The sequence below is a fragment of the Burkholderia sp. Ac-20349 genome (assembly GCF_017104865.1).
Classification (GTDB): domain Bacteria; phylum Pseudomonadota; class Gammaproteobacteria; order Burkholderiales; family Burkholderiaceae; genus Burkholderia; species Burkholderia aenigmatica.
Window position 1 is genome coordinate 1 of the sequence record NZ_JAAGPM010000008.1, and the last position, 56343, is coordinate 56343.

Consider the following 56343-nt stretch of genomic DNA (forward strand, 5'->3'; position numbering starts at 1 on the left):
ACTCGTTCAACGAGTCGAAGCTGGTGACGGTGTGGTCGGGCTTCTCGCTGAAGTGGTACTCGGCGCTGCTGGACGACGACGAGCTGCTGACCGCCGCATGGCTGTCGCTGAAGATCGGCCTGCTGACGGCCACCGCGTCGGTCGTGATCGGCACGTGGGCGGGCTTCGTGCTCGCGCGCTTCGGCCGCTTCAAGGGCTTCACGCTGTACACGGGGATGATCAACGCGCCGCTGGTGATTCCGGAAGTGATCCAGGGCATCTCGCTGCTGCTGCTGTTCGTGGCGCTGGAGCAGATGTTCGGCTGGCCGAAGGGCCGCGGGATGGTGACGATCTGGATCGGTCACGTGATGCTGTGCGTGTCGTACGTGGCGATCATCGTGCAGTCGCGCGTGAAGGAGATGAACAAGTCGCTCGAAGAGGCGGCGCTCGACCTGGGCGCGACGCCGCTGAAGGTGTTCTTCGTGGTGACGCTGCCGCTGATCTCGCAGGCGCTGCTGTCCGGGTGGCTGCTGTCGTTCACGCTGTCGATCGACGATCTGGTGCTGTCGGCGTTCCTGTCCGGGCCGGGCTCGACGACGCTGCCGCTGGTGGTGTTCTCGCGCGTGCGGCTGGGGCTGAACCCGGAGATGAACGCACTGGCGACGCTGTTCATCACGGCCGTGACGATCGGCGTGATCGTCGTGAACCGGATGATGATCGCGCGTGAACGGCGCCGCATGGCCGACATGAAGGCGGCGTTTGCGGTGGCGTGACGCCGGGTGTCATGGCGTGACGAAAGCGACGGCGGGCGCGTGACGGGCCCGCCGTTTGCGTGGGGCGCTCGCTTGCAGGGCGGGGTAACCGGTCGGTCTTGCGCCGCGCGCTTTGCTGGCATCATGTCGGACAATTCACCGACGTGCGTTCTCCCGATGACAACCGTTCCCGACGTTACGCTTCAACTGACCGACACCGAGCAGCCGGGCGCACACGATCTCATCAGCCGCAAGCTCGGCGAATTCAATCACGCGATGACGGGGCGCGCCGACGCGGCCGCGCTCGACGTGTACGTCACCGATTCCGCGACCGGCGAGATCGTGGGTGGCCTCACGGGGCGCACGTCGCTCGGCCTCTTCTTCATCGATCTCTTTTACCTGCCCGAATCGCTGCGTGGCGGCGGCTTCGGCAGCCGGTTGCTGCGCGAGGCCGAAGCGGAAGCGAAACGACGCGGATGCGCGCGTGCGGTGCTTTACACGATCTCGTTCCAGGCGCCGGATTTCTACCGGAAGCAGGGTTACGAAGCGTTCGGCGAAGTGCCGTGCGAGCCGGAAGGCACGTCGCGCGTGTTCATGGTGAAGGTGCTCTGAATCGTTTCAGCCGGTTCGCGCCGCGCGGCATGCACGGCGACGCAGCGCGAACGACGGCGTTCGGGCGTCGGCGTCCGGGCGCCGGCCCCACGCGAGGGCGGCGTCACTGAATGCTCGCCGCGCGCCGGCGGGAACCGCCCCGTGCGAACCGCCACGGGGCGCATGCCACGCGTGTCAGCAATGCTCGAGCGCGTACGACAGGTCGGCGATCAGGTCGTCCGGATGTTCGAGCCCGACCGATACGCGAATCAACCCTTCCGACACGCCCGCCGCCGCACGCGCCTGGGCCGGCACGCCCGAATGCGTCGTCGACGCCGGATGGCAGATCAGCGACTCCGTGCCGCCGAGGCTGACGGCCGACTTGAAGAGCGTCAGGTGGTTGATGAACCGGAACGCCTGCTCGCGGCCGCCGTCGAGGATGAACGCGAAGGTCGAGCCGGGCCCGCTGCATTGGCGCTGGTAGACGGCCTGGTAGGCCGGATCGTCGATGAGCTCGGGGTGCAGCACGCGCACGGGCCGATGCGGATTGCCGGCGAGCCAGCGGGCGACGGCGCTGCCGCTGCGTGCGGCCTGCTGCATGCGCAGCACGAGCGTTTCCATCGAGCGGGTGATCATCCACGACGAATGCGGGTCGAGCTGCGAGCCGAGCGTGCTGCGGATCGAGCGGATCTTCGTGATCAGCTCACGCGTGCCCGTGACGCCGCCGGCGACGAGGTCGCTATGCCCGCCGATGTATTTCGTCAGCGAGTACACGCTCAGGTCGATGCCTTGCCGCGACGGCTTCTGGTACAGCGGCCCGAGCAGCGTGTTGTCGCAGACCGACAGCGGGCGATAGCCGTGGCGTGCCTCGAATGCATCGATCTCGCTGCGCAGCCCGTCGAGGTCGAACAGCGCGTTGGTCGGGTTGGCGGGCGTCTCGATGTAGCACATCCGCACGTTGCCCTTTTGCGCGGCCGCTTCGAGCGCGGCGCGGATCGCGTGGGTGGACAGCCCGTCGGCGATCACTTCGGAGCGGATGCCCCACTCGGGCAGGAACTTCGAGATCAGCGTTTCGGTGCCGCCATACAGCGGCACGGACTGGACGACGCAGTCGCCCGGCCGCAGGAACGTCAGCAGGATCGCGGCGATGGCCGACATGCCGCTCGACGTCGCGACGGCCGCTTCGGAATCGTCGAGCAGGGCGAGGCGATCCTCGACGATCTCCAGGTTCGGGTGATTGAAACGGCTGTAGACGAGGCCCGCGCCTTCGCCTTCGGGCGAAGGCTTGCGCCCGGCCACGACGTCGAAGAATTCGGCGCCGTCCTCGGCCGTGCGGAACGCGAAGGTCGACGTGAGGAACACGGGCGGCTTCACCGATCCTTCCGACAGGAACGGATCGTAGCCGTACGACATCATCTGGGTTTCGGGATGGAGTTCCCGGCCTGCAATCTTGCGCTTGTGATAGTTGCGATAGGCCATGCAGTGCTCCGTGCAGGGTGGTGAGGAACGGCCGTTGCAGCGGTGGCATGATGCGTGCGGTGCCGGGTAGGCACCGGTCGTCGCGACCGCGTGTGGCGATACTACTCCGAAGGCGCTGCTTCGTGACGCACCCCTGACACGATCGTCAGGGTGTCGCCTGTTCGACGATCATGTCGTACAGGGCACGGGCGGCCGGCGACAGTTGCGCACTCTTGCGCGTGACGAGCACGAGCGTGCGCGATACCGCCGGCTCGACGAGCGCGATCGTGCGGATCATCGGATACGCGTTCTTCTGGATCGCGAGCTTCGGCACCACGGCCGCACCGAGCCCCTCCGCGACGAGCCCGAGCGCCGTCGAGCTGCGCTGCACCTCGTAGAACGAATGCAGCGACACGCCGCTCGTCTTCAGTGCGCCGTCGAGCAGCCCGCGATTGCCGCTCACTTCGCCGGCGAAGATCAGCGGATGCGGTTGTAACGCCGCCCAGCGAATGCGCCGCCGCTTCGCGAGCGGATGATCGTCGCGGCACACCAGCACATAGGGATCGCTCGTCAGCGGCACGTTGACCAGTTCGGGATGCTGGTCGCCGGCAATGCCGATACCGAACTCGGCCTCGCGATGCAGCACGGCCTGCAGCACCGACGCCGACGCGTGATCGAGGATCTTCACGCGATCGTGCGGCCGGTGCGCGGAGAACGCGCGCAGGATGCGCGGCAGGTATTGCACGCCGACCGTCGGCACGCACGCGATCGTGACGTCGCCGCGCTGGCTCAGGCCGGTTTCGCGAATTTCGGTGAGCGCGTCGGACAGCTCGTTCAGCAGCCGGCGTGCTTGCGGCAGGAAGCGGCGGCCGATTTCGGTGAGTGTGGTGCGGCGCGTGGTGCGCTCGACGAGCGCGACGCCGAGAAAAGTTTCGAGCTTGCGCAGCCGCTGCGTGATGGCCGTCTGCGTGACGTGCAGCGTGTCGGCTGCCTGCCGGAAGCTGCCGCCGTCGGCGATCGCGACGAAGGCCTGGACACCGAGCGTATCGATTTTCATCGGAAAGTTGAATCAATCACGATATTAAATTCATTTTACTGAACGCCGTGGCGATCGCAGAATGCGATGGTTCGACGGCTAGCGGCATCCCATCCGCGTAGAAGGCAAGGCCGTCCACGCCGACCAGGAGAAACGACATGACGACCCCACTCGATCGATACGCCGCCCAGTATGTGCAATTCGAGGACGAACGCACGCGGCCGATCCGCGATCTGCTGGCCGCCGTGCCGGACACGCCGATCCATACCGCGATCGACATCGGCTGCGGGCCCGGCAATTCGACGGAGGCGCTGATCGCGCGTGCGCCGGACGCCACGGTTCATGGGATCGATGCCTCGGCGGACATGATCGACGCCGCGCGCAAGCGCCTGCCGGACTTGCGTTTCGATGTCGTGGATATCTCCACTTGGGACGATCCGGGCGGCTACGACCTGATTCTCGCGAATGCGGTGCTGCAATGGGTGCCTGCGCACGATACGCTGTTTCCGTCGCTCGTCGGCCGGCTCGCGCCGGGCGGCCATCTTGCGGTGCAGATGCCCGACAACCTCGACGAACCCGCGCACCGGCTGATGCGCGAGGTTGCCGCGGCCGGGCCGTGGGCGGACAAGCTGAAAGGCGCGGCACGCACCGAGCGGTTCGACGCGCGTTATTACCACGCACTGCTGTCGCCGCTGTGCTCGCGGGTGGACGTGTGGCGCACGACCTATTACCACCCGTTGCGCGGCGGAGCCGACGCGGTCGTCGAATGGTTCAAGGGCAGCGCGCTGCGGCCGTTCCTCGCGGCGCTCGACGACGGCGAGCGCGCGGCGTTTCTCGCGCGGTATCGCGAGGCGATCGCAGGGCCGGGCGGCTATCCGGCGCTCGCCGACGGCACCGTGCTGTTGCCGTTCCCGCGTCTGTTCATCGTCGCGACGCGGACGTGATGCGGCCGTGACTCAGCCATGACCCGGCCATGACCCGGCCATGACCCGGCCATGAAGCGCGGGCGGCGGTGCGTCAGCGCGCCGGCCGCATCGATTCCGGGTCGATCGTGCGGATCCGCGCGGTCTGCCCGTCGCGCAGGTCCTTGTACCAGAACAGCGCCACCTCACCGTCGTTCTCGTCGTCCGCGTACAGCAGGCGATCGTGTCCGCCCAGCACGAAGCCCGAGCGCGCATACGTGCTGCACGCGGCGACATTGTTCGACTGCGTCTCCAGCCGCATGAAGCCGAACCCGTGGCTGCGCGCCCAGGCTTCGGCGGCCGCCAGCAGCAACTGCCCGATGCCTTGCCGCCGGCAGTGGCGGTCGACGGCCAGCTCCGCGATCTCGGCCATCCCGTTCCAGCTCTGGCCGATCGCCACGAACCCGGCGAGCCGGTTGCCGGCCGTCGCACGAAAGAGCGCCGTCTTGCCGGACGCCTCGTCCGCCCAGCCGGCCGGATCGAAGCCGTAATTCTTGCGCCGCGCCGGCAGCGCGCGGAGGTCGAGCAAGTCCTGATACGGCGCGTTCAATTCCCAGGCGATGTCGAACGAGAAGTCGCATCGGTCCAGTTCATCGGCGGGCAGCCCGCTCGTCTGTTCGATGCTGATGTGTTCGGCTCGGTCCATGTGTCGGTGTCCTGTCTTCTTCGGGATGGCGTGGTGTCGTCCGTCACGCGATCGCGGGCGTCGTGATGGGCGCCGCATCGCGTTTGTTCTTGTGTCGATTGTTTGCGCCCGCACAATTCGCCGTGCGCGAGACCGGTACAGACTGGCTGCGTCCGTGACCGCGGAACGCGGGCCAGCCATGAACCGGGCGGCGACGCAAACGTGTGCGGGGTTCGCGCGCCGGCTGCGGCGCTCGTTCAACCGACTGATTATGCGGGATTTCGGCGGTGGTACGGCGGCCGGCATCGGGGCGGTGCCGGCTGCCGCGCGTCTTGCTTCCGATCCGCATGGCCGTCGATCGCATGTGGATGAAAGACGACAGGAACCCGAATAAATGTTTACCGTTGCGTGACAACTCGATATATTCCGAAAAACATATCGAAGGTCGTGGCGTCGTCTGGCGCCACGTCGTCCACCCGCTCCACGAAAGCCGGAAGAGATTCTGACCGGCATCGCCGGAGCAACGCGTCGTCGCGGCATGCGCAACCGGTGCGCACGCTTCCCGACGCTGCAATACGAGCGGCCGCCCTGCGGCATGCCGCTTCCGCAAGCCCACACTGGCATCGAAACGACGCATCGTGCACGCGCATGAGGGGTAGGTGCGTGCGGCGATCCCGTGGCTTGCGCTTGTTCGTCAGTCGGTTCTTCGTCAACACGCCGCGCGTCGCGCTGCGACGCAGGCGCGCGCGTCAACGACGTGCGTCAACAACAAAAGGAAGTGAACGTGAAAAAGACCATCGTGGCCGCGGCCGCACTCGGGATGTTCGGCACCGCCGCCCACGCGCAAAGCAGCGTCACGCTCTATGGGCTGATCGATGCGGGTATCACGTATTCGAACAAGGTCGCGACGTCGGGCGGGCACGGCAAGCTCGTCAAGTACGGCGACGGCGTCGCGTCGGGCAGCCGCTGGGGCATCCGCGGCACCGAGGATCTCGGCGGCGGGCTGAAGGCGTTGTTCGTGCTGGAAAACGGCTTCAGCAGCGGCGATGGCTCGATCGGCCAGGGTGGCGCGCTGTTCGGCCGGCAGGCGTTCGTCGGCCTGTCGAAGAACGGAATCGGTTCGCTGACGTTCGGCCGCCAGTACTCGTTCTCGACCGACTACATCGGCGCGAACTATTCGATGGGCAGCCAGACGCCGGCCGGCAACTACGCGTATCACATCAACGACCTCGACCAGCTGACGTCGAGCCGCATCAACAACGCAGTGAAGTTCCAGAGTGCGAACTTTGCGGGTCTCACGTTCGGCGCGATGTACGGCTTCTCGAACTCGACGCAGTTCGCGGGCACGCCGACCACGACCGGTGCGAACGGCGCGCAGGGTTCGTCGAGCGCGTACAGCTTCGGTGCGAACTATGCGCAAGGGCCGTTCGGCATCGGCGCCGCGTACACGAACATCCGCTTCCCGAACGGTGCGACGCCCGCGTTCGGCGTGAGCATCGCGAACATCAACACGCAAGGGCTGCGCGACCTCGAGACGGTCGGCGTCGGCGCGCGCTATGCGATCGCGGCGGCGCTCGTGTGGGCGAACTGGACGCATACGAAGTTCGTGCCGCTGTCGGGCGAATCGTCGAAGCTGAACAACTACGAAATCGGTGGCCGCTATGCGTTCACGCCGGCCCTGAGCGGCGGGCTCGGCTACACGTTCTCGAAGCTCGACGGCCGCTTTGACGGCAAGTGGCACCAGGTCAACGCCGCGGTCGACTATGCGCTGTCGAAGCGTACGGACGTCTACGTGAGCGCGGCCTATCAGAAGGCGTCGGGCAGCAACACGATCAACGGCCGCGCGGTGCCGGTCCAGGCCGAGATCGGCTCGTCGGGGTCGTTCATCGGCAACGCAGGCGCGAACACGCAGTTCGTCACGCGGATCGGTCTGCGTCACAAGTTCTGATCGACCGCGCACGCGAGCGGGCGCTCCATCGGGGCGCCCGTTTCGCTGTGGCGTGCGGAGAAGTGCGACTGGGCACCGGTTCGCGAATCGATATATTCTCCTGTGCATATCGAAACGACGAACGACGGAACCCACCCCCTTTCACCCGTACGGGAGCACCATCTTGAATTCGATGCACCGCGAAGCCGTCGGCGAAGCCTTTTCGCTCGACGCGATGCAGCATGCAAGAACCATGACCTGGCAGGCTGTCGACGCGATCGCCGCGGGCATCCGGCCCGGCATGCGGGAATCGGAGGCGAACGCGCTGGGGCTGAGCGTGCTGAAGGATCTCGGGATGGACCGGATCTGGCATCCGGTGCTCGTCCGCTTCGGAGAAAACACGCTGCGCACGTTCAAGGAGCGCTCGGTGGCGGACCCCGTCCTCGCCGCCGACGACATCTTCTTCATCGACCTGGGCGCGGTGTGGGCGAAGCATGAAGGCGACGCGGGCGCGACGTTCGTGTGCGGCGACGATCCCGACATGCATGCGTGTGCGCGAGCGGCGCGCGCGATCTACGACGAAGTCGAACATCACTGGCGCACGACCGGCTGCGCGGGTATCGCGCTGTACGAATTCGCCGTGCAACGCGCCGACGCGCACGGCTTCCGGCTGAACGTCGACATCAAGGGGCATCGCGTCAGCGACTTTCCGCACGCGATCTACAAGGCCGGCAATCTCGGTGACTTCGATGCCGCGCCGGCGGCCGGGCTGTGGATCCTCGAAATCCAGATCGCGCACTCGACGCGGCCATTCGGCGCGTTCTACGAGGATCTGCTCGTATAACGCATCCCCATCGGCTGGAAAAGCATTCGGGCGCAACGTCGCACGTTGCGCCCGAATGCGTGCCGGCCCAATGCGGGCGGCCGGCACGGTCTGGCCAGGCCGTCAGATGTTGATCGTGACGGGGCCCGCGAGCGGCGTGTAGCCGTCGTCGAACAGGTACCACGCATCGTACTGCCCCGACGCCAGCGTGCTGTTGGCCGTGGACGAGAACAGCAGCGAGCCGGTGCTCTTCGGCAGGTATGCCCACGATTTGTAGCTGCCCTTGGTCGGCTGCGCGCCATGCGCAAAGATACCGACCCAGTTCTTCGGGCTGTGACTCCACGGCGGTGCGACGTAGTCAAAGCGCAGCGTGCCGAACGTCGAGCCCTGCGACGCGAGCGACGCGACGAATTGCTTGCCGGTATTGCCGATCGCCGAATCCGTGAGCAGCGCGCCGGATTGCGTCTGCACGCAGCCGGCCACGCGGCGCAGGAAGTTCGGATCGTTCGCGTCGCGGATGCTGGCGTCGTACCAGCCGCCGTCGCCATACCATGTGACCGCTTGCGTCGCGCCGGCCGCGACGGTGAACGACTGCCGCGTGTTCATCCCGTATGCGTTGTCGGTGAGCTGGAACGTCGTCGCGCTGGACCCTGCGGAATTGTCGAGCGTGATCTGCACGTTGCCGTTCGCGACGTCGTAGCACAGGCTGATTTCGGCGCTCGATCCCGTGTTGGCGGACGAACCGATGCTGCCGCGGAACGTCTGCAGGAAGCCGTTCGGCCCGTAGACCGAATAGTCGTAGCTGCCGCCGCTGTTCAGCGCGAGCGAGTCCGACAGGTTCGCGCACTGGGTCGCGCTGGCCGCGATCGTGTAATGCCGCGGGATCGTGCTCGTGCCGTCGACCCACGCCTGCAAGTGGACGCCCGCGGTGCCGGTGTTGGTCATCGTCAGCGCCAGCGCGTTGCCGGCGCGGTTGACCTTGCCTTGCACGAAGAACTCGTAGGGCAGGCGGCACGCGGTGCTGCGGCCGGCGGTCTGTGCCGGCACCGCGGTGGTGGTCGGGTAGGGGATCAGGACGGCCGGACCGTTCGGGTTCATGTTGCTCGCCGGCGGCTGGATCGCGGGCACCGTCTGGTCGGCGTTCGAAAAATCGAAGGCCGACGTCAGGTCGCCGCACACCGCGCGTCGCCACGGCGAGATATTGGTTTCCTGAAACCCGAAGCGCGCTTCCAGGAACCGGACCACCGACGTGTGATCGAAGACCTGCGAATTCACCTTGCCGCCCTTCGACCACGGCGAGATCACGAACATCGGCACGCGCGGCCCGAGCCCGATCGGCACGTCGCCGCTGGCCGAGCCGTCCGATGCGCTGCCGCTGCTGGCGACGAATTCCGCGGCCGTCGAGACGGTCGACTGCCCGGTGCCGGCCGCGGAGCTGGCCGGGACGGCGGGCGGCACGTGATCGAACAGGCCGTCGTTCTCGTCGTACATCACGAGCAGGACCGTGCTGGCCCAGACCTTCGGATTCGAGGTCAACGCATTCAGCACGTTGCTCACGTACCATTCGCCGCCGCTCGCGGCCCACGACGGATGCTCGCAGTACGCGTAAGGTGCGGCGATCCACGACACTTGCGGCAACGTGTCGTTCGCGACGTCGGCCTGCAGCTGGCTGAACAGGTTCGTGTCGTATTCCTTGCCGCCGCCGCTCGGGTCGATCTGCGTGCCGTTGAGCGCGGGCGCGAGCGGATCGTTGGCGCCGAGGTTCTGGTACTGCTTGAAGTTGAGAACGATGTTGTCGCCGTAGTTCCCGTTCCACCACAGCGTGCTGCCGGCGCTGTTGGAATTGCCGTACGCATGGCCGGAATCCAGGCCGTTGCCCTTGTCCTGATAGAACTTCCACGTGACGCCGGCCGCGTTCAGCCGTTCCGGCAGGGTCGTCCAGCCGGTGCCGGTCATCGTGTTGTCCGTGTACGGCGAATAGCCCGGCACGTTGCCGCAGCAGCCGGTCCACAGATACAGCCGGTTCGGGTCGGTTGGGCCGAGCATCGAGCAGTGGTAGTCGTCGCACACCGTGAACGCGCTCGCCAGCGCGTAGTAGAACGGGACGTCGTTCTGCGTGAAGTAGTACATCGTGCCGCTGGTCTTCGCGGCGGTCCAGTTGTCGTAGCGGCCGTTGTTCCAGGCGCTGTGCGTGGTGCCCCAGTCGTGAGGGAGGTCGCCGTAGTAGGTGTCGCCATTCGCCGTGCCGAAGGGCGGGGACGGGTTGAACGGGAACACGTAGGACAGCATCCAGGGCTGGCGCCACACCGGATACCCGCTCGAAATCACGACCGGCCGCGGATCGCCGAAGCCGCGCGCGCCGCCCAGCGTGCCGAGGTAGTGGTCGAACGAGCGGTTTTCCTGCATCAGGATCACGACGTGCTTCACGTCCTGGATCGTGCCGGTGACGGTGGCTGCCGGAATGGCCTGCGCGCGCGCGATGCTTTCGGGCAGCATGCCCGTGATCGCGGTGGCACCGGCGAGCTTCAATGCATCGGCGAGGAACTGACGTCGGGTTGTGGGTTTGTTTTGCATGATCGCTCTCTGTCTTGGATGACGGGCCTTGCGGCCGGCGTCGGTCAGTGGCACGCGCTCGCGCAGTGCAGGACGGGCGTGGACGCCGAGCCCGGTGCGGCCGCACGCGCGGCCGCCACGTTGGCCGCGGTGCCCGAGTCGCCATCGCCGCAAGCGGCCAGCGTGCACAGGAGCGCGATCATGAAAACGCCGCGCCAGTGCGGAAAGCGGCTTTCCGACTGGTGCGAGTTGACGATTGGCTTTCTGTTTGATTCGAATCGGATTCCTGAATGATCGGGACGGTTGCTGCGTGCTCCGTATTTCATTACCCCTCCAGAGATGAAAAATGAACCGCAGAGAATAGCGCCCGAATCAGAACAACTTCATGACAGGCCACCCGCGCGTGCCTGCCACTTGCAACAGCCTGGAGTCGGGATTGGTGGCGACCGGATGCGTGACGTAATCCAGCAGCGGCACGTCGTTGAACGAATCGCTGTAGAAGTAGGTGCGCTCGAAATCGGACGGCGCGTAGCCGAGTGTTTCCAGCCACTCGGTGGTGCGCACGATCTTCCCTTCGCGGAAGCTCGGCACGCCCGTACTGCGCCCGGTAAACGCACCGTCCGGCGTGCCGTCGTCGGTATCGAGCTCGATGCCGAGCAGGTGCTCTATGCCGAATTCCGCCGCGATCGGCCGCGTGACGAAGACGTTGGTCGCCGTCACGATGCAACAGAGATCGCCGTTCTCGCGATGGCGGTCGACCAGCTCGCGCGCCTGCGGCGTGATCGCCGGACGAATCACTTCGTCCATGAATCGCGCATGCCAGCGTTCGAGCACCTTGCGCGGATAGCGGGTGAGCGGCGCGAGCGTCACGGCGAGATACGCGTCCATGTCGAGCGTGCCGGCCGCATAGTGGCCGTAGTGCTCGTCGATCAGCGCCACATGCGCGTCGTCTTCCCGCCAGCCCACTCGCGTGATGAAGCGGCTCCAGGCCTGGTCGCTGTCGAGCGGCAGCAGCGTGTGGTCGAGGTCGAACAGCGCGAGATTCTTGTACATGGGGGCTCCTTGTGTTGCGTGTTCATGCGCCGATGAGCTTCTCGATCGCGTCTTTCGCGTTCTTGCCGTCGATGGTCGTGACGCCGTCGAGCCACTTCGACAGCACGCCGGGGTTCTTCTTCGCCCATTCCTTCGCGACCGCGACCGGATCGGCGTGATTCATGATCGGCACCATCAGCTGGTTCTCTTCGTCGGTCGTGAACTTCAGGTTGGTCAGCAGCCGGCCGACGTTCGGGCAGCGTTCGAGGTAGCCGGGCGTGACGAGCGTATAGACCTTCGCCGAGCCGTAGTTAGGGCCGAACACGCCGTCGCCGCCGTCGAGATAGGCGATCTTGTAGTTGATGTTCATCGGATGCGGCTCCCACGCGAGGAACACGATCATCCGATGCTCCTGCACCGCGCGCGTGACCTGGACGAGCATCCCGGCTTCGCTCGATTCGACCAGCTTGAAGCCGCCGAGCCCGAACTCGTTCTTGTCGATCATCCGCTGGATCAGCGCGTTGCCGTTGTTGCCGGCGCCGATCCCGTAGATCTTGCCGTCGAGCTGGTCGCGGAACTTCGCGATATCGGCAAAGCTCCTGAGGCCCTTGTCCGACGCGTATTGCGGCACGGCCAGCGTATAGCGCGCGCCGACCAGGTTCGGTTGCGGCAGCTGGTGGACGGCGCCGGCATCGACGAACGGCTTCACCGTCGGCGTCATGCTCGGATCCCAGTAGCCGAGGAACGCGTCGATCTGCGCCTTCTTTACGCCGGCGAGCACGATCGGCGGCGACGCGATCGTCTTGGTCGCCTCGTACCCGAGCCCGTCGAGCAGCATCATCGCGACGCCGGTGGTGGCTGCGATGTCGCTCCAGCCGACATCGCCGAGCGTCACCTTTTTGCAGACGTCGCCTTCCGACGCGTGAGCGGGGGCCGTCGCCAGCGCTGCCAGCAGTGTTGCGCCCAGCATCCATGCCTTCTTAATCATGTTGGTCTCCTAAGCAAATGTTCCGGATCGTGTTGCCTGAATGGTCTGACGATTGATCGTACTGATCGGATGAAACAAACGAACTTGGGTCTGGCTTTGTAGTTTTGCGTACCGTATATTAGAACGCACAAATTCGCAAGATCGCACAAAAATACAACTCGCCGGTTGCCGGGCTTGGCAACCGGCGGGCGAAGGCAAGGAGAGTCGGGCGGCGGCCCTCGCGGGCCGTGCTTCATCAGGTAGACCAGGCAAAGCAAGGAGACCTCGCATGATCAGTCAGCTGGAAATCATTTCTCGCCTGTTGCTGGCGGCATTGCTCGGCAGCATCGTCGGCATCGAGCGCGAGCGCCTGTCGTGGGCGGCCGGGTTGCGCACGCACATGCTGGTGGCCGTGGGCGCCGCGCTCGTGATGATCGTGTCGGCGTTCGGGTTCGCGGATATCCAGAATGCGAAGAACGTGTCGCTGGACCCGTCGCGCGTCGCCGCGCAGGTGGTGTCGGGCATCGGCTTCCTCGGTGCCGGGTCGATCATGCTGCGCGGCGAGATCATCCGCGGCCTGACGACCGCGGCGAGCCTGTGGGTCGTGGCGGCGGTCGGGCTGGCGGTGGGCGGCGGCATGTATGTGGCTGCGATCGCCGCGACGGCGATCGTGCTCGCGATCCTGGCCGGCCTGAAGCCGATCGAGAAGCGCTTCTTCGCCGCGCGGCAGCGCTGGGGCGTGCGCATCCTCGCGAGCCGCGGCGCCGTGAAACTGACGTCGCTGCAGGCGATGCCCGGTATCGACCAGGCGCGCATCGCCCAGTTCATCATCGAACAGGACGATGCAGCGCCAGACGACGACCGCATCCACGTGGTGTTTTCAAAGATGACGAGCAGCGAGGTCCAGGCGGTCCGTCAATCCCTGCAGACCCTCGTCGGCATCAAAAAGATGGAGGAGAGCGCAGCATAGTTCGCCATTCGAATAACATTGACGTTCATTCCGAGGACATTCCATGTGGCAAGAAGAGCGATACCAGAGGATCCGGCTTCTGTTATCGAAGATGCAGCGCGTTTCCACCGACCGGATCATGGCCGACCTGAACGTGTCGCGGGAAACCGTGCGTCGCGATCTCGTCGACCTCGAGGCGCTCGGTGAACTGAAGCGCGTACACGGCGGCGCGGTGCAGGTGGGCGACGAAGCGCCGATCGCCGAGCGCGCGCAGACGCACGTGAAGGCGAAGCTGGCGATCGCCCGCGCGGCGGCCCGGCTGGTCACGGGCTCGCAGACGTTGTTCATCGACGCGGGCACGACCACGACGCTGCTGGCCGAGGAACTGGCGAAGCTGTCGGGCCTCACGATCGTCACGAACTCGATCGACGTCGCACTGAAGATGCGGTCGAGCGACCCGGCACAGGCGAATAACGAAACGATCCTGCTCGGCGGGATGATCGGGAGCCGCGCGGCCGCGACCGTCGGCGACGGCACGGTCGCCGAAATCTTCCGCTACCGCGCCGACCTCGCGCTGCTGTCGCCGGTGGGCGTCGATGCCGTCCGAGGCGCGACCAACTACGACCGGATGGAAACCGAGGTGGCGCGCGCGATGGTCAGCAACGCGGCGGACGTCGCGATCCTGGCCGATTTCAGCAAGCTCGGCACGAACAGCCGGATCAGCTTCTGCGAGCCGGCGCGGATCGGTGCGCTGGTGACGGACTCGAAGGCGGAATCGGTCGACAGCTTCAAGAGCCTCAAGAAAGTCATCAAGAACATCGTGCTGGCGTAGTGCCGGGCAGCGTGGGGCACGATCGGCCGCCGTTATGCCGCCCATGCGGCGCGCATGCTGTCGGCCGGTTTTTTAGCGGCGTAATATATCCATCGATACAACGAAGGCCCGCCTACCGGCGGGCCGTCATGGAGGCGGGCGATGGAGATGGCAGGGACGGCGGCGCCTTCGGCGCATCAGGCGGCGGCAGGCTCGATCGCGCTGACGGGCGCATTCGAGCGGCCGATGACGGTGACGCTCGACGACCTGCGCCTGCATGCGAGCGCGACGGCCGAGCCGTTCGACCTGCGCTGCTTCACGACCAACCGCTTCATCCGCGCGGTCGCGCCGTATCGTGGCGCACGGCTGAAGGACCTGCTCGATGTGGCCGGGCTGCGCAACGACGCGCCGGGTGACTTCAAGCGCATGGTGTTCATCGCGCATGCGCACGACGGCTACGCGGTCACGTTTTCCTGGCATGAACTATTCAACACGCCCGTCGGCGAGCACGTGATCGTCGCGTTCGAATGCGGCGACGCGCCGCTGTCGATCGACGACGGCGCGCCGCTGCTGTTCTCGGGCGCCGACCTTCTGCCCGCACCGCGCCACGTGAAGCGGCTGGCCGGCATCGTCGCGCGCGTGCTCGAGGTCTGAGCCGGCACGCAGGCGGCCGCGTGCGCTGCACCGGCCATCGTGTATGCTTGCCCGCATCGTTCAAAGGGCGGGACAACATGAAGACACCGGCACACCCCAAGCCTGAGGTGCGGTTCAGGATGCGTATCCAGCAGGCCGACACGATCGCGCTCGGCCCGGGCAAGGTCGCGCTGCTCGAAGCCGTGCGCGAGCACGGTTCGATTTCGGCGGCGGCGCGTAGCCTGAAGATGTCGTACCGGCGTGCGTGGTTGCTGATGGACGAACTGAACCGCTCGCTGAAATCGCCGGCGACGGTGTCCGAGCATGGCGGGCAGAGCGGCGGCGGCAGCGTGCTCACACCGGTCGGCGAGGAGATCATCCGCCTCTATCGCGAGATCGAGGCGCGTGCTTACGCGGCTTGCGCCGACGAAATTACCGCGCTCACGAAAATGGTGCGGCGCTGAAGGTACGCCGCATGTGCGCTTGCCCGGAGGCCTGTTCAGGCTGACGGCGGGCTTTCACTGGCCCATGAAGGGCAGTGCGCAAGGACAGCGACGACGCGAACCGGGCCCTAGCCGTGCCGCAGGCAGAAGCGCGGCGTGTCGCCCGTGGCGGCATCCGGAGCCATCACATCGCGCGCCTGCGCATCGAGCCGCCCGATCAGCTCGACGAAGCTGGCGACGCTGGCCGTCCGCAGCGGGTAGTACGCGATGTGGTGGCGTTCGCAGATGCGCTTGAGCAGGTTCATCGAATCGTGGTCGATACAGTCGACCGGGAACACGACCATCTGCGCGCCCGGTAGCGCCGCGGCCAGCAGGCCCTTGCGATCCTCGATGCCGCCGTCGTGCAGCGTCACGTCGCCGCCCGCCGTTTCGACGATCCGCTTGATCGCCCGGTTCGAGCCCGGGCGCCCGCCGACGTACACCAGACGCGTACCCTGAAGGATCGACAGCGGATCGGCCGCGCGTTCGGCCGGGTCGTCCGCCGACGCCTGCACCGCCTGTTCGATCGCGCTCGCTTCGGCGCGCAGCGTCTTCACCATCGCCATCAGGTCGTCGAGCCGCGCGCGCATCGCGCGGGCGCTCGCCTGTTCCGCGGCGATCCGCTGCTCGGCCGCCTCGCGGCGGCTCGTGTGCAGCGCGAGCCGTTCGTCGCGTGCGGCCAGCGCTTCGCGCAGTTCGTGTACTTCGTCGCGCAAGGCGCTTTCGGCCGCCGGCGGCTGCGCGTGCTGGCGCGCGGCGAGGGCATCCCGTTCCTGCAGCGCCGCGTCGCGCTGCGTGCTCATGTCGTGCAGGCGCACCTGCTGCCGTTCGAGCTTCGCGTGCAGCGCCGCATTCTCTTCCTCGAGCGCGACCAGCCGCCGGATATCGGCGCGATTGGCCGCGCCGACCAGATGCGACAGCATGTGCAGGTCGCCGAACGCGGCCTGGCGCACGCCCATCGTCGTGCGCGGATGCGTCATCAGCGCCCAGTACGCGGGCGGAATGTCGCCGCTCTTCAGCGCGTCCTTCCAGCGCACGAGGAGTTCGTCCGCGTCCTTCGCGCTGTCGAATGCGCGGATCGCGCCGGCGTAGCGCTCGTCGAGCGCCTTGTGCAAGGCCTTGGCGCCGGCCGTGCCGCCGATCGCGAGCTCGACGGCCGCGTGATGGATGTCGAGATCGGTCGCGTGCTGGCGGTCGAGGTCGGTGAACTTCGGTACGAGCCTGCGCAGTTCGTGCGTGGTCAGGCAGGTGCCGATGATCGAGCAGTGCAGGTTCGCATCGAGCTCGGACAGGCGCGCGCGGCGCTTCAGCTCGGTCAGTTGCGCACGCGACGGCGCGCAGCATGCGTCGACCCGCGTGCCGGTTGCCGAGGGCAGGTTACCGCCGGGCGACGAGAGATCCGCCGTGCGGGCAAGGCGAAAGGGCGGAGCGTGCATGTTGACCTCTGTCCGGCGTGGTCGGGCCGGAGACGGATGCGCGAAAGATTCGCGAAATATACCACGGAATATAACGCACGAAATTCCGGGGAAAGCACGGAGCAAGGCCGCGTCGCGCGGTCAGCAGAGCGCGCTTGAATGGCCGGTGAGCGATAGTGCGGACGGGGCCTCGGACGAAACGGGGAGCGATGCCGGCGCATGACGCGCCATCACGTACTCGACGCACAGCCCGACGAACAGCAGGTCGACACGCTCCAGTGCGGCGACCGCGTCGCGCATCGCGGCCGGGTCGTTGCTGAACGAATCGGAGAACACGTCGTCGCGCGTGCGTTCGAGGCGGCGCGCGTGGCCGATCGCCCGTTCGAGTTCGGGCAGGCGCGTGAAGCGGGCGGTGCGTGCATGGTCTTCGAGTGTCGACAACAGGTCACGAAAGCCCAGGGCGGACAGCGCATCGTCAGCATGCGCGGCCGAGAACATCAGGATGAAACGCACGACGCTGCCGCGCAGGCGCCGGAACGCGTCGACGACATCCGTGACCTGCTGCGCGCGCGCGTCGCTCGACAGCGGCCTGAGCGCGCGGATCTTGCGCGCGAGCGGCTGTTCCCGTGCGGTGCGCTGCGGGGCGCGATCCGTCGGCGTGCGGGGCATGGTGGATCTCCGGAAGTGCAGGTATCGATATATTCTACGGAATATATCGCATGCGCAAAAAAAGACGGCACCGTCGATGAGACACGGTGCCGTCAACGGCCTGAACGGCCGACTGGTCAGTCGATGTTGCTCACGGCCGTTCCGAACGCGGCCATGAAGCGGAGGTACGCGCTGTCGGGCACGAGGATATGCACGGTAGCCGAGCACATCCGGCCCGCGTGCGTGATCGCGCGTACGCCTAATGCTGCCGCGTGAGCGCCGCCGGCAGCACGGCGGCCCGGGCGCCGGCCGTTTCGTCCATCGTCGTCCGGCCGCCGTCCCGAAAGAACGCCTGCTCGGCGGTATTGTTCATCACGAGGATGCTGATGCGGCGATTGGTGGGCTCGTCCGCCACATTCTTGTCGAGCGGCAGGACATCCGCGAGCCCGCGCACCTGCAGCAGCTTGTCTTCCCGCAACCCGCCCGCGACCAGCGCGCGCCGCGCGGCATTCGCGCGATCGCTGGAGAGCTCCCAGTTCGAATAGCCCGTGGGGCCGTCGGGATACGGCGTCGAGTCGGTGTGCCCGGCAATCGACACGCGGTTTTCGACATCGTCGAGTGCCGTACCGATCTGGGTGAGAATCGCGGTGGCATAGCCTTCGGGTTGCGAACTGCCCGACGCGAACATCGGGCGCTTGAGCGAATCAACGATCTCGATGCGCAAGCCCTCGTTGGTGATCGCGATCCGGATCTGGTCCTGGTACGCGCGCAACGACGGGCTTTGTGCAATCGCCGCGGTCAGCTTCGCCTTCAGGCGTTCGAGCTTGTGCGTGTCGACGATGCCGGCGAGTGCCGCGGGTGCGCTGGCCGGCACCGGTTGCGTTTGCGAGTCGATCGCCGGTGCGGGATCCGACAGGTCCCGGCCGCCTCCTTGCACGACGCTCGGACGCGGTGCCTGCGCGTCCTGCCCGCCGGACAGGAGCGTCGACAGCGGCGTGTTGAAGTAATCCTCGATCCCCTGCTTGTCGTACTTCGAGACCGAGCCGAGCAGCCACATCAGCAGGAAGAACGCCATCATCGCCGTGACGAAATCGGCGTAGGCGATTTTCCATGCGCCGCCATGGTGGGCGTCGTGGTCCTCGCCTTTCCTGCGGCGCACGACGACGAGCGGGGCCTGTTTCGACGGATTGGAGCGACTGTCGGCCATGGCGCCTCCGTTACGCAGCCTTGGGCGACTTCGTCGCGCGGACGGCCTCGTCGAGCTCCTTGAAGCTCGGGCGATCGGCCGTGAACAGCACCTTGCGGCCGAATTCCACCGCCACCGCCGGTGCGTAGCCGCTCATCGACGCGAGCAGCACGGCCTTCACGCACTGGAACGGCTTGGCCGCCGCGCGGCCCTTCGCATGGAGCAGATCCGCGAGCGGGCCGACGAAGCCATACGCGAGCAGGATGCCGAGGAAGGTGCCGACGAGCGCGCCGGCGATCATCTTGCCGAGCACGGCGGGCGGCGCGCCGACCGAGCCCATCGTATGCACGACGCCCATCACCGCGGCGACGATGCCGAACGCCGGCAGGCCGTCCGCCATCTTCTGGATCGCGTTGGCCGCGACCGACGCCTCCGCATGGTGCGTATGCAGCTCTTCATCCATCAGGTCCTGCATCTCCAGCACGTTCACGTTGCCGCCCGACATCATCCGCAAGTAATCGACGATGAAGTCGAGCAGGTGATGGTCGCCGAGCACATGCGAATACTTCTGGAACAGCGGGCTTTGCTCGGGCGCGTCGACGTCGGCCTCGAGCGCCATCATGCCGTCCTTGCGGGCCTTCTGCAGCAACTCGTACAACAGGGCGATCAGCTCGACGTATTGCTGCTTCGTATAGCCGCCGCCCTTGAAACAGGTCGGCAGGCTCTTGATCGTCTTCTTCAGCGTCGTGACCGGATTGCTGACGACGAACGCACCCAGCGCCGCGCCGAAAATGCATAGCAGCTCGAACGGTTGCAACAAGGCCGGCACGTGGCCACCCACGCCGACAAAACTGCCGATCACCGACCCGATCACGACGATCCACCCGATGGCTACAAACATGATTCCCTCGTCCGCGACTTGCGCTGCTGCATGCGTTGTTCAAAAGCGAGCGGGACGACTGGCTCTCCCGCTCCATGCCCGCGATGGCCTCGGGTCGCTGCGTGTCGGATGCGAACCGGGCAGTCATCCCGATGCGCTGCAAAACGACGCCAATCGGCGGGTGTTGATGCAATAACGGCGATCGTCCGGATAACTGAACCCGTGATTCCACGTATCAAGGGTGACGCATGCGTTGCATACGTTTGCGCGTGCCGATGTGTGCGGCTTTCTTGATCGAGGTCAAAAAATGCGTTTCCGTCGCGAGAATTTCCGTACGAATGCGACCCGGAAAGAGGGGCGCCAATGACGTCACCCTCCCCAAAAGACGCTCACGTCGGGATGCCGGGGCGCGCAGCGCGCATCGTCGTCCGCCGGCTGGGTCCGCGTGCCGGCAGGGTTTTCAGCAGGACATCCGGGGCGCCGCACGATCCATCATGGCGAAAGCACTGTCGCAGCCAACTGCAGGAGGGCGCACCGTGACGTCCGATCCCACTCCCTCGACCGCCTTCGTGTTCGCCGGCGGCGGCAGTCTCGGCGCGATCGAGGTCGGCATGCTGCGCGAGCTGGTCGCGAGCGGCGAACGGCCCGATTGCGTCGTCGGCGCGTCGGCGGGCGCGATCAATGCCGCCTATTTCGCCGGCCGGCCGGACGCGGACGGTGTCGCGATGCTCGCCGCGTTGTGGTGCAGGATCCGCCGCCAGGACGTCATGCCGTTCTCGTTGCGCAGCATCATCGCGATGCTGCTGCGCAACCGGCCGCATCTGGTCGACGCCGATGCGCTGCGTCTGCTGCTGGAAAAGAATCTGCCGTACCGGCGGATCGAGCAGGCCGCGCTGCCGCTCCACATCGTCGCGACCGACGTGCTGAATGGCCGCGAAGTCGTGCTGTCCGCCGGCTCGGTCGTGGATGCCGTGCAGGCCAGCACGGCGATTCCCGGCGTGTTTCCGTCGGTCAGCATCGGCGGCGTGGAACTTGTCGACGGCGGCGTCGCGAACAATACGCCGATCTCGGTGGCGATCGCGCTTGGCGTCAAGCGGATCGTCGTGCTGCCGGCCGGGTTCGCCTGCGCGTTGCGCGTCCCGCCGCGCAGCCCGATCGCGCATGCGACGCACGCGCTGACGCTTGTGATCGCGCGGCAACTGGTGCGCGATCTGGCGCTGTACGCGGCACACGCGCACATCCATGTCGTGCCGCCGCTCTGTCCGCTCGACGTCTCGTCATACGATTACTCGCAGTGCGCGCAGTTGATCGACAAGGCCGCGGAACGCACGCGCGCATGGATCGACGCGGGCGGGCTCGCGGAGTGTGCGATTCCCGGCGAGCTGCGCGAGCACGATCATGCCGCGGCGCGGTCGCATTGACGGTTGCGCACGCGCCGTGCAAACGCATGGCTGACGAACGCCGGCTGCCGGACCTCTTCCCGGCAATCGGCAAAAAAAAACGGCACCGTGCACGTGACACGGTGCCGCCAACGGCCTGAACGGCCGCCCTGGTCAGTCGATCGCGCGCATCGCGTGGCGCAGTTCCTGATAGCTGCGCAGACCTGCAACGCCGAGTTCGCGGCCGATGCCGCTGAGCCCGAAGCCACCCCAGCACACGTGCGGGTAGATGAGCTGCGGCGCGTTGATCCACACGAGCCCCGCGCGCACGCGCTGCTGGAATTGCTTGGCGATGGCCGCATCGCGCGTCACGACGGTTGCGACGAGCCCGTAGCGCGTGTCGTTCGCGAGCGCGATCGCTTCGTCGTCGGTACGGAACGATTTCACGCACGCGACGGGGCCGAACACTTCATCGGTCCACAGCGGGTTGTCGGCCGCCGGCTCGGCGATCACGACGGGCGCCATGAAGAAGCCGTCGCCGCCGGCATCCGTCACGCGGCCGCTGAAGGCGACGCGTGCGCCCGCATCGATGCCGTGCTGGAGCATCGCTTCGACGCGCGTACGCTGCGCGGCCGAGATCAGCGGCCCCATCGCGACCTGTTCCGCCGCGGGCGGCGCGACGACGAGCGCGCGCACGGCGGTCTCGAACGCGGCCATGAAGCTGCGGTACACGCTGTCGTGCACGAGGATGCGCGCGGTGGCCGAGCACATCTGGCCCGCGTTCGTGAAGGCGCCCGCGACGGCGAGCGACACCGCGACGTCGAGATCGGCGTCGTCGCGCACGATCAGCGACGACTTGCCGCCGAGTTCGAGCGTCACGCGCTTCATGTCGACGGCGGCGGCCTGCATGACCTTGCGGCCGGCCGCCGTGCTGCCGGTAAACGAGATCTTGTCGATCAGCGGATGCGCGGTCAGCGCCGCACCGACTTCGGCGCCGCCGTTCACGACGTTGACGACGCCGGCCGGCACGCCGGCTTCGGCGACGATCTCGAGCAACGCGTGCTCGGTCGGCGACGTGAGTTCGGACGGCTTCAGCACGACCGCGCAGCCTGCCGCGAGCGCGGGTGCGAGCTTCCAAGCGGTCGTGACCATCGGGAAGTTCCACGGCATGACGAGCGCCGCGACGCCGACGGAATCGTAGAAGCGTTCGGCCGTGACGGCATCGCTCGGCAGCGCGACCGGCTCGGCCGCGAACAGCGCCGGGTCTTCGCACTGCGTCGCGTAATACGCGAACGTCGCGGCGACGTCGCCGACATCGGCGTCGGCCTCGAACGGCGGCTTGCCGCTCACCTGCATTTGCAGCGCGGCAAGTCGATCGCGCGACGCTTCGACGCGCTCGGCGATGGTCGCGAGCATCCGGCCGCGTTCGACGGGCGGCGTGTCGCGCCAGCCGGCGAACGCGTCGCGCGCGGCGCGCACCGCGGCGTCGACGTGCGCGGCCGTCGCGAATTCCTGCCAGCCGATCGCCGCCCCCGTCGACGCGTCGAAGATCGGCGCGCCGGGCGCGTCGGCCAGTGTGCGCACGGGCTGGCCGGCGATGTGCGCCGCGGGCAGCACGAACGTGGCGGTGGATCGGGAAAGCTCGGCGGTGGACATGAGGGTCATCCTGTCGGTCGGGTTAGCGGTAGGCGACGCCCGGCATCACGCAGAGCATCTCGAACGCGAGGTTCGCGCCAGTGAGCGCGGTGGTGCCGGTCGGATCGTACGGCGGTGCGACTTCGACGAGGTCCGCGCCGACGATGTTCAGGCCCTTCATCCCGCGCACGATCTCGAGGCCCTGTTGCACGGTGAGGCCGCCGATTTCCGGCGTGCCGGTGCCGGGCGCGAACGACGGATCGAGGCCGTCGATGTCGAAGCTCAGATAGACGGGCGTGTCGCCGACGCGTTCGCGCACCTGCGCCATCAGCGGCGCGAGCGACTTGTTCCAGCATTCTTCCGCCTGCACGACGGTGAAGCCCTGCTGGCGGCACCAGTCGAAATCGTCCGCGTGGTAGCCGGTGCCGCGCAGGCCGATCTGCGTGACCTTGTCGCATTGCAGCAGCCCGTCTTCGACCGCGCGGCGGAACGGCGTGCCGTGCGCGATCTTCTCGCCGAACATCGTGTCGTTCACGTCCGCGTGCGCGTCGACGTGCACGACGGCGACCTTGCCGTACTTCTTGTGTAGCGCGCGCAGGATCGGCCACGCGATCGTGTGATCGCCGCCGAGCGTGATCGGCCGGCAGCCGTTCGCGACGATCTCGTCGTATGCCTCTTCAATGCGGCGCACCGAGTCCTTCAGGTCGTACGGATTGGTCGCGACGTCGCCGATGTCGGCCACCTGCAGCGAATCGAACGGCGCCGCGCGCGTGGCCATGTTGTACGGGCGCAGCAGCACGGATTCGGTGCGGATCTGGCGCGGGCCGAAGCGCGAGCCCGAGCGGTTCGACGTGCCGAGATCGAGCGGCACGCCGACGAAGCACACGTCGAGGCCGTCGGTCGTTGCGGCTTGCGGCAGCCGCATCATCGTGGCGATGCCGCCAAAGCGCGGCATTTCGTTGCCGCCCATCGGTTGATTCAGTTCGCGGGGCATGGGCCGTCTCCTTTTTCTGAGGTAAAGCGATCGGCCGATGGTAGAGGAGAACGTCCGCGCGAAGATTTTGAAGTCGCAACGTTTACATCGACGGCTCTCGATGCAAGTGGCGCCGCCGCATCGACGCGGCGCAACCGAACGCGGCCGCGGGGTGCGGCCGGGCGGGTCAGCGCGGGATGGCGGGCGGCGCGGTGCCGTCGTGCGAGCCGGCAGAAGGGAACGCGGTGGTGGCCGAACCCCACGCGGCGAGCTCGCGCTTCGTGCGCACACCGAGCTTTGCGAACGCGCGCTTCACGTACGACTCGGCCGACGCGACGCGCACGCCGAGGATCTCGGCCGTTTCGGGCACGGTCTTGCCGGAGAGCAGGTGCTTGCAGGTTTCGTATTCGCGTTTCGACAGCTTCACGCCGTCGGCCGCGATCCGCGCATCGAACTGCGCGAGCGGATGGACCTCGGGCGTCGGGTGTGCGACGCGCCGTGCGGCCGTGGTCGACGCATGCAGTTCGAGCAGCGGGAACAGCATGTCGCTGATGCTGCGAAAGCGGTTCATCTCGGCGAGCGTGAACGGCGGCCGGTCGCGGCCGCGCTCCAGCGCGATCGAATGCTGCGCATAGCGCGTGCCGCGCGCGAGCACGCATTCGTGCCCGATATGCACGTCGTCGAACAGCCGCTGGCGGAATTCGCCGGGCGGGATCGCGGCGATGTCGCGAACCACCAGCATCGTGCCGGTCTTGCCGCGCAGCCCCGCGAACAGCGGGTCGCTGTCGAGAAAGCGCTCGTAGTAGAGCGTCATCACGTCGGAGATTTCGGTGGATTCGGTATCGATGCCACTGCTGCCGATCCATTCGCATCGATAGCCGGTGGGCATCGAGCCGTCGACGCGCGAACGTTCGACATGCGCGACGTCGAGCGGCACCACGTCATTGAGCAGTTGCGTGAGGCGCGGCACGAAGTGTGGCGTGCCGACCGTCTCGATCAGCTCGCCCAGCGCCTTGAACGACACGTTGAAACGGTCGTTGTCGCGGTGGAAGGGGTTCACGTTGAGCAGCATGCGGTTCCCCGGGTGAAAGGCGGGCGCGATTTTAGCGGTTGCAACGGAAAACGTCATTAGGGGAAACACCGTCGGTTGTCCTGCCGACCGGTTCGCCCCGGAAAACACCGCTTGTCCCCCCCGGAGGGGGGCATACCGGGGCAGTGTAAATGAGTAACTTTGTCTCTGCTTTTTTCAATCAAGAGATGAAGATTCAGATGACCAAACTGATCAAGGACATCCTGCCGCTCGGCGCAGGCATCGGCGAATTCACGAAGCTCGACTTCGGGATGGACGAAAGCGACTGGCGCGCGGCGGAAGGCAAGAGCGGCAACTACCTCATCGGCTGGTGGGAAGGCAAGGTCGGCTCGGTGGAGTTTCCGGAAACCGCGGCCGACGAGGCGGTGTGGCTCGTCGAGGGCCGGATCGCACTGACCGACGTCGAAGGCAACCGCAAGGAATTCACGCCGGGCCAGGGCTACCTGCTGCCGGCCGGCTTCGCGGGCCGCTGGGAGACGATCGAGGACGCGAAGAAGTTCTACGTGCTGCTCGAGAAGTCGTGATGTCCGAAGCCGCCGCCGTGGTGTCGTCGTCCGTGTGACGCGCGCCCGGCGGCGGTTTCGTTTTTCGCGTGTGATGGCTGGGATCATGGAAATGGAAGTCAAAGCAAGAGAGACTGCGCCGGTGCAGGCGCACGCAATGCGTGGCGCGCCGGTCGCACTGGGCGTCGAGGCGGCGCTCGCGAATACGAAGCTGTTCCCGTACTGGCTCGACAACCCGGCGGCGCCTGCGACCGAGCCGGAGCTCGTCGGCGACGTGACGGCCGATCTGCTGATCGTCGGCGGCGGCTTCACGGGGCTGTGGGCGGCCGTGCAGGCGAAAGAACAGATGCCGCACCTGAACGTGGTGCTGATCGAGGCCGGCAAGGTGGCGCACGGCGCGTCGGGCCGCGCGGGCGGGATCATCTCGACGTCGGTGATGCACGGGCTGCCGAACGCGGTGCGCGTGTTCCCGAACGACATCGCGCAGCTCGAGGCCTTCGGCCATCACAACCTCGACGGCTTCGAGGAGACGCTGAAGCGCTACGACATCGACGCCGATATCGAGTGGAACGGCGAGATGACGGTCGCGGTCGATCCCGAGCACATCGCGCACCTGAAGGGCGATTACGACCTGCATCGCGAGTACGGCCACAACGTCGTGCTGCTGAATCGCGAGGAAACGCTCGAACAATTGAATTCGCCGCTGTTCGCGGGCGCGCTGTGGTCGCGCAACCGCAGCGGCATCGTGCACCCGGCGAAGCTCGCGTGGGGGCTGAAGCGCGCGGCGCTGAAGCTCGGCGTGAAGCTGTATGAACACACGCCGCTCGTGACCGTGACCGACGAAGGCAGCACGGTATTCGTGAAGACGCCGAAGGGCAGCGTGCGTGCGCCGCGCGTCGTGTTCGGCAGCGGCACCGCGAAAGTCGGGATTCCCGACATCAACCGTCGCGTGATGCAGGTGCGCGATCACGTGCTCGCAACCGAGCCGCTCACCGACGAACAGCTCGCGCGGATCGGCTGGAAGAATCGCCAGGGCGTGTACGACACGCGCACGCAGCTCAACTATTTCCGGCTGACGAAGAACAACAACATCATTTTCGGCGGGCTGGTGAGCTATCACTTCGACGGCGATCCGGAACCGCACCAGGACGGCCAGCGCGAAACGTACTACCGGCTCGCGGAAGCGTTCTACCGCACGTTCCCGCAACTGTGCGACGTGCGCTTCTCGCACGCGTGGGGCGGACCGATCGACTACTGCTCGCGCGGCTCGGTGTTCGCGAAGCGCTATCTCGGCGACAAGGCCGTGTTCGTCGCCGGCTATACGGGCTTCGGCGTTGCGGCGAGCCGGTTCGGCGCGTTCATGGGGCTGAACATCCTGTTCGATCGCGACAGCCCCGAGCGCAAGCTCGACATCGCGAACCAGAGCCCGAGCTACATCCCGCCGGAACCGATGCGCTGGATGGCCGCGAAGATCACGTTCCATGCGTTCGATGGCGCGGATGCGGAAGGCGGCTGGAAGCGCGCATGGATCAGCGGCATCAAGGCGATGGGCTTCCCGATGTAAGCGACGACGGGGCGGCCCCGCGCCGGGCCGCCCCGTCATGGCGACACCCAAAACGATCCCCAGAGGAGACGGTCCGCGCCGCGGACACGGAGAGAGACACCAGATGAATGTAGTCAACCTGCAGGATGAGGCGCGACAGGAAAACGCGCTGTTCGTCGTCGTGATGCTGCTGCTCGGCATGCTCGGGCCGACGGTCTTCCTCGGCCTGCCCGCGATCGTCGGGCAGGTCGAGCGTCATTGGGGCTTCGGCGAAGCGGCGCTCGGGCTGTCGAGCTTCATCGAGGTGCTCGGCGAATCGACGGGCACGCTGCTCGTCGCGTTCGTGCTCGGCCGCCAGCCGGTCCGCTGGGTGCTCGCGGGTGCGGTGACGCTCGCGGCCGGCGCGAACCTCGGCACGCTCGCGACGCACGGGCTCGTCGCCTATTCGGCGTTGCAGTTCATCGCGGGCGTCGGCTCGGGCGGGCTGAACGGCATCGCGTTGCGCTACCTGTCGTATTCGCGCGCACCCGAACGCAATCTCGGGATCATGCTGATGGGGCAGGTGACGTGGAGCATGGTGCTGCTCGCCTACATCTTCCCGATGCTGAGCGACACATGGGGTGCGCACGGCGTGTTCGGTTTCGTCGCGTGCGTGCTCGGCATGTTCGTGCTCGCGACGCCGCTGTTTCGCCGCGGCGAGACGATGGCCACGCCGGCGCCGGCCGGCGTCGCCGGCCGCATCGACCGCAAGGGCGCGATGCTGGTGCTGTGCGCGCAGCTCGCGCTGTACGGCGGCGTCGGCGTCGTGTGGACCTTCCTCGAGAAGATCGGCACCGCGGCGGGCCTGAGCGGCAAGTCGGTGTCGCTCGTGCTCGGCATCGCGAACATCGCGAGCCTCGTGATCTGCGCGGCGATGCCGAAGCTCGGCGCGGGCGCGGGCCTGCGCCGCTGGGCGCTCGTGAATCTCGGCGGCTGCGCGGTTGCGGCCGTGCTGCTCGCGCTGCCGGCATCGGCGGCGACGTTCACGCTCGGCGCGATCGTCTTCATCGGCTGCTGGACCGGCGGCGCGCTGCTGATCTACGCGACGATTCCGCAGTACGACCTGGTCGGCAAGTCGGCCGCGCTGTCGCCGGGCTGCGTCGCGCTCGGCTATGGCGTCGGCTCGGTCGCGGGCGGCTCGCTGATCGAGAGCGCAGGCACGCAGTCGGCGCTGATCGCGGCGATCGTGCTGTGCGCGGTGGCGTTCCTCTGTTACCGGCGGCTGCGGCCGGCCGTGTTCGGGATGGCGCCCGTGCTCGCAGCGGCATCTGAATGAGGGTGGCGATGCGTGCCGCTGCCGATGGCGGCGCGCGGTCGGTCTGGTTCATCGGCGCAGGCGGCGGGCGTGGCGTGCGATGCGCGTCGTGCTGGCCGGCCGGGTAACGCGCACACGCGCAGCGGCTTGAAGCATGTTCTCGAATACTTCCGATCTCGATCTCCGGCTCATCCGGGTCTTTCTGGCCGTCGTCGACGCACGCGGCATCACGGCCGCCGAGGCGTCGCTCGGCGTGCGGCAGTCGACGATCAGCACGCAGCTGTCGGCGCTCGAAGCGCGCGTCGGCTTCAAGCTGTGCGATCGCGGGCGCGGCGGCTTTCGCCTGACGTCGAAGGGCGAACGCTTCGCGGCCACCGCGCGCACGCTCGTCGCGGCAACCTCCGAATTCGTCGCGCGCGTGCGCGACATCGATCGCAAGCTGGTCGGCACGCTGTCGATCGGCCTGATCGGCCAGGCGCCGCTCGTCGAGAACGCGCGCGTGGCCGACGCGATCGGCGCATTCCGCAAGCGCGACCAGGCCGTCACGTTCGCGATGAAGGTCGCGTCACCGCAAGAGCTGGAGGAAAGCCTCGTCAACAACCAGCTCGATCTCGCGATTGGCTATTTCTGGCATCGCGTGCCCGGGCTGCTCTACACGCCGCTCTTCACCGAGCAGCAGGTGATCTACTGCGGGCGCGGGCATCCGCTGTTCCATGCGTCGCGGCCCGTGACGGCGGACGACCTGCAGCTTCACGACTGGGTATGGCGCACCTATCCGGTGCCGGAGGAGCAGTATCCGCTGCCCGAGCGACGCGTGACCGCGAGCGCGGACAGCATCGAGGCCGCGACGATCCTGATCCTGTCGGGCGGCCATCTCGGCTACCTGCCCGCGCATTACGCGGAGCCGTTCGAGCAGCGCGGGCTCGTGAAGGCCGTCGGCCGCACGACGTTCAGCTTCGACGTGCCGCTGCATCTCGCGATGAAGCGCAGCGCAAGCGACAAGCCGATCGTCGACGCGTTCTGCGAGGACCTGCTGCGCGCATTCAACATCAAGGCGGCCGCACTGGCCGCGTAAGCCGGCGCCACGCGTTCAGCAGTCGACCAGCACCCAGTCGAACAGCTCGCGACGCGTGCGCACGCCGAGCTTCGCGAACGCACGCTTCACGTACGACTCGGCCGTCGACAGCTTCACGTCGAGCTGCTGCGCGGCCTCGGGCACCGAGCGCCCGCACAGCATCAGCCGGCAGATCTCGTGCTCGCGCCGCGACAGCTGCACGTCCTGCCGTTCGAGACGCGCGTCGAAGCTCGCCTGCGACGCGGCATTCACCGACACTGCCGCCACCCGCCGCGCCGCGCAGGTGCGCGCATGCAGCTCGAACATCGGGAACAGCAGGTCGACCATCTGCCGGAAGTGGAACAGCTCGTCCGTCGTGAACGCGGCCCGGCCGACGGTGCGCGCGAGTCCGAGCGCGTACTGCAGATGCGCGTTGCCGTGCACGAGCAGGCATTCCTGCCCGATGCCGGGTTCGTCGAAAATCCGGCGGCGGAACTCGCCTTGCGCGATGCCATCGACGTGGCGCTGCACCAGCAGCGTGCCGGCCTTGCCGCGCAGCGGCGCGACCAGCGGATCGACCTGGCAGTAGTCCTGGTAATAGACATCCATCACGCGCAGCGTATCGGCCGCGAAGCGCAGGCTGCCGCTGCCGAGCCATTCGACGACGAAACCCGACGTGCTGCCCGTATCGGCGCGCCAGCGTTCGAGATGCACGGCGTCGGCGTCGATGCTGTCGTTGACGAACTCCGTGACCGCGCCGACGAAATCCGGCGTGCCGACCGCGCGCAACGTGGCGCCGAGCGTGTCGGGGCGCACGCCGATCAGGTAGTGGCCGCGGGCGGCCGGGTCGGGCTGGAGAAGTCGCATGGTCGGGCGTGGGGGGCAGGGGACAGCGCGACGTTACGCGAACGCCGTGCACGCGTCAGCCGGGAATTCACCGGATTCGCGCGGTGGATTTCGCGCGTTGTCCCCAAAACGATGACAAGACCGTGCGCGCGGTGGCCGGAATTCACCCGAGCCCCCGCGGCGGGGGGGCATACCGGCGCGAATCGTCTGCCTATAGTGAAAGCACTTCGAAAACCTGATCAACAGAAAGGACAGGCCATGCAGATGCAACCGACGCACGCCGCCAAGGATTCGACGCCGGCGGATTTCATCCTCACCAACGCGAAGGTCTACACCGTCGACCCGCACAAGCCCTGGGCGCAGGCCGTCGCCGTGCGCGGCGGCCGGATCGTCCACGTCGGCGATACGGCGGCCGTGCAGGCGTACATCGGTGCGGACACGAAGGTCGTCGACGCGGCCGGCCGGCTCGTGCTGCCGGGCTTCGTCGAATCGCACTGGCACTTCGAGACGACCGCGTTCGCGTTCCAGGCGTTCGTGAACTACGAGGATCCGCAGAAGGTGCTCGGCGCGCTGCGCGACTACGTCGAATCGCATCCGGACGAGCCGGCGATCACCGGGATGGGCTGGATCCAGGCGACGATTCCGCCGGCGCTGCTGCGCAAGGAGACGCTCGACGCGATCTGCGCGGATCGCCCGGTGTGCCTGCTGTCGACCGATTTCCATTCGATGTGGGTGAACTCGAAGGCGCTGGCGATCGCCGGCATCGACGCATCGACGCCGCCCGTGCAGGAAGGCGCGAGCTGGTTCGAGAAGGACGCCGTGACCGGCGAGCCGACCGGCCTGATCGTCGACGGCGCTGCGTATTCGCTGGTGTTGCAGCGGATCAGCGCGGCCGGCCTGCTGCCGACCGGCATCGACCTGTACCTGAAATCGATCCCGCCGTGGCAGAAGAAGCTGTGCGCGGCCGGCGTGACGACCGTGTTCGATGCGGGCTTCTTCGACGCGAGCGGCGACCAGTCGCTGCTGTACGAGACGCTGCAGACGATGGAGCGCGCGGGCGACCTGAAGCTGCGCGTGGTGGGCAGCGTCGCGGTGATCGGCGAGATCGACGATCCGGTCGGCACGCTCGTCAAATACCGCGAGCAGTACGATTCGCCGCTCGTGAAGGCGCGCGCGCTGAAGCTGTTCCTCGACGGCACCGAGGCGAACCACACCGCGTACCTGCTCGAACCGTACGCGGACCGCCCCGACACCTGCGGCGCGCCGACGATGCCGGCCGACACGTTCAACCGCTACCTGGTCGAAGCCGATCGCGCGAACGCGAACGTGATGGTGCATTGCGTGGGCGACGCGGCCGTGCGGATGGCGCTCGACGGCTTCGACGCGGTCAACCGCACGAACCCGCCGCGCGACCGCCGCCACGTGATCACGCATGCGTTCCTCACGCATCCGGACGACATCCCGCGCTTCCGCCGCACGGGCGTGATGGCGAACACGCAGCTGCAGTGGGGCGTGGTCGACGCGTACACCGAGCAGCTGCGCGACCACTACGGCCACGCGCGCTGGAGCAACATGTACAAGTTCCGCACGTTCCTCGACGAAGGCGTGACGGTGTCGATCGGCATGGACGGCCTCGCGTGCCAGTGCCGCTGCCAGCACAAGCCGCTCGAACACATCGAGTCGGGCCATACGCGCCAGCTCGCGGGCGAGCCCGATGCGCCGGTGTTTCCGGACCTCGCCGAGCGCCTGAGCATTCCGCAGCTGATCGCCGCGTACACGATCCACGGCGCGTACCAGCTCGGGATGGAGCACGAGGTCGGCTCGCTCACGCCAGGCAAGCGCGCGGATCTCGTCGTGCTGGAAAACGACCTGTTCGAAGTCGGCCAGTACGACATCGGCCGCATCGACGTCGCGCTGACGATGATGGACGGCCGCATCACGCACGTGGGCGAGGACTTCGGCGTGCGCACGGGCGTGCAGGCCTCCTGAGCGGTTTTACGCTGACGAAGCGGCAGCGGATGCTTTCAAATCGCTTCCGTGTTGTGCCGATCGGGGGCTCCGTCCGGAACCGGAGTCCCCGATTGTGCGGCGTGTCCCCCTATTGGCAGGGCAGACCGGCCAATTTCCTCTGGCTACATTTTTCCGGACCGAAGCACACACCGTTCATCGCGAGCGGATCATGATATCGACGGAGGAAACCATGGCAGGGGATTGGAGCAAGCATCTGAAAACGGCATGCGCGGCGCTCGCGCTGGGCGGCGTCCTGTGGACCGGCGCGCCGGTCGCGCACGCGGCGGACGTCGTCAACGTGTACAACTGGGGCAACTCGATCGGCAAGGCGACGATCGCGAACTTCGAGAAGGCGACCGGCATCAAGGTGGTCTACCAGGAGTTCGATTCGAACGAGACGCTGCAGGCGAAGCTGCTGTCGGGCACGTCGGGTTATGACGTGGTCGTGCCGTCCGACATCTTCTGGGCGCGGCAGTTGCAGGCCGGCATCTACCGCAAGATCGACAAGAGCCAGGTGCCGAACTACGGGCTGCTCGATCCGGAAATCATGAAGGTGCTCGCGAAGGACGATCCGGGCAACCAGTTCGGCATTCCGTGGACCTGGGGCACCGACGGGCTCGGGATGAACGTCGAGAAGGTGAAGGCCGCGCTCGGCAACGACGCGCCGCTCGACAGCTGGGCGCTGCTGTTCGACCCGAAGTACGCGCAGAAGCTGAAGCACTGCGGCATTTCGGTGCTCGATTCGCCGGTCGATGCGTTCGGGATGGCGTTCGTCTACCTGAAGAAGGACCCGAACACGACGAACCCGGCCGACTACCAGGCCGCGTACGAGCTGCTGAAGACGGTGCGGCCGTACATCACGCAGTTCAATTCGAGCAGCTACATCAACGATCTCGCGGGCGGCGACATCTGCCTCGCGCTCGGCTGGTCGGGCGACGTGAACTCCGCGCGGATCGCGGCTGCTTCCGCGAAGAAGCCGTATCACATCAAGTACGTGATCCCCGCCGAGGGCAGCGCGATGTGGTTCGACATGATGGCGGTGCCGAAGGATGCGCCGCACCCGGACGCCGCGCTGAAGTTCGTCAACTTCGTGCTGTCGGAGAAGGAGAGCGCGAACCTGACCAACGACACGTCGTACCCGTCGGCCGTGCCGTCGTCGAAGCATCTGGTGCGCGCCGAAGTGACGAGCGATCCGGCCGTGTTCCCGCCCGCCGACGTGATCCGCAAGCTGAGCCTCAGCAAGCCGGTTCCGCCTGAGCTGATGCGTCTGCAGAACCGTCTCTGGACGAAGCTGAAGACCGAGTAAGCCGGCCGCCGCTCTCCCCACTCCCGTCTACCTTTCGCGCGCCCCGCCGCTCATCGCGGCGGGCGGGGGCGCGCTCGTCCCGACGACCACCCACGACATGAAAATCAAACACATGACGGCGCTGTGCGCGCTTGCGTTCGAAGCCGCCTCGGCCTTCGCGCACACGCCGCAGGCGACCGACGCGAGCAAGATGAAGGCGCTGCAGGCACAGGTCACCGCGCTGCAGCAGCAGGTGAACGAGCTGCGCGCGAGCATGCTGGCGGCGAAGCCTGCCGGCGCGGCAACGACTGCAACTGCCACCGCCGCCTCGGGCGGCGCGAAGATCGGTTCGATCAACACGGCAGCGGCTGCCGCGCCGGCCGCCGACTCGGCGCCCGCATTCACGAACGACGACCTGCAGCAGATGCGCGAGCAGATCGCGAACGCATCGCTGAAGGTCGACTCGCTGCAGGAAGCGGCGACCACCGGCCCGCTCGCGGGCCTGAGCATCACCGGCTACGTCGATCCCGTGTACCTGTTCAACCGCGCGCAGCGCACGTCCGGCTTCCAGTTCCTGAACCACGATCCGGGCGCGTACGACTACTTCAACAGCACGATCGGCGACGTCTACCTCGACATCAAGAAGACCTTCGGCGTCGGCCCGATGGCGCCGTCGGCGGAGGTCGTGATCCAGCCGAACCGCGGCTTCGGCAACGTGTTCAGCAATTCGCACGGCGGCATCGGCAACAACATCATCACGCAGGCGGTGGTCACGGTCCCGCTCAGCACGACGCGCACCTTCGAGGTCGGGATGATGCCGAGCCTCGCCGGCTATGAAGTGCAGCCGTCGAACCAGATGCTGACGCTCACGCACGGGCTGCTGTACGACTTCAGCGAGCCGGGCAACCTGATCGGCGTCGGGCTGAAGGGCTCCAACGCGGCGATGACGCGCTTCTGGCAGGTCGTGATCGGCAACGAGGTGCTGCGCACCGCCGGCGCGATCGCGAACGCGGCGAACAACACGACGAAGACCAACTGGACGCCGACGATCACCGCGCGCTTCGACAACGCGACATCGACCGCCTTCGACTTCGGCATCTCCGGGATGCTCGGCCGGCAGTCGCTGTTCTCGCCGTGCGCGACGCCGGGCGGCTACGGCTATCAGTGCAACGGCTCGTCGCCGACTGGTCTCTACAAGTACGTGGAGGCCGACGTGACCTATACGCACGACAAGACCCAGGTCAACGCGCAGGTCGATTACGGCGAGTTGCAGAAGGGCGCATGGAACGGCGGCACCGCCCGCTGGTACGGGATGTCGTTGCTTGGTCATACGAAGTGGACGACGTCGTGGGTCGGCCGCATGGGCGCGACGCTGCGCTTCGACTACCTGAACAACACGTCGAACGGCGGCGGCGGCACGAACATCCAGTACGGGCTCGCGGGCGGCAATCCGTCGGTGAACGGGTCGAGCGGCTTCGGCATCGATCCGGCGTGCTTCCACGGCTCGTCGACCAACGGCACCGAGTGCAAGGGCGCGCAGCGCTACGCGATCACGGCCGACCTGTTGTTCTATCCGACGCAGCAGATCACCGTGAAGCTCGAATACCGCCACGACGCGGCGAACCATCCGGTGTTCCTGAAGAGCAACGGTACGTACTCGCGCAGCAACGACCTCGCCGGAATGCAGTTCATCTATTCGTTCTGAGCACGGGGGGCGCGCACGCCTCGTGCGGCGCGGCCCCGCTTTTTTCATTGTCGTCGCTCGCGACGCGTGACATTCTGGGCCGGGCATCCCTCGGTCCGCATTCAACCCAGGAGAAACCATCGTGAAACTGCACACCTTCGTGACCGACACCCGCGATTCGCGCGAGCGCGGTCGCCAGATCGGCGAGCGTTTCGCGCCGGAGATCCGGCAGGCCGTCGCGCTTTATCTCGCGTTCTTCCCGAAGCTCGGCATCGATCCGCAACGCGCACGCGAGATCGGCGAGGCGAGCGTCGCGTCGCTCGAGGCGTGGGCGCCCGACCTGGCCGGCGAAATCGATGCGATCGCACATGCCGTCGACCTGCCGCGCTGGCAGCTCGCGTGCCTGAACGCGCGCACCGAGATTCTCGCGATCGCGCCGGCATCGACGGAAGGCGAATGTTCGACGACCGTCTACGCGCCGGCCGGCCCGCAGGCGCCGCGCACGCTGCAGACGTGGGACTGGCACGACAGCCTCGCGCCGCAGGGGCTGCTGCTGAAGCTGGAGACGCGGCACGGCCGCACCGTCAAGCTGTTCTCCGAATTCGGGATGCTCGCGAAGCTCGGCGTGAACAGCGCGGGGCTCGGGCTGCACTTCAACATCCTGCACCATACGAGCGACAACGGCAGCGCGGGCGTGCCCGTGCATGCGATCGCGCGGCGGATTCTCGAAGAAGCGACGACGGTTCAGGAAGCGATCGAACTGGCCCGCACCGCACGCGTGAGCGCGTCGACGGTGCTGACCGTGTTCACGCGGCATGACGCGAACCCGCGCGCGGCCAGCATCGAGCTGAGTCCGTCGGGCGTGGGCGTGGTGGTGCCGCGTCCGGACGGCTGGCTGCTGCATACGAATCACTTCCTCGATCGCGCATTGAGCGGCGGCGAGTGCATGCCCGACAGCTCGACCACGCACGAGCGCTTTGCGCACCTGAACGACATCGTGAACGGGATGACGAGTGCCGATGTGCGCGAACGCGCGGAGGCGATGTGCGGAGTGGCCGGCGACCAGGCCGTCGTGTGTTTCCATCCGGACCTGTCGATGCCCGACACCGAGCGCTGGGAAACGCTGCTGACCGTCGGCATCGATACCGATGCGTGCGCGCTCGATTACGTGGCCGGCAATCCGCACGATCTGGCGCGCGGCGGGTCTCAGCGGTTCTGACGCGACGCGCGTTCAGCGGTAGCGGTAAAGCAGGGCGGCGCGTGCGGGCCGCCCGTGCGTTGCCGACGCTTATGCGTCGATGCGCTCGACCTTGCCGACCAGCAGCCCGTACGACAGGCTGCCCGCGAGCGCCATGGCGGCGATGTAGGTGATCGCGCGCGAGAAGTCCGCGCCGTCCACCAGCAGCCCGATCACGATCGGCGTCGCGATCGCGGACAGGTTGCCGATCAGGTTGAACACGCCGCCCGTCAGGCCGAGCAGCCGCGCGGGCGCGAGCCCCGACACGAGCGACCACGTGATCGACGCGAAGCCGTTGCCGAAGAACGCGATCGTCATGAACGCGATCACCCAGCCCGTCGACGTGACGTAGTTCGCGCCGATGATGCAGGTCGAGATCAGCAGCCCCGAGATGATCGGCAGCTTGCGCGCGAAGCCCTGCGATGCGCCGCGGCGCATCAGCCAGTCCGACAGCACGCCCGAGCACAGCACGCCGACGAACGCGGCGAGGAACGGCAGCGACGCGAGGAAGCCCGACTTGATGAAGTCCATCCCGCGGTACTTCACGAGGTAGGTCGGGAACCACGTGAGGAAGAACCACAGCGTCGAGTTCAGCGCGAACTGGCCGAGATAGATGCCCCACAGCTTGCGCCGGCCGAGCACGACGCCGAGGTCGCGCCATGTCGATGGTGCGCGTTCGCTGCGTGCCGCGACGCGGTCTTCGAGATCGACGAGCCCGCCGCCGTCGCGGATCAGCGCGATCTCGGCCGCGTTGACGCCGCGAAACGCGCGCGGCTCGCGGTACACCGCGTACCAGATCGCGGCCCACGCGATGCCGGCGAGGCCGGTCGCGACGAACACCATGTGCCAGCCAAGATGCACCTGCAGCCATGCGAGCACCGGCGTGAGGAATGCGAGGCCGACGAACTGGCCCGACGTGTAGCCGCCGATCGCGCTCGCACGTTCGCGAGTCGGGAACCACGTCGTCACCACGCGGTTGTTGATCGGGTAGGCCGGCGCCTCGAGTGCGCCGACCGCGAGGCGCAGCACGATCAGCCCGACGAACGAGCCCGCGAAGCCGAGCAGCAGCGTCGCGGCCGACCACAGTGCGAGCGCACCCGCGTACAGCACGCGCGGCGACACCTTGTCGACGAGCCAGCCGCCGGGGATCTGCATCAGCGCGTAGGTCCAGCCGAACGCGGAGAACACGAGGCCCGCGCGCACCGGATCGATGTTCAGCTCCTTGAACAGCGCGGGCGCGGCGATCGACAGGTTGCTGCGGTCGAGATAGTTGATCACGACCGTGACGAACAGCAACGCGAGGATCAGCAGCCGCTTGCGGCTCGGTGGCGCGGCCTGCGCCGCGGCCGCGCGGGCGGCGGAATCGGATGCGATGCCGGTGTGTGCGGGCCGCTGTTCCTGCGGGTTGGCGTGCGTGCGTGACGCGGAATGGGCCACGGTTGTCTCCTGTGTTCTGTGCCCGGCCGTCGCCCGCGAGCGGGGCGGCCGAATCGAATGGCGTTGGGGCGAACGTTAGAGCCGTGGCGCGCAGTGCGTCAACATTTGGACAGGTATCCCTATTAATGGGACGAACGGCGCTCAATATGTGGGAAACGGCGTCGATCGTGGCGCGAGACGCGCTTGCTGTGTGTGTTGCAAGTCAGCCGCACCGACGACGGGCCGGAATCGATGTCGAACCGGTCGCGCAGGTTGTCCGGTATCGCTTCGCCGGACTGGCCGGACTTTGCCGGGTAGTCGCGATACCGGTACCTTTGCTCGCCTTGTTCGGGATCGGCGCGATTGCAAGAATGGCCGTTCCATTCCTGCTCGCTGGTGAGATTGACGATGAAGACATTCAAGCCCGGTTTCGCCCTGTGTGCCGCCATGATCGCCGCCGGGACGGCGCGGGCCGGCGATTTCTCGATCGCCAGCGTGGAGCTGGCTGGCGGCGCGTTCGATCACGCGCAGGTATCGGGCAGCTTCGGCTGCCACGGCGAGAATGTTTCGCCATCCATAAGATGGACGGATGCGCCGGCGGGTACGCAAAGCTACCTGCTGACGATGTTCGATGCCGATGCCCCGACGGGCTCGGGGTTCTGGCACTGGGTCGTCGCCGATATACCGGCGTCGGCTCACGGCATCGCGGCTGGGTCGGGCAATGACGTTGCGAGGCTGCCGGCGGGTGCCGTTCCGATGAAGAACGACACCGGCCACACCGGCTATCTCGGCCCGTGCCCGCCGCAAGGCGAGACACATCGTTACGTCATCACGCTGACCGCGCTCAAGGTGGCGAAGCTGCCGGTCGAGCGTGATGCGACGCCGGCGGTCGTCGGCTTCACTGCGCACGACCAGGCCATCGCGCAGGCGACGATGACCGTACGATTGAGCCGTTAGCCGCGCGTGCTGTCGTCCTGAAAGCCGTTCTTGCCGACGAAGATCTCCTTCAGCGCGGCGCGCAGCGCGACCGGATCGTATTGACCGGGTGCGAGATGGATCACGTAGCGCGTCTGGCCGTCGAGACGCGCGGCGAGGGCGGGTTCGATCTCGACGTCGATCGTGTCGTCCGTCAGGCGCACCGACAGATCCTTGACGCGCACGTTGACCTGGTCGCGGACCATCACTTCGATCAGCGCGTCGTCCGGGAAGCGCGACAGCGCGAAGCAATAGTCCTGCTCGGCGTCGTGACAGTAGATGTTGGCGAAGCTTTCGTCGTCGTCGAGATCGGACGTCGCCGCGCCGATAGTGGCGTGAAGTTCCATGAAGGTGGGTTCCTGCGTAAGGGAGTAGGGGTTATCGGGTTGAATGGAGGGCCGTGTCGATCGCGGCTGCCGCGCCGGGCGTCACGCCGGTCGCGCACGCCGCATCGGCATCGCGTGCTTTCAGCCACAGCCCGAATTCGCGCATCACTTCGACGACGGGCCGCAGCCGGTCGCCGTCGGCGGTCAGATCGTACTCGACCCGCACCGGCACTTCCGGATAGACGGTGCGCCGCACGAGCCCGGCGTCTTCGAGCGCGCGCAGGTCGAGCGTCAGCATCCGTTGCGAGATGCCGGGCATGTCGCGCCGCAGGTCGCTGAAACGCCGCGGCCCGTCGAGCAGATACGACACCAGCAGCAGCCGCCAGCGGCCGCCGAGCAGGCGCATCGCTTCTTCAACGGAACATCCGGTCGCACTCGATTTCATCGTGCCGAATCCTGGTCGGTAAATTTTTTGTGACTACGGCACAAACGACTGCCGTCTTCTCAGCCCTGCGCCAATGCGAGATATTAGCGCCCGCGTCGCGGCGAATCGATCCATGAACCACCCACGAAGGACACGCATGAAGCTCTATCACGCTCCCGGAAGCTGTTCGCAGGCCATTTGCATCGTGCTGCGCGAAGGCGGCATCGACGCGGAGATCATCCAGGTCGACGCGCGCAAGCATGTCATTGAAGACGGGCGCAATTACTACGATGTGACCGAACTCGGCTACGTGCCGCTGCTCGAACTCGACGACGGCACGCTGCTGCGCGAAGGGCCGGTGATCGCGCAGTATCTCGCGGATTTGCGTCCGGATGCGGGGCTCGCGCCCGCCTACGGCACGCTCGCGCGCTATCGGCTGATGGAGTGGCTCAACTTCCTCGGCACCGAGATCCACAAGGGGTTCATTCCGCTGCTGTACGCGGTGCAGGCGGGGAAATACGTCGACCCGGCGAGAACGAAGCTCGACAGCCGTTTTGCATGGATCGACCGTCAGCTCGACGGCAACGCGTTCCTGACGGGCGACACGTTCACGGTCGCCGATGCGTATCTGTTCGCGCTGACGGGGTGGGGCAAGGCCGACTGGATGCGGTCGGTGTACCACGCGGATATCGACCTGACCCGGTATGCGCATTTGCGTGCGTGGTACGAGCGGGTGCGGGCGCGGCCTGCGGTGCGGGCAGTGCTGGAGGCGGAGGGGCTGGCGCGGTAGCAGGCGACGGCGGTCGCGGAATCGGCGCGTCTTTCCGCTTCATCGACGCGCCGCCAGACAGCAAATCCCCGCGCTATAATCCCCGCCATGAAATTCCTCCGGACCATCATCCTGCTGCTGCTCTGCGCGGTGCTGCCCATCAGCGGGCTGGCAGCCAGCGGCCTGGCCGGGGAATGTCCGATGATGCAGCAGGGCATGTCGATGGACATGGACGCCGGCATGTCCGCCGACATGCCGGGCTGCGATTCGATGCAGTCGTCGCCTGCCGGCAAGGCCCACGCGAAAGCGAAGGGCATGGCCTGCAAGCTCACGGCGCAATGCCAGTTCGGCAGTCTCTATCATCCGGCCGCTCGCGCCGAAGTCAGTCGTCCCGCTGCCTACGCCAGCACCGTCGCGTTCCACTACGCGCAACTCCTCCCGGTCCGCGATCCGAACGGATTGTGGCGCCCTCCACGCATCAGCTGATCCCGATCCGATAGGTTCGCCGCATGCGCGGTGAGGTTCGTCCTGTATCAGGACGTGGAATCCCTATGGGGTTCCGCCGTTGGGGTTAAACCATGTCATTCCATTTCGGCACGCCGCTTGCGCGGCGTGCGCGTCGGCGCGCGCCCATGCTTTGGGCGGCGCTGCTGGTTGCGGGCGCCGTTCACGCGCAGCAACCGCCTTTCACGCTGGACGCCGCGCTGCAGTCCGCCACCGATCATTCCGCTTCGATGCAGGCCGCGCAGGCGTCGGTGCGCGCCAGCTCGGAGGTGGCCGTGAAGGCCGGCCAGCTGCCCGACCCGATGCTCAAGGCCGGCATCGACAACCTGCCGGTCAACGGCGGCCAGCGCTTCACCGTCGGCCAGGACTTCATGACGATGCGCCGCATCGGCATCGAGCAGGAGTGGGTGTCCGGCGACAAGCGGCGCCTGCGGTCGGCGCTCGCCAACGAGCAGGTCGGGCGCGAGCGCGCCGGTTATCTCGCGCAGCTCGCGAGCGTGCGCCAGCAAACCGCGACGGCGTGGCTGAACGCCGTCTACGCGAAGCAGGCGCTCGCGCTGCAGCAGGCGTTGCTCGATCACATGAATCATGAACTCGACGCGACGAAGGCGTCGTATCGCGGTGCGAAGGCGAGTGCGGCCGATGTCGTCCAGGCGCGGGCCATGCTCGCGCAGACGCAGGATCAACTGCTGAAGGCGGAGCAGGTCTACCAGACTTCACTCATTGCGTTGTCGCGCTGGACCGCCGTGCCCGTCGACGACGTCACGGGCGCGCCGCCCGCGCCGGAGTCGTTCGTGTCGTCGCTGCCGCCGGACGAGTTGCGGCTGTCGCAACCGGCGCTGATCACCGCCGCCGACGATATCGCCGTCGCCGAAGCCGATACGGCTGTCGCGAACAGCGAACGCAGCCCGAACTGGACGTGGGAAGTCGCGTACCAGCAGCGCGGCGGCGCGTATTCGAACATGGTGTCCGTTGGCGTCACGATCCCGCTGCCGATCAATCGCAAGAACCGCCAGAACCGCGACGTCGCCGAAAAGGCCGCGCTCGCGACGAAGGCGCGCCTGATGTACGAGGACACGCTGCGCCAGGTGCAGACCGATATCCGCAAGCAGTCCGCGACGCTCGCGAGCGGTCGTGCACGCATCGCGAATCTCGGCGACGCGCTGCTGCCCGCCGCCAACCAGCGCGTGCAACTGGCGAACGCCGCGTACCGCGCCGGCACGGGTTCGCTCGCCGATACGTTCGCCGCGCGCCGCGCGCAACTGGATGCGCAATTGCAGGTGCTCGATCTCCGGCGCGAGGTCTCGCAGACCTGGGCGCAGCTCGAATACCAGGTCGTGCCGTCGACGCTGGCCGCCGCGCAATAAAGGAGAACGACATGACGAAGCAAATACTGGCCCGCGCGGCCCTGCTGGCGTTCACCGGTGCTGCGCTGCTCGGCGCGGGCTATTTCGCGGGCGCGCGCCATGCGGCGACGGCCGCGGCCGCAACGGATACCACCACAGCGGCATCCTCCTCGCCCGGCAGCGCCGACCCGAAGACCGGCCGCAAGGTGCTGTACTGGCACGACCCGATGGTGCCGAACCAGCACTTCGACAAACCGGGCAAGTCGCCCTTCATGGACATGCAGCTACAGCCCGTCTATGCCGACGACGACGGCGGCGCGTCCGGCATCCGGATCGATCCGGGCCTGCAGCAGAGCCTCGGCATCCGCTATGCGACCGTGCGCCGGCAGCAGACGGCGGCCGGATTCGATGCGGTGGGCACCACGCAGTTCGACGAATCGCGCGCGGATGTCGTCCAGTCGCGCGTCACCGGCTACATCGATCGTCTCTATGCGCGCGCGCCGATGCAGCGCATCGCGAAGGGCGCCCCGGTCGCATCGCTGTTCGTGCCCGATTGGCTCGCGCCGCAGGAGGAATACCTCGCGCTCAAGCGCGGCGGGATGGACGGCAGCCTGCTCGATGCGTCTCGCGCGCGGATGCGGGCGCTGTCGATTCCCGACGCCATGATCGCGAGCCTCGATCGCACCGGCAAGGCCCAGACGCATGTCGTGCTGACCGCGCCGGAAACCGGCGTCGTCAGCGAGCTGAACGTGCGGGACGGCGCGATGGTCGCACCCGGGCAGACGCTCGCGAAGATCGCGGGACTGTCGACGCTGTGGCTCATCGTCGAGGTGCCCGAAGCGCTTGCGCTGAACGTGCAGCCGGGGATGTCGGTCGACGCGACGTTCGCGGGCGACCCGTCGCAGCATTTCACGGGGCGTATCCGCGAAGTGCTGCCCGGCATCAGCACGAGCAGCCGCACGCTGCAGGCGCGCGTGGAGATCGACAACGCCGCGCTGAAGCTCACGCCCGGCATGCTGATGCGCGTGCAGGTCGCCGCACGGCAGACCGTATCGCGCCTGCTCGTGCCGTCCGAAGCTGTGATCGCGACCGGCAAGCGCTCGATCGTGATCGTGAAGAACCGCGATGGCCGGCTTCAGCCCGTGACCGTGACGGTGGGCAACGACGTCGGCAGCGACACCGAAGTGCTCGGCGGGCTGAACGAAGGCGACACGGTCGTCGCATCGGGGCAGTTCCTGATCGATTCCGAGGCGAGCCTGAAAAGCGTGCTGCCGCGGCTGGAAAGTGGCACCGGTGCGAGCGGGGCAGCCGCGACACCCGCGTCGGCATCGACGGCGGCGGCACCGATCTACGAAACCACCGGCAAGGTCGAACAGGTCACGGCCGACGACATCACGTTCTCGCATCAACCCGTTCCGGCGCTCGGCTGGGGCGCGATGACGATGGCATTCGGCAAGCCGTCGCCCACCGCGTTCCCGGACGTGAAGCCGGGCGAGACGGTGCGCTTCGCGTTCACGCAGGGCGACGATGGCTACCGGCTGACCAAGGTCGAACCGCAGGGAGGCGAACGATGATCGCGCGCATCATTCGCTGGTCCGTCCACAACCGCTTCCTCGTGCTGCTTGCCACCGTGTTGATCGCCGCATGGGGTGTTCACTCGCTGCAGCAGACGCCGCTCGATGCGTTGCCTGATCTGTCGGATACGCAGGTGATCGTGAAGGCGTCGTATCCGGGCAAGGCGCCGCAGATCGTCGAGGATCAGGTGACCTATCCGTTGACGACCACGCTGCTCGGCGTGCCCGGTGCGAAAACGGTCCGCGCGTACTCGTCGTTTGGCGACGCGTTCGTCTACGTGCTGTTCGACGACCGCACCGATCCGTACTGGGCGCGTTCGCGCGTGCTCGAATACCTGAGCCAGGTGCAGAGCCGGCTGCCTGCGGGCGCGACGGTATCGCTCGGGCCGGATGCGACCGGCGTCGGCTGGGTGTACGAGTACGCGCTCGTCGATCGCACCGGCCGTCACGACCTCGGGCAACTGCGCGCGCTCAACGACTGGTTCCTGAAGTTCGAGCTGAAGGCGGTGCCGGACGTGTCGGAGGTTGCGAGCATCGGCGGCATGGTGCAGCAGTACCAGGTCGTGCTCGATCCGGACAAGCTGCGCGCGTACGGCATCACGCAGGCGGAAGTCGCGAACGCGCTCGGCAACGCGAACCAGGCGTCCGGCGGCTCGGTCGTCGAGCTGGCCGAATCGGAATACATGGTGCGCTCGACCGGCTACCTGCGCACGCTCGACGACTTCCGGCACGTGGTGCTGCGCACGAACGACGCCGGTACGCCGGTGCTGCTCGGCGACGTCGCGCGTATCCAGGTCGGCCCGGCGATGCGGCGCGGGATCGCCGAGCTGAACGGGCAGGGCGAGGTGACGGGCGGTGTCGTCGTGATGCGCTCAGGCAAGAACGCGCTGACCACGATCGATGCGGTGAAGGCGAAGCTCGCCGACCTGAAGCGTTCGCTGCCACCTGGCGTCGAAATCGTCACGACCTATGATCGCTCGCAACTGATCGAGCGCGCGGTGGGCAACCTGAAGGACAAGCTGATCGAGGAGTTCGTGATCGTCGGGATCGTCTGCGCGGTGTTTCTGTTTCATCTGCGCAGTGCGTTCGTCGCGATCCTGTCGCTGCCGCTCGGCGTGCTGGCCGCGTTCATCGTGATGCGCTACCAGGGCGTGAACGCGAACCTGATGTCGCTCGGCGGGATTGCAATCGCGATCGGCGCGATGATCGACGCGGCGATCGTGATGATCGAGAACGCGCACAAGCATCTCGAAGCGTACGACCACGCGCATCCCGGCGAGCCGATCACGGCCGCGCGCCGATGGGAGCTCGTCGCGACGTCGGCTGCGGAAGTCGGGCCCGCGCTGTTCTTCTCGCTGCTGATCATCACGCTGTCGTTCATCCCGGTGTTTTCGCTGGAAGGGCAGGAAGGCAAGCTGTTCGCGCCACTGGCGTTCACGAAGACCTACACGATCGCCGCCGCCGCCGGGCTGTCGGTGACGCTGGTGCCGGTGCTGATGGGGTATCTCGTGCGGGGCCGCATTCCGCACGAGCACGCGAACCCGATCAACCGCGTGCTGATCCGCGTGTACCGACCGCTGCTCGAAGCGACGCTCAGGCGCCCGTGGCTTGCGATCGGCATCGCGGTCGTCGCGCTCGTGCTGACGGCCGTGCCGTTGTCGCGGCTCGGCGGCGAATTCATGCCGCCGCTCGACGAAGGCGACCTGCTGTACATGCCGACCGCGCTGCCAGGCATCTCCGCCGACAAGGCGAGCGAACTGCTGCAGCAGACCGACCGGCTGATCAAGACCGTGCCCGAGGTCGACACGGTGTTCGGCAAATCGGGCCGCGCCGATACCGCGACCGATCCGGCGCCGCTCGAGATGTTCGAGACGACTATCCGGTTCAAGCCGCGCAGCGCATGGCGCCCCGGCATGACGCCGGAGAAGCTCGTCGACGAACTCGATCGCACGGTGAAGGTGCCGGGCCTGTCGAACGTGTGGGTGCCGCCGATCCGCAACCGCCTCGACATGCTGTCCACCGGGATCAAGACGCCGGTCGGCGTGAAGATTTCCGGGCCGGACCTGGCCGGGATCGACGCGATCGCGAAGCAGGTCGAGGCAGCGGTGAAGCCTGTGCCGGGCGTCACGTCCGCACTCGCGGAACGGCTGAACGGCGGCCGCTACATCGACGTCGACATCGACCGGCTCGCCGCCGCGCGTTACGGGCTGTCGGTGGCCGATATCCAGTCGGTCGTGTCGTCGGCGGTCGGCGGCGACGACGTCGGCGAAGTGATCGCGGGGCGCGAGCGTTTCCCGATCAACCTCCGCTACCCGCGCGAGGTGCGCGATTCGGTCGAGAACCTGCGGCAACTGCCGGTCGTCACGGCGCGCGGCGCGCAGATCCGCCTGGGCGACGTCGCGCGCATCGCGATCGCCGACGGCCCGCCGATGATCCGCAGCGAGAACGCGCGACTGTCCGGCTACGTGTACGTCGACATCCGCGGCACCGATCTGCAGCGCGCCGTGCGCGCGATGCAGCAGGCCGTTGCGCAACGGGTCGCGTTGCCGCCCGGCTATTCGATCGCGTGGTCGGGGCAGTTCGAGTATCTCGAACGTGCGGCGGCCAAGCTGCGTACCGTCGTGCCGGTAACGCTGGTGGTGATCTTCGTGCTGCTGTTCCTCACGTTCGGCTCGGCGGCCGATGCGCTGCTGCTGATGTCGACGGTGCCGTTCGCGCTGGTCGGCGGCTTCTGGCTCGTGTGGGCGCTCGGCCATGCGGTGTCCGTCGCGACGTCGGTGGGCTTCATCGCGCTCGCGGGCGTGGCCGCCGAGTTCGGCGTCGTGATGCTGCTGTACCTGAAGGGTGCGCTGCAGCGCCGGCTCGATGCCGGCGAACCGCTGACCGATGCGCTGCTGCTCGACGCGATCCGCGAAGGCGCGGTGCTGCGCGTGCGGCCCAAGGCGATGACGGTGGCCGTCGTGCTCGCCGGCCTCGTGCCGATCATGATCGGGCACGGCGCCGGTTCCGAAGTGATGCAGCGCATCGCTGCGCCGATGGTCGGCGGCATGGTCACGGCGCCGCTGCTGTCGATGTTCGTCATTCCCGCCGCATGGCTCCTGCTTCAGCGCCGTCGTGCGCGAAGCGCGGGGTATGTGTGGCATTCCGAAGCAGTTCCTCACGGCACGAACGTGCCATCCATCCCAACCGGAGAATCCCGATGAAGAAATTGATTACCGTTACCGTTGCGACTGCCGCCGTTCTTGCTGTCGGCGCGTTCGCCACGCCCGCCTTTGCCGCCGGCGAGATGGCCGGCATGGACATGTCCGGCATGAAGATGTCGTCGGGCGGTGCGGGCGAGTCGAATGCCGCGCTGACCGATGCCGAAGTGAAGAAGGTCGACGCCGCGAGCGGCAAGATCACGCTGAAGCACGGTGCGCTCGAGAACGTCGGGATGCCGCCGATGACCATGGCGTTCAAGGCGAAGGACGCCGCGATGCTCGAACACGCGCGTGCGGGCGACAAGGTCAAGGTACGGATCGAGAAGGTCGACGGCACGCTGACGATCGTCAAGCTGGTGAAGGCGTCGTGATCTGAGCTGCCGGATGCGGGCGACGTTGTTGCTGTCGCCCGCATTCATGCAGCGCAGCGCAACGTGCGATGACGCAACTGTCGAAGTCGCGTCATGCCATACCCGGATAGCTCTTCTCGCTGATATTGCGGTTGGATACATTTTTCAGGCCGTTCACGCGTGCCGACGCGGAGACCTTTTGCGGGTGGTTCGCCAGCACGTGAACGTGATTTGTCCTCCTCATCGAACTCGACCGGTGCCGCCTCAAAGTTAGTACAAACGGGGGTGACGACGCTGCGCGGGTCGTCAAGGGTTACCTTGAAGCACACTTTTCCGCGGTATAGGGTCACGCAAACCAAACGGACATGAATCGGTAAGACGCAGCGTCGTTCGTGCCCAGCGTCGTTGCCGCTACTCATGGACCAAAGTACATTGAAGTGATGCAACGTCTCCAAGCCTTCAAGTACGAACTGATGCCGACCGGTGACCAGCAGCGCGACATGCGCCGCTTCGCCGGTTCGTGCCGCTTCGTTTTCAACAAGGCATTGGCGTTGCAGAAGACACGTTACGAGCAGCGCGAGAAGAAACTCGGCTACGCCGGACTGTGCAGGCTGCTCACCGAGTGGCGAAACGGCGCTGAAACTCCATGGCTCAAGGATGCACCGACGCATCCGTTGCAGCAGGCGCTCAAGGACCTGGAACGGGCTTACGCTAATTTCTTCGCCAAGCGAGCCAACTTTCCACGCTTCAAGAGGAAGGATCAACGCGACAGCTTCCGCTACCCGGACCCAAAGCAAATCAAGCTCGACCAGACCAACAGCCGCATCTTCCTGCCCAAGCTGGGCTGGCTTCGCTATCGCAACAGCCGTGAGACGCTGGGCGAGATGAAGAACGTCACCGTCAGGCAATCCTGCGGCAAATGGTACGTGAGCATTCAGACAGAGCGGGAAGTCGATAGGTCGCTGCCGAATGGCGGTGCGGTCGGAATCGACATGGGTATCGCCCGCTTCGCCACACTCTCGGACGGAACGTTCCTCGCGCCGCTCAACAGCTTCAAACGGCATCAAGCCGCGCTGCGCAAGGCGCAACAGGCGATGAGCCGCAAAACGAAATTCAGCAGCAACTGGAAGAAGGCGAAAGCCCGTATCCAGCGTATTCACTCCCGTATCGGAAACGCCCGCCACGACTACCTGCACAAGTGCTCAACCGCGATCAGCCAAAACCACGCGATGGTGTGTATCGAGAACTTGCAGGTACGGAATATGTCCGGGTCGGCGGCAGGCAGTGCCGATACGCCGGGAAGAAACGTTCGGGCCAAGTCTGGCCTGAACAAGAGCATTCTCGATCAGGGATGGTTCGAGTTCCGCCGCCAACTGGACTATAAGCTGGCGTGGAACGGTGGCTACCTGATCGCGGTGCCGCCGCAGAACACGAGCCGCACATGCCCGCGCTGCGGGCATGTGTCGTCGGAGAACCGGCGCACGCAGGAACGATTCGCGTGCGTCGGATGCGGCTTCGAGGAAAACGCCGATCTCGTCGGCGCGATCAACATTCTCAGGGCGGGACACGCCCGTTGCGCCTGTGAAGTGAGCGGTGCAGTCATGCCGCCAGCAGCAGGAACCCACTGAAGTGACGCGTCCCGGATCGATGCCGGGGTGAGCACCGTAGGAATCCCCCGACTTTAACGGGGAAGGATGTCAAGCGTTCGCTTTCCGGGGATGGAAAGCAGGCTACTCCCCAAAGACGAAGGGCAGTCTAGCCGAGCGGATTGCTTTCGACAAGCCTTCATCTCGAAAAAATATACCCCTCTCCCCTATAGGGGAAGCCTTGCGGATATATACTCCCCCCTCCTATCCAGGAGTCAGTCGTCGATGAGTCATACCGTTCGTGAAAAACAGAAGCTGCTGAACCGCGTGCGCCGTATCAAGGGCCAGGTCGAGGCGATCGAGCGCGCGCTCGGGGAAGAGCGCGGCTGCAACGAGGTGCTGCAATTGATCACGAGTTGTCGCGGCGCGATGAACGGGCTGCTGGCCGTCGTGCTGGAGGACCACATTCGCGAGCACATGGTCGATGCACATGGGCCGGATGAGCACGAAGGCAGCGCGACCGAGCAGCTGATCGACGTGGTGCACAGCTATTTCAAGTGATCGGGGCGGAACATGGGCAATTTCACGAATGACGCGTTCGGCGCGGGGCACGACCATATCTTCCTCGGCGCGGCGCACGAGCAGAACGAGCGGCGGACGTGGATGGTGATCGGCCTGTGCGCGGCGATGATGGTGGCCGAGATCGTCGGCGGCACGCTGTTCGGATCGCTGGCGCTCGTCGCCGACGGGCTGCACATGTCGACACACGCAGGCGCGATGCTGATCGCCGCGCTGGCCTACACCTATGCGCGCAGGCATGCCGACGATCCGCGCTTCGTGTTCGGCACCGGCAAGCTGGGCGACCTGGCCGGGTTCACGAGCGCGATCGTGCTCGCGATGATCGCGATCCTGATCGGCTATGAGGCCGTCGCGCGATTCCTGTCACCGGTGCCGATCCATTTTGGCGAGGCGATTCCGATCGCGGTGCTCGGCCTCGCGGTCAACCTGGCGAGCGTGTGGCTGCTGAGCGGCGGCCATCACGGGCATGATCACGGCCACCATCATGGGCATGGCCACGGCCACGGCCACGGCCACGGACATGGGCACGCACACGGCGTTCACGCCGATCACGCGGACGAAGCCATGAGGGTCTTCTCGACAGCCGGCGTGTTCGACGTATCGGTGTTCGAGGACGGCGTGCCGCCGGTGTTCCGGATCGCGCCGGCAACCGGCGAGTCGAGCCTCGACGGGGTGTCCGCCTCGATTACGACCGTTCGTCCCGACCAATCGCGACAGCAGTTCACGATGGTCGCGCGCAACGGCTTCCTGGAATCGCGCGAGACCATTCCCGAGCCCCATGCGTTCGATGCGATCGTGACGCTGAACGGCACCGAGCACGCGCTGACGTTCGTCGAACACGATCATCACGAAGGCGCGCACGCTGCCGCCACCCGCGATCACAACATCCGGTCGGCCTACGTTCACGTGATCGCCGATGCGGCGGTGTCGGTGCTGGCGATCATCGGGCTGCTGCTCGCACGTGCGTTCGGCTGGGTCTGGATGGATCCGCTCGCGGGCATCATCGGCGCGCTCGTCATCGCGAACTGGTCGTACGGGCTGATGCGCGATACGGGCGGCATCCTGCTCGACGTCAACGTCGATCGCAAGCTGGCGGAGCGTGTACGCCAGGCGATCGAGGCGTTTGGCGACAAGGTCAACGATCTCCACGTGTGGCGTGTCGGTCCCGGGCACATGAGCGCGATCGTGTCCGTCGAGACATTCGACGCAGCGCGTGACGCGCGCTTCTACCGTGCGCTCGTTGCGCGATTTGACGGCGTTTCCCACGTGACCGTCGAAGTGATGGCGTCGGCGAAGGCGGCCTGATCGTGGCCGTGAAATCGCCGTGCGTCGAGCTGTGCGCGTTCGACGGCCGCACCGGATTCTGCGTGGGCTGCCTGCGCACGCGTGACGAGGCGCGCGACTGGAAGAAGATGACCGACACTCGCCGGCACCAGATACTGAACGATCGCGTGCGCCGGCAAGCGAAGATCCGGCGCGACACGGGGAAATAGCGTGCTCGCGTGACGGCCGGCACGTGCGGTCGTGTCACCGGACTGCAGTAGTATCACCGGCATCCAGTGTCAGGATTCCTGAACCGGGAGCGACCCATGCAGACCGAACCGTCGACCGGCATTCTTCGCCAGATTCCTCGCAGTGTCTGGGTGCTGGGCTGCGTCAGCCTGCTGATGGACGTGTCGTCGGAAATCATCCACAGCCTGTTGCCGATGTTCCTGATGGCAGGGCTCGGCGCGAGCGCGACCGCGATCGGCGTCATCGAGGGGATCGCCGAAGCGACAGCGCCCGTCGTCAAGATGTTCTCCGGCACGCTCAGCGACTACCTGCGCAATCGCAAGTGGCTGGCGGTCGCCGGATACGGGCTCGGCGCGCTCAGCAAACCGTTGTTCGCCATCGCGCCGACGATTGGCATCGTGGTGACGGCTCGGATCGTCGACCGGATTGGCAAGGGAATCCGTGGTGCGCCGCGCGATGCGCTGGTGGCGGACGTCACACCGGTCCACTTGCGCGGTGCCGCCTACGGGCTGCGACAGTCGCTCGACACGGTGGGGGCGTTTCTCGGGCCGCTTCTGGCCGTCGTCATCATGCTGATCTGGCACGGCGACTTCCGTTTCGCCTTCTGGCTCGCCGTGATTCCGGGCATGCTGGCCGTGGCGCTGCTCGCGTTCGGTATCGACGAGCCGGCGCGTGCGCCAGGCGAGCCGCGTGTCAACCCGATCCGCCGCGATGTCGTGAAGCAACTCGGCGCGCGCTATTGGTGGGTCGTCACCGTCGGCGCCGTGTTCGCGCTGGCCCGCTTCAGCGAGGCGTTCCTGGTGCTGCGCGCGATGGGCAGCGGCGTACCTGTCGCGCTCGTGCCGCTCGTGATGGTAGCGATGAACGTCGTGTACGCACTGTCGGCCTATCCGTTCGGCAAGCTCGCCGACACGACGAGCCACACGAAGCTGATGACGGCCGGGCTCGTCCTGCTGATCGCTGCCGATATCGTGCTTGCGCTTGGCGCGCATTGGGGAACCGTCCTGATCGGTGTCGCGTTGTGGGGGCTCCATATGGGGATGACGCAGGGGTTACTCGCGACGATGGTCGCGCATGCCGCGCCGTCCGAATTGAGAGGCACGGCGTTCGGCGTGTTCAATCTGCTCGGCGGCGTCGTGACGCTCGTATCGAGTGTCGTCGCGGGCATCCTGTGGGACCGGGTGGGCGCCGCGGCTACGTTCTGCGCAGGGGCAGTGTTCAGCGCGGTGACCATCATGTTGCTCGTCTGCATTCGCACGTCGTTCGCCGCCGTTCAGGATCGCTAGCCGGAAGGCGGCGAACGGTCTAGCTATCCGTGTCGCGCGGAAAATAGAGCGCAAACGTCGTGCGCCCGTCGTGGCTCGCGACCTCGACCTTGCCGCGATGCAGCGCCATGATCGACTTGACGATCGCGAGCCCGAGCCCTGCATTGCGCGCGGCGCCGTGCCGCGACGAATCGATCCGGTAGAAGCGTTCGAAGATCTTGTCGACCTGTTCGGGCGGAATCGCGGCGCCGCGATTCGTGACTTCGACGACCGCGTAGCTGCCTTGCGCCGAAACCGCCAGCTCGATCGTCGACGCGGCCTCCGCATGTTCGAGCGCGTTCGACGCGAGGTTGCTGACGGCGCGCCGGAACAGCGTCGCATCGGCGACGACCGGCGCTTCGCCATGCACGTCGATGCGCACGCCGGCTTCGTCGGCCAGTGCCTGGAAATACGACGCGAGCCGGCGCAGCTCGCTGCCGGCGTCGAGCGCGGCGGTCTTCAGGTGCTGCCGCGCATTGTCGGTGCGTGCGAGGAACAGCATGTTCTCGATCATCCGCTGCAGCCGTTCGCATTCCTCGATGTTCGAATCGATCAGCGCTTCGTATTCCTCGGTCGTGCGCGCGCGCGACAGCGTGACCTGCGACGAGCTGATCACGTTGGCGAGCGGCGTGCGCATGTCGTGTGCAAGATCGGACGAGAATTGCGACAGCCGCACGAACGCGCGTTCGAGGCGATCGAGCATCCGGTTGACCGACGTCGCGAGTTCACGCAGCTCGACCGGGCCGCCGCGCGCGTCGAGCCGCGCGTTCAGGTTGTGCGCTTCGATGCGCGACGTCTGCCGGCCGAGGCTCTCGACCGGGCGCAGGCCGCGCGACGCGACCGCGTAGCCGAGCGCGCCGACCAGCAGCGCGCCCATGGCCGCCGCAAGCCAGATGTCGACGCGATAGCTTTCGAGCAGCGACTGGCGATCGGTTGCCGTGCGTGCAAGCGCGACCTGGATCGCGTCGCCGGACGGGAGTGTGGCGCGTGCGTAGACGCAACGCGACGTGCCGATGCCGGGCGGCGAGCAGGTGAACGGCCCGCCGGCTCTATCGGCCGGATGCGGTGCAGCGATCACCGACGCCAGCGTATTCCCGGCTTCGTCGGAATGCTCGACGATCGCGCGGTTCTGCGCGTCGTAGATGCCGAGATACACGCCCGGGTGCGATAACAGCACCTCATGAAACACGGCGGGATCGGCACGCAGCGCGGCGATCGATCCGCTCGCGTGCGCGAGTTGCATGAACTGGTTGAGCTTGCCGGAGATCTCGATATCGTCGCGCCGCGTCAGCTCGGCGGACAGCGAGCGATACAGGTACGCGCCGGTCAGTGCGAACACGAGCGCGGCGACGACGGCGAACGCGAGCGTCAGGCGCCGCAGCAGCGAATACGAGCCGGGGCTGCGCGTCACGAACGATCCTCGAGCACGTAGCCCATTCCGCGGATCGTGTGGATCAGCTTCGTCTCATAGGCGTTGTCGATCTTCGCGCGCAGGCGCTTGATCGCCGCATCGACGACGTTCGTGTCGCTGTCGAAATTCATGTCCCAGATCTGCGACGTGATGAAGGTGCGCGTCAGCACTTCGCCCTCGCGCTCGGCGAGCAACTGCAGCAGCGCGAATTCCTGCGCGGTCAGGTCGATGCGGGTGTCGGCGCGGCGCACGCGGCGGCGGATCAGGTCGACTTCGAGATCGGCGACCTGCAGGAGGTCGCGCACGTTGCGCGGCGCGCGCCGCAGCAGCGAGCGGATACGTGCGAGGAACTCGGCATACGCGAACGGCTTGAGCAGGTAGTCGTCGGCGCCCAGTTCGAGCCCGGCGACCTTGTCCTCGATCGCCTCGCGCGCCGTGAGCAGCAGCACGGGCGTCTGCTTCTGCGCGCGCAGCCGCTTGAGCACCTCGAAGCCATCCAGTTCCGGCAGCATCACGTCGAGCACGACGAGATCGAAATCCTCGTGCAGCGCGAGGAACAACCCGTCCTTGCCGTTTTCCGCGACGTCGACCGTGTAGCTCGCCTCCATCAGCCCTTTCCGGAGGTACGACGCCATCTTCGGTTCGTCTTCGACTATCAGTATCCGCATGGTGAGGCAGGCTGTCCGTGATTCATCCGTGATTCCAGCCGGTCAGTGTAACGCCAGAGCTTACGGCGCCGCGCGTGCGCGAAGGATGACCACGGGATGACGGAATTGTCATGAAACGCCGGTCATGTTTCGGCCATGTCGTCGTCACTGTGGCGGCGATAAGCTGCGGCCGTCGTGTCCCCGGAGCGCGCCGTCGCGGCGCTGCGCCGGCCCATCCGGTCGTTGCCTGCGTGATTCCGCATCCATGTCGTACTGGCGCAAATTCGTCCTCGTCGTGCTGCTGGCGCTGAGCCTGCCGATCCAGTCGTTCGCGGCCGTGTCGATGGCATGCGCGGGCGCGGTCGTCGCCATGCCGCATGCGGAAGGCGGGGCGAGTGCCGTTGAGGCAGCGCCACATGCAATGCCGGGCGCGCAGGGTGGCCAGCATCAGCTCGCGCACGACGATCATGCGCGCCATGCACAGCCGTGCTCCGCGTGCGGGTCCTGCTGCTTGGGCACCGGCATGGCGGATCTCCCCGCGATGTCCGTCACGTCGAGTATCGGTATCGCGATCGTCTCTTTCGCGCCGACGCCGGTCGTCGTGTCGTTCCTGACGGGCGGCATCGACCGGCCGCCGCGCCGGCATCTCGTCTAGACCCTGCCCGCGGCTCCGACCGGCCGCGCTCTGCAATCCGCTCCGGCGGCGGCATCACGCCCGCCGGACGACTCACGACGAGACCCATTCATGCGATTGATTACTGCGGCGCTGCTTGGCGCGGCGGCCCTCGTGCCGTCGCTCGCGCCTGCGCAAACCCCGCTGCCCGATCCGGCGGACGCCGCCGTGGCGGTGCCGGATGTCACCGTGACGTCCGCATTCGACGGCTATCGGCATTATCGGGACGAAGAAGGCCCGGGCTGGAAACAACTGAACCGGGATGTGATGGAGCGGCCCGCGAAAGGAAGTACGACGGGCGGCGCGGCCGGAAGCGGCGCCGTGCATTCGAAGCACGGAGGCGCTGCGCCATGACGATGCTTGCGATATCGCCCAGGATTGGCGCGGCTGCGGCCGTGCTGGCCTTCCTCGCGGGCTGCACGACGTTCTCGAAGGACGGCGGTTTCGACGCGGTGTCGTCCGCCGCGTCGGAACGCATCGGGAAAGACGCGGTCGTGGTCAAGACCGACGCCGACCGCGAAGCCGTCGACAAGCGGACGAAGGAGCTGCTGGCGAAGCCGCTGTCGATGGACGACGCGGTGCAGGTCGCGCTGCTGAACAACCGTGGGTTGCAGGCGTCCTACGCGGAACTGGGGCTGTCGGAAGCCGATCTCGTCCAGGCGGGCCGGCTGCCGAACCCGCGCTTCGCGTTCAGCCGCACACGCGCCGGCGACGGCGAGCTGACGCTCGGCCGCACGTTTTCGGCGAACGTGTTCGCGCTGCTGACGATGCCGCTCGCGACGAACATCGAACGCCGCCGCTTCGAGCAGACCAAGCTCGAAACAACCGACGCGATGCTGAAGGTCGCAGCCGATGCACGCCGCGCGTACGTCGAGGCGGTTGCCGCCGAGCAGGCCGCGAACTATGCGCAACAGGTGCGCGATGCCGCGAGCGCGGCCGCCGAACTCGCGCTGCGCATGCGGCAGGCCGGCAACCTCAGCCGCCTCGATTACGCGCGCGAACAGGCGTTCCATGCCGATGCGGTCGCGCAGCAGGCGAAGGCGCGCCAGCAGGCTGTGGCCGCGCGCGAGAAGCTCACGCGCGCGATGGGCCTGTGGGGTGAACGCACGCGGTACACGCTGCCCGAGCGCTTGCCCGACCTGCCGAAAACGCGGCCGAACCTGCCCGATCTCGAACGTTTCGCGATGAGCAACCGTCTCGACATCCAGGCCGCGAAGCTGCAGACGCAGGGCGTCGCGTCGTCGCTCGGACTCAGCAAAGCCACGCGCTTCGTCAATGCGGTCGATCTCGGCTACGTGAACAACTACGAGACCGGCAAGGGCCACGAGCACGGCTACGAGATCAGCGTCGAGATTCCGCTGTTCGACTGGGGCGGTGCGAAGGTCGCGCGGGCCGAGGCCGTCTACATGCAGTCGGCGAACCGGCTCGCGAAGACGGCGATCGATGCGCGCTCCGACGTGCGCGAATCGTATGCGGCGTACGTGACGAGCTACGACGTCGCGACC

General features: G+C 66.8%; 55 protein-coding genes (1 of these 55 only partly in view). 33 read left to right on the plus strand and 22 right to left on the minus strand.

Annotated features, from left to right (window positions below; genetic code table 11):
- Both G3N61_RS04255 and G3N61_RS04260 read left to right on the plus strand, forming a co-directional pair.
- Positions 1-752: ABC transporter permease subunit (locus G3N61_RS04255; RefSeq protein ID WP_205821665.1), on the plus strand; the 752-nt coding region annotated here is incomplete at its 5' end.
- A gap of 156 nt (positions 753-908) precedes the next feature.
- A complete protein-coding gene (locus G3N61_RS04260) occupies positions 909-1343 on the plus strand; it encodes a GNAT family N-acetyltransferase (RefSeq protein WP_205821666.1) in 435 nt (144 codons plus the stop codon).
- A 174-nt stretch (positions 1344-1517) separates the two neighbouring features.
- Here the strand turns inward: G3N61_RS04260 and G3N61_RS04265 are convergent, their stop codons facing one another.
- Complete coding sequence (locus tag G3N61_RS04265) at positions 1518-2801, minus strand: cystathionine gamma-synthase family protein (RefSeq protein WP_043178739.1); 1284 nt, start codon at positions 2799-2801, stop codon at positions 1518-1520.
- A 145-nt stretch (positions 2802-2946) separates the two neighbouring features.
- The gene (locus tag G3N61_RS04270; RefSeq protein ID WP_043178737.1) at positions 2947-3837 is read right to left on the minus strand and encodes a LysR family transcriptional regulator; all 891 of its coding nucleotides are present in this window, start codon (positions 3835-3837) and stop codon (positions 2947-2949) included.
- Between the two features lie 137 nt (positions 3838-3974).
- Here G3N61_RS04270 and tam point away from each other — a divergent pair, with 137 nt between their 5' ends.
- Positions 3975-4760, plus strand: a complete 786-nt coding sequence (tam, locus tag G3N61_RS04275) for a trans-aconitate 2-methyltransferase (protein ID WP_205821667.1) — start codon at positions 3975-3977, stop codon at positions 4758-4760.
- Between the two features lie 73 nt (positions 4761-4833).
- Here tam and G3N61_RS04280 read toward each other — a convergent pair whose 3' ends face one another.
- Positions 4834-5424 (minus strand): GNAT family N-acetyltransferase, encoded by a 591-nt coding sequence (locus G3N61_RS04280; protein WP_205821668.1) that lies wholly within the window; start codon positions 5422-5424, stop codon positions 4834-4836.
- A gap of 43 nt (positions 5425-5467) precedes the next feature.
- Positions 5468-6040 (minus strand): hypothetical protein, encoded by a 573-nt coding sequence (locus G3N61_RS04285; RefSeq protein WP_205821669.1) that lies wholly within the window; start codon positions 6038-6040, stop codon positions 5468-5470.
- 147 nt (positions 6041-6187) lie between these two features.
- Between G3N61_RS04285 and G3N61_RS04290 the strand changes: the two genes are divergently transcribed.
- Both G3N61_RS04290 and G3N61_RS04295 read left to right on the plus strand, forming a co-directional pair.
- Positions 6188-7351 (plus strand): porin, encoded by a 1164-nt coding sequence (locus G3N61_RS04290; protein WP_205821670.1) that lies wholly within the window; start codon positions 6188-6190, stop codon positions 7349-7351.
- A 163-nt stretch (positions 7352-7514) separates the two neighbouring features.
- Complete coding sequence (locus G3N61_RS04295) at positions 7515-8174, plus strand: M24 family metallopeptidase (RefSeq protein ID WP_205821671.1); 660 nt, start codon at positions 7515-7517, stop codon at positions 8172-8174.
- 102 nt (positions 8175-8276) lie between these two features.
- Here the strand turns inward: G3N61_RS04295 and G3N61_RS04300 are convergent, their stop codons facing one another.
- From G3N61_RS04300 to G3N61_RS04315, 4 genes are all read right to left on the minus strand, one after another.
- The gene (locus G3N61_RS04300; protein ID WP_205821672.1) at positions 8277-10727 is read right to left on the minus strand and encodes a phospholipase C, phosphocholine-specific; all 2451 of its coding nucleotides are present in this window, start codon (positions 10725-10727) and stop codon (positions 8277-8279) included.
- A gap of 44 nt (positions 10728-10771) precedes the next feature.
- A complete protein-coding gene (locus G3N61_RS39420) occupies positions 10772-10909 on the minus strand; it encodes a hypothetical protein (RefSeq protein ID WP_226127085.1) in 138 nt (45 codons plus the stop codon).
- A gap of 169 nt (positions 10910-11078) precedes the next feature.
- On the minus strand, positions 11079-11759 hold the full coding sequence (locus G3N61_RS04310; RefSeq protein ID WP_205821674.1) for an HAD family hydrolase: 681 nt from the start codon (positions 11757-11759) through the stop codon (positions 11079-11081).
- A 22-nt stretch (positions 11760-11781) separates the two neighbouring features.
- Positions 11782-12726, minus strand: a complete 945-nt coding sequence (locus tag G3N61_RS04315; protein WP_205821675.1) for a choline ABC transporter substrate-binding protein — start codon at positions 12724-12726, stop codon at positions 11782-11784.
- Between the two features lie 268 nt (positions 12727-12994).
- Between G3N61_RS04315 and G3N61_RS04320 the strand changes: the two genes are divergently transcribed.
- The 4 genes from G3N61_RS04320 to G3N61_RS04335 all read left to right on the plus strand — a co-directional run bounded on the left by G3N61_RS04320 (position 12995) and on the right by G3N61_RS04335 (position 15562).
- Positions 12995-13675, plus strand: a complete 681-nt coding sequence (locus G3N61_RS04320; protein WP_205821676.1) for an MgtC/SapB family protein — start codon at positions 12995-12997, stop codon at positions 13673-13675.
- 43 nt (positions 13676-13718) lie between these two features.
- The gene (locus G3N61_RS04325) at positions 13719-14486 is read left to right on the plus strand and encodes a DeoR/GlpR family DNA-binding transcription regulator (protein ID WP_043178726.1); all 768 of its coding nucleotides are present in this window, start codon (positions 13719-13721) and stop codon (positions 14484-14486) included.
- Between the two features lie 141 nt (positions 14487-14627).
- Positions 14628-15119, plus strand: coding sequence for a molybdopterin-dependent oxidoreductase (locus G3N61_RS04330; protein ID WP_205821677.1), 492 nt, complete (start codon positions 14628-14630; stop codon positions 15117-15119).
- A gap of 119 nt (positions 15120-15238) precedes the next feature.
- Positions 15239-15562 (plus strand): LysR family transcriptional regulator, encoded by a 324-nt coding sequence (locus G3N61_RS04335; RefSeq protein WP_043178724.1) that lies wholly within the window; start codon positions 15239-15241, stop codon positions 15560-15562.
- A 107-nt stretch (positions 15563-15669) separates the two neighbouring features.
- Here the strand turns inward: G3N61_RS04335 and G3N61_RS04340 are convergent, their stop codons facing one another.
- The 4 genes from G3N61_RS04340 to motA all read right to left on the minus strand — a co-directional run bounded on the left by G3N61_RS04340 (position 15670) and on the right by motA (position 19730).
- Entirely contained in the window at positions 15670-17016 is a 1347-nt protein-coding gene (locus G3N61_RS04340) for a DUF2325 domain-containing protein (protein WP_205821678.1), read from the minus strand.
- Between the two features lie 120 nt (positions 17017-17136).
- On the minus strand, positions 17137-17664 hold the full coding sequence (locus G3N61_RS04345) for a hypothetical protein (RefSeq protein ID WP_205821679.1): 528 nt from the start codon (positions 17662-17664) through the stop codon (positions 17137-17139).
- A 238-nt stretch (positions 17665-17902) separates the two neighbouring features.
- Positions 17903-18850, minus strand: coding sequence for a flagellar motor protein MotB (motB, locus tag G3N61_RS04350; protein WP_205821680.1), 948 nt, complete (start codon positions 18848-18850; stop codon positions 17903-17905).
- Positions 18851-18860: 10 nt separating this feature from the next.
- Entirely contained in the window at positions 18861-19730 is an 870-nt protein-coding gene (gene motA, locus G3N61_RS04355; RefSeq protein WP_089453833.1) for a flagellar motor stator protein MotA, read from the minus strand.
- A gap of 515 nt (positions 19731-20245) precedes the next feature.
- Between motA and G3N61_RS04360 the strand changes: the two genes are divergently transcribed.
- The gene (locus G3N61_RS04360; protein WP_043179234.1) at positions 20246-21130 is read left to right on the plus strand and encodes a patatin-like phospholipase family protein; all 885 of its coding nucleotides are present in this window, start codon (positions 20246-20248) and stop codon (positions 21128-21130) included.
- A gap of 132 nt (positions 21131-21262) precedes the next feature.
- On the opposite strand, the gene G3N61_RS04365 is transcribed toward G3N61_RS04360, so the two are convergent.
- From G3N61_RS04365 to G3N61_RS04375, 3 genes are all read right to left on the minus strand, one after another.
- The gene (locus G3N61_RS04365) at positions 21263-22744 is read right to left on the minus strand and encodes an aldehyde dehydrogenase family protein (protein ID WP_205821681.1); all 1482 of its coding nucleotides are present in this window, start codon (positions 22742-22744) and stop codon (positions 21263-21265) included.
- A 22-nt stretch (positions 22745-22766) separates the two neighbouring features.
- A complete protein-coding gene (gene speB, locus G3N61_RS04370; RefSeq protein ID WP_043178716.1) occupies positions 22767-23717 on the minus strand; it encodes an agmatinase in 951 nt (316 codons plus the stop codon).
- 166 nt (positions 23718-23883) lie between these two features.
- Positions 23884-24768, minus strand: coding sequence for a helix-turn-helix transcriptional regulator (locus G3N61_RS04375; protein ID WP_205821682.1), 885 nt, complete (start codon positions 24766-24768; stop codon positions 23884-23886).
- Positions 24769-24965: 197 nt separating this feature from the next.
- Between G3N61_RS04375 and G3N61_RS04380 the strand changes: the two genes are divergently transcribed.
- From G3N61_RS04380 to G3N61_RS04395, 4 genes are all read left to right on the plus strand, one after another.
- A complete protein-coding gene (locus tag G3N61_RS04380; protein WP_027789860.1) occupies positions 24966-25310 on the plus strand; it encodes a cupin domain-containing protein in 345 nt (114 codons plus the stop codon).
- An 85-nt stretch (positions 25311-25395) separates the two neighbouring features.
- Positions 25396-26853, plus strand: coding sequence for an FAD-dependent oxidoreductase (locus G3N61_RS04385; protein ID WP_089453828.1), 1458 nt, complete (start codon positions 25396-25398; stop codon positions 26851-26853).
- Between the two features lie 103 nt (positions 26854-26956).
- On the plus strand, positions 26957-28147 hold the full coding sequence (locus G3N61_RS04390) for an MFS transporter (RefSeq protein ID WP_043178705.1): 1191 nt from the start codon (positions 26957-26959) through the stop codon (positions 28145-28147).
- Between the two features lie 133 nt (positions 28148-28280).
- Positions 28281-29201 (plus strand): LysR family transcriptional regulator, encoded by a 921-nt coding sequence (locus tag G3N61_RS04395; protein WP_039353976.1) that lies wholly within the window; start codon positions 28281-28283, stop codon positions 29199-29201.
- 15 nt (positions 29202-29216) lie between these two features.
- Here the strand turns inward: G3N61_RS04395 and G3N61_RS04400 are convergent, their stop codons facing one another.
- Positions 29217-30047: a helix-turn-helix transcriptional regulator gene (locus G3N61_RS04400; protein ID WP_043178701.1), complete on the minus strand. Its 831-nt coding sequence runs from the start codon at positions 30045-30047 to the stop codon at positions 29217-29219.
- Positions 30048-30284: 237 nt separating this feature from the next.
- On the opposite strand from G3N61_RS04400, the gene G3N61_RS04405 reads away from it, so the two are divergent.
- The 4 genes from G3N61_RS04405 (at position 30285) to G3N61_RS04420 (ending at position 36224) form a co-directional block, all read left to right on the plus strand.
- Positions 30285-32015, plus strand: a complete 1731-nt coding sequence (locus G3N61_RS04405) for an amidohydrolase (protein WP_205821683.1) — start codon at positions 30285-30287, stop codon at positions 32013-32015.
- A gap of 211 nt (positions 32016-32226) precedes the next feature.
- On the plus strand, positions 32227-33342 hold the full coding sequence (locus G3N61_RS04410; protein ID WP_043178697.1) for a polyamine ABC transporter substrate-binding protein: 1116 nt from the start codon (positions 32227-32229) through the stop codon (positions 33340-33342).
- Positions 33343-33454: 112 nt separating this feature from the next.
- Positions 33455-35026, plus strand: a complete 1572-nt coding sequence (locus G3N61_RS04415) for a DUF3138 family protein (protein ID WP_241017577.1) — start codon at positions 33455-33457, stop codon at positions 35024-35026.
- Positions 35027-35147: 121 nt separating this feature from the next.
- Positions 35148-36224 (plus strand): C45 family peptidase, encoded by a 1077-nt coding sequence (locus G3N61_RS04420; RefSeq protein ID WP_205821685.1) that lies wholly within the window; start codon positions 35148-35150, stop codon positions 36222-36224.
- Between the two features lie 69 nt (positions 36225-36293).
- On the opposite strand, the gene G3N61_RS04425 is transcribed toward G3N61_RS04420, so the two are convergent.
- Both G3N61_RS04425 and G3N61_RS04430 read right to left on the minus strand, forming a co-directional pair.
- Positions 36294-37679, minus strand: a complete 1386-nt coding sequence (locus G3N61_RS04425; RefSeq protein WP_205821686.1) for an MFS transporter — start codon at positions 37677-37679, stop codon at positions 36294-36296.
- Between the two features lie 122 nt (positions 37680-37801).
- On the minus strand, positions 37802-38080 hold the full coding sequence (locus G3N61_RS04430) for a hypothetical protein (RefSeq protein WP_205821687.1): 279 nt from the start codon (positions 38078-38080) through the stop codon (positions 37802-37804).
- Between G3N61_RS04430 and G3N61_RS04435 the strand changes: the two genes are divergently transcribed.
- Positions 38067-38615, plus strand: coding sequence for a YbhB/YbcL family Raf kinase inhibitor-like protein (locus tag G3N61_RS04435; RefSeq protein ID WP_241017567.1), 549 nt, complete (start codon positions 38067-38069; stop codon positions 38613-38615). The two genes, G3N61_RS04430 and G3N61_RS04435, sit on opposite strands and share 14 nt — an antisense overlap.
- Here G3N61_RS04435 and G3N61_RS04440 read toward each other — a convergent pair.
- Together G3N61_RS04440 and G3N61_RS04445 are read right to left on the minus strand one after the other, a co-directional pair.
- Positions 38612-38980, minus strand: a complete 369-nt coding sequence (locus G3N61_RS04440; protein ID WP_043178682.1) for a hypothetical protein — start codon at positions 38978-38980, stop codon at positions 38612-38614. The genes G3N61_RS04435 and G3N61_RS04440 overlap by 4 nt on opposite strands.
- A gap of 31 nt (positions 38981-39011) precedes the next feature.
- Complete coding sequence (locus G3N61_RS04445) at positions 39012-39404, minus strand: helix-turn-helix domain-containing protein (protein ID WP_205821688.1); 393 nt, start codon at positions 39402-39404, stop codon at positions 39012-39014.
- A gap of 136 nt (positions 39405-39540) precedes the next feature.
- On the opposite strand from G3N61_RS04445, the gene gstA reads away from it, so the two are divergent.
- The 11 genes from gstA (at position 39541) to G3N61_RS04500 (ending at position 52089) form a co-directional block, all read left to right on the plus strand.
- Positions 39541-40173 carry a glutathione transferase GstA gene (gstA, locus tag G3N61_RS04450; RefSeq protein ID WP_089453820.1) on the plus strand — a complete coding sequence of 211 codons (633 nt, stop codon included), beginning with the start codon at positions 39541-39543 and terminating at the stop codon, positions 40171-40173.
- Positions 40174-40260: 87 nt separating this feature from the next.
- A complete protein-coding gene (locus G3N61_RS04455) occupies positions 40261-40638 on the plus strand; it encodes a hypothetical protein (protein WP_205821689.1) in 378 nt (125 codons plus the stop codon).
- Positions 40639-40730: 92 nt separating this feature from the next.
- A complete protein-coding gene (locus G3N61_RS04460; protein WP_205821690.1) occupies positions 40731-42023 on the plus strand; it encodes a TolC family protein in 1293 nt (430 codons plus the stop codon).
- Between the two features lie 11 nt (positions 42024-42034).
- Positions 42035-43576 carry an efflux RND transporter periplasmic adaptor subunit gene (locus G3N61_RS04465; RefSeq protein ID WP_205821691.1) on the plus strand — a complete coding sequence of 514 codons (1542 nt, stop codon included), beginning with the start codon at positions 42035-42037 and terminating at the stop codon, positions 43574-43576.
- Positions 43573-46779, plus strand: coding sequence for an efflux RND transporter permease subunit (locus G3N61_RS04470; RefSeq protein ID WP_205821692.1), 3207 nt, complete (start codon positions 43573-43575; stop codon positions 46777-46779). The genes G3N61_RS04465 and G3N61_RS04470 overlap by 4 nt, the downstream gene beginning before the upstream one ends.
- Positions 46776-47147: a copper-binding protein gene (locus G3N61_RS04475; protein ID WP_205821693.1), complete on the plus strand. Its 372-nt coding sequence runs from the start codon at positions 46776-46778 to the stop codon at positions 47145-47147. The genes G3N61_RS04470 and G3N61_RS04475 overlap by 4 nt, the downstream gene beginning before the upstream one ends.
- 419 nt (positions 47148-47566) lie before the next feature.
- Positions 47567-48754, plus strand: coding sequence for an RNA-guided endonuclease TnpB family protein (locus tag G3N61_RS04480; protein WP_089453814.1), 1188 nt, complete (start codon positions 47567-47569; stop codon positions 48752-48754).
- 243 nt (positions 48755-48997) lie between these two features.
- Positions 48998-49273, plus strand: coding sequence for a metal/formaldehyde-sensitive transcriptional repressor (locus tag G3N61_RS04485; RefSeq protein ID WP_039354022.1), 276 nt, complete (start codon positions 48998-49000; stop codon positions 49271-49273).
- A 12-nt stretch (positions 49274-49285) separates the two neighbouring features.
- Positions 49286-50596, plus strand: coding sequence for a CDF family Co(II)/Ni(II) efflux transporter DmeF (dmeF, locus tag G3N61_RS04490; protein ID WP_205821694.1), 1311 nt, complete (start codon positions 49286-49288; stop codon positions 50594-50596).
- 2 nt (positions 50597-50598) lie between these two features.
- On the plus strand, positions 50599-50784 hold the full coding sequence (locus tag G3N61_RS04495) for a DUF1289 domain-containing protein (RefSeq protein WP_080741428.1): 186 nt from the start codon (positions 50599-50601) through the stop codon (positions 50782-50784).
- A gap of 96 nt (positions 50785-50880) precedes the next feature.
- Entirely contained in the window at positions 50881-52089 is a 1209-nt protein-coding gene (locus G3N61_RS04500; RefSeq protein WP_205821695.1) for an MFS transporter, read from the plus strand.
- A 19-nt stretch (positions 52090-52108) separates the two neighbouring features.
- Here the strand turns inward: G3N61_RS04500 and G3N61_RS04505 are convergent, their stop codons facing one another.
- Together G3N61_RS04505 and G3N61_RS04510 are read right to left on the minus strand one after the other, a co-directional pair.
- Positions 52109-53518 carry a heavy metal sensor histidine kinase gene (locus tag G3N61_RS04505; RefSeq protein ID WP_205821696.1) on the minus strand — a complete coding sequence of 470 codons (1410 nt, stop codon included), beginning with the start codon at positions 53516-53518 and terminating at the stop codon, positions 52109-52111.
- On the minus strand, positions 53515-54186 hold the full coding sequence (locus G3N61_RS04510) for a heavy metal response regulator transcription factor (RefSeq protein ID WP_089453808.1): 672 nt from the start codon (positions 54184-54186) through the stop codon (positions 53515-53517). The genes G3N61_RS04505 and G3N61_RS04510 overlap by 4 nt, the downstream gene beginning before the upstream one ends.
- Positions 54187-54430: 244 nt before the next feature.
- On the opposite strand from G3N61_RS04510, the gene G3N61_RS04515 reads away from it, so the two are divergent.
- From G3N61_RS04515 to G3N61_RS04525, 3 genes are all read left to right on the plus strand, one after another.
- Positions 54431-54820, plus strand: coding sequence for a hypothetical protein (locus G3N61_RS04515; RefSeq protein ID WP_089453807.1), 390 nt, complete (start codon positions 54431-54433; stop codon positions 54818-54820).
- A gap of 90 nt (positions 54821-54910) precedes the next feature.
- Positions 54911-55192 carry a hypothetical protein gene (locus G3N61_RS04520; protein ID WP_205821697.1) on the plus strand — a complete coding sequence of 94 codons (282 nt, stop codon included), beginning with the start codon at positions 54911-54913 and terminating at the stop codon, positions 55190-55192.
- Positions 55189-56343: the 5' portion of a TolC family protein gene (locus tag G3N61_RS04525; protein ID WP_205821698.1), read on the plus strand. It continues 330 nt past the right edge of the window; only the first 1155 of its 1485 coding nucleotides appear in the window; its start codon is at positions 55189-55191; its stop codon lies beyond the right edge, outside the window. Before G3N61_RS04520 ends, G3N61_RS04525 begins: the two co-directional genes overlap by 4 nt.

Excerpts from the sequence above, each read along its gene's own strand:
- G3N61_RS04260 (WP_205821666.1), top strand. The coding sequence starts at position 909 with ATGACAACCGTTCCCGACGTTACGCTTCAACTGACCGACACCGAGCAG.
- G3N61_RS04265 (WP_043178739.1), bottom strand. The coding sequence starts at position 2,801 with ATGGCCTATCGCAACTATCACAAGCGCAAGATTGCAGGCCGGGAACTC.
- G3N61_RS04270 (WP_043178737.1), bottom strand. The coding sequence starts at position 3,837 with ATGAAAATCGATACGCTCGGTGTCCAGGCCTTCGTCGCGATCGCCGAC.
- tam (WP_205821667.1), top strand. The coding sequence starts at position 3,975 with ATGACGACCCCACTCGATCGATACGCCGCCCAGTATGTGCAATTCGAG.
- G3N61_RS04280 (WP_205821668.1), bottom strand. The coding sequence starts at position 5,424 with ATGGACCGAGCCGAACACATCAGCATCGAACAGACGAGCGGGCTGCCC.
- G3N61_RS04285 (WP_205821669.1), bottom strand. The coding sequence starts at position 6,040 with ATGCGTCGTTTCGATGCCAGTGTGGGCTTGCGGAAGCGGCATGCCGCA.
- G3N61_RS04300 (WP_205821672.1), bottom strand. The coding sequence starts at position 10,727 with ATGCAAAACAAACCCACAACCCGACGTCAGTTCCTCGCCGATGCATTG.
- G3N61_RS39420 (WP_226127085.1), bottom strand. The coding sequence starts at position 10,909 with ATGATCGCGCTCCTGTGCACGCTGGCCGCTTGCGGCGATGGCGACTCG.
- G3N61_RS04310 (WP_205821674.1), bottom strand. The coding sequence starts at position 11,759 with ATGTACAAGAATCTCGCGCTGTTCGACCTCGACCACACGCTGCTGCCG.
- G3N61_RS04315 (WP_205821675.1), bottom strand. The coding sequence starts at position 12,726 with ATGATTAAGAAGGCATGGATGCTGGGCGCAACACTGCTGGCAGCGCTG.
- G3N61_RS04320 (WP_205821676.1), top strand. The coding sequence starts at position 12,995 with ATGATCAGTCAGCTGGAAATCATTTCTCGCCTGTTGCTGGCGGCATTG.
- G3N61_RS04325 (WP_043178726.1), top strand. The coding sequence starts at position 13,719 with ATGTGGCAAGAAGAGCGATACCAGAGGATCCGGCTTCTGTTATCGAAG.
- G3N61_RS04330 (WP_205821677.1), top strand. The coding sequence starts at position 14,628 with ATGGAGATGGCAGGGACGGCGGCGCCTTCGGCGCATCAGGCGGCGGCA.
- G3N61_RS04335 (WP_043178724.1), top strand. The coding sequence starts at position 15,239 with ATGCGTATCCAGCAGGCCGACACGATCGCGCTCGGCCCGGGCAAGGTC.
- G3N61_RS04340 (WP_205821678.1), bottom strand. The coding sequence starts at position 17,016 with ATGCACGCTCCGCCCTTTCGCCTTGCCCGCACGGCGGATCTCTCGTCG.
- G3N61_RS04345 (WP_205821679.1), bottom strand. The coding sequence starts at position 17,664 with ATGCCCCGCACGCCGACGGATCGCGCCCCGCAGCGCACCGCACGGGAA.
- motB (WP_205821680.1), bottom strand. The coding sequence starts at position 18,850 with ATGGCCGACAGTCGCTCCAATCCGTCGAAACAGGCCCCGCTCGTCGTC.
- motA (WP_089453833.1), bottom strand. The coding sequence starts at position 19,730 with ATGTTTGTAGCCATCGGGTGGATCGTCGTGATCGGGTCGGTGATCGGC.
- G3N61_RS04365 (WP_205821681.1), bottom strand. The coding sequence starts at position 22,744 with ATGTCCACCGCCGAGCTTTCCCGATCCACCGCCACGTTCGTGCTGCCC.
- speB (WP_043178716.1), bottom strand. The coding sequence starts at position 23,717 with ATGCCCCGCGAACTGAATCAACCGATGGGCGGCAACGAAATGCCGCGC.
- G3N61_RS04375 (WP_205821682.1), bottom strand. The coding sequence starts at position 24,768 with ATGCTGCTCAACGTGAACCCCTTCCACCGCGACAACGACCGTTTCAAC.
- G3N61_RS04380 (WP_027789860.1), top strand. The coding sequence starts at position 24,966 with ATGACCAAACTGATCAAGGACATCCTGCCGCTCGGCGCAGGCATCGGC.
- G3N61_RS04385 (WP_089453828.1), top strand. The coding sequence starts at position 25,396 with ATGGAAATGGAAGTCAAAGCAAGAGAGACTGCGCCGGTGCAGGCGCAC.
- G3N61_RS04390 (WP_043178705.1), top strand. The coding sequence starts at position 26,957 with ATGAATGTAGTCAACCTGCAGGATGAGGCGCGACAGGAAAACGCGCTG.
- G3N61_RS04395 (WP_039353976.1), top strand. The coding sequence starts at position 28,281 with ATGTTCTCGAATACTTCCGATCTCGATCTCCGGCTCATCCGGGTCTTT.
- G3N61_RS04400 (WP_043178701.1), bottom strand. The coding sequence starts at position 30,047 with ATGCGACTTCTCCAGCCCGACCCGGCCGCCCGCGGCCACTACCTGATC.
- G3N61_RS04405 (WP_205821683.1), top strand. The coding sequence starts at position 30,285 with ATGCAGATGCAACCGACGCACGCCGCCAAGGATTCGACGCCGGCGGAT.
- G3N61_RS04410 (WP_043178697.1), top strand. The coding sequence starts at position 32,227 with ATGGCAGGGGATTGGAGCAAGCATCTGAAAACGGCATGCGCGGCGCTC.
- G3N61_RS04415 (WP_241017577.1), top strand. The coding sequence starts at position 33,455 with ATGACGGCGCTGTGCGCGCTTGCGTTCGAAGCCGCCTCGGCCTTCGCG.
- G3N61_RS04435 (WP_241017567.1), top strand. The coding sequence starts at position 38,067 with ATGAAGACATTCAAGCCCGGTTTCGCCCTGTGTGCCGCCATGATCGCC.
- G3N61_RS04440 (WP_043178682.1), bottom strand. The coding sequence starts at position 38,980 with ATGGAACTTCACGCCACTATCGGCGCGGCGACGTCCGATCTCGACGAC.
- G3N61_RS04445 (WP_205821688.1), bottom strand. The coding sequence starts at position 39,404 with ATGAAATCGAGTGCGACCGGATGTTCCGTTGAAGAAGCGATGCGCCTG.
- gstA (WP_089453820.1), top strand. The coding sequence starts at position 39,541 with ATGAAGCTCTATCACGCTCCCGGAAGCTGTTCGCAGGCCATTTGCATC.
- G3N61_RS04455 (WP_205821689.1), top strand. The coding sequence starts at position 40,261 with ATGAAATTCCTCCGGACCATCATCCTGCTGCTGCTCTGCGCGGTGCTG.
- G3N61_RS04460 (WP_205821690.1), top strand. The coding sequence starts at position 40,731 with ATGTCATTCCATTTCGGCACGCCGCTTGCGCGGCGTGCGCGTCGGCGC.
- G3N61_RS04465 (WP_205821691.1), top strand. The coding sequence starts at position 42,035 with ATGACGAAGCAAATACTGGCCCGCGCGGCCCTGCTGGCGTTCACCGGT.
- G3N61_RS04470 (WP_205821692.1), top strand. The coding sequence starts at position 43,573 with ATGATCGCGCGCATCATTCGCTGGTCCGTCCACAACCGCTTCCTCGTG.
- G3N61_RS04475 (WP_205821693.1), top strand. The coding sequence starts at position 46,776 with ATGAAGAAATTGATTACCGTTACCGTTGCGACTGCCGCCGTTCTTGCT.
- G3N61_RS04480 (WP_089453814.1), top strand. The coding sequence starts at position 47,567 with ATGCAACGTCTCCAAGCCTTCAAGTACGAACTGATGCCGACCGGTGAC.
- G3N61_RS04485 (WP_039354022.1), top strand. The coding sequence starts at position 48,998 with ATGAGTCATACCGTTCGTGAAAAACAGAAGCTGCTGAACCGCGTGCGC.
- dmeF (WP_205821694.1), top strand. The coding sequence starts at position 49,286 with ATGGGCAATTTCACGAATGACGCGTTCGGCGCGGGGCACGACCATATC.
- G3N61_RS04500 (WP_205821695.1), top strand. The coding sequence starts at position 50,881 with ATGCAGACCGAACCGTCGACCGGCATTCTTCGCCAGATTCCTCGCAGT.
- G3N61_RS04510 (WP_089453808.1), bottom strand. The coding sequence starts at position 54,186 with ATGCGGATACTGATAGTCGAAGACGAACCGAAGATGGCGTCGTACCTC.
- G3N61_RS04515 (WP_089453807.1), top strand. The coding sequence starts at position 54,431 with ATGTCGTACTGGCGCAAATTCGTCCTCGTCGTGCTGCTGGCGCTGAGC.
- G3N61_RS04520 (WP_205821697.1), top strand. The coding sequence starts at position 54,911 with ATGCGATTGATTACTGCGGCGCTGCTTGGCGCGGCGGCCCTCGTGCCG.